Source organism: Bdellovibrio sp. BIS2 (assembly GCF_055398295.1).
The window spans coordinates 1,440,075-1,497,745 of the sequence record NZ_AP035879.1 but is presented as its reverse complement, the minus strand read 5'-3'; the positions used below and the strand labels follow the sequence as shown (position 1 = coordinate 1,497,745).

The 57,671-nt window shown below is 51.5% G+C and carries 55 protein-coding genes and 1 tRNA gene (2 of these 56 cut by a window edge); 22 read left to right on the top strand and 34 right to left on the bottom strand.

The genetic code is table 11. From position 1 onward, the window contains the following. The 11 genes from ACZ520_RS07210 to ACZ520_RS07160 form a co-directional block, all read right to left on the bottom strand. Positions 1-311: the 5' end (the start) of an ATP-binding protein gene (locus ACZ520_RS07210; protein ID WP_464127844.1), read on the bottom strand. The gene continues 2,284 nt to the left of window position 1, outside the view; the window shows 311 of its 2,595 coding nt (coding positions 1-311); it begins with the start codon at positions 309-311; the stop codon falls past the left edge of the window. After that, positions 298-2,514, bottom strand: coding sequence for a RelA/SpoT family protein (locus tag ACZ520_RS07205; protein ID WP_088565543.1), 2,217 nt, complete (start codon positions 2,512-2,514; stop codon positions 298-300). Before ACZ520_RS07205 ends, ACZ520_RS07210 begins: the two co-directional genes overlap by 14 nt. A gap of 131 nt (positions 2,515-2,645) precedes the next feature. Next, positions 2,646-2,885: a DNA-directed RNA polymerase subunit omega gene (gene rpoZ / locus ACZ520_RS07200; RefSeq protein WP_011164049.1), complete on the bottom strand. Its 240-nt coding sequence runs from the start codon at positions 2,883-2,885 to the stop codon at positions 2,646-2,648. Positions 2,886-2,920: 35 nt separating this feature from the next. Continuing rightward, the gene (gene gmk / locus ACZ520_RS07195; protein WP_338621301.1) at positions 2,921-3,466 is read right to left on the bottom strand and encodes a guanylate kinase; all 546 of its coding nucleotides are present in this window, start codon (positions 3,464-3,466) and stop codon (positions 2,921-2,923) included. 14 nt (positions 3,467-3,480) lie between these two features. After that, on the bottom strand, positions 3,481-4,359 hold the full coding sequence (locus tag ACZ520_RS07190; RefSeq protein ID WP_088565544.1) for a YicC/YloC family endoribonuclease: 879 nt from the start codon (positions 4,357-4,359) through the stop codon (positions 3,481-3,483). A 36-nt stretch (positions 4,360-4,395) separates the two neighbouring features. Beyond that, entirely contained in the window at positions 4,396-5,322 is a 927-nt protein-coding gene (miaA, locus tag ACZ520_RS07185; protein WP_464127843.1) for a tRNA (adenosine(37)-N6)-dimethylallyltransferase MiaA, read from the bottom strand. Beyond that, positions 5,322-7,187, bottom strand: a complete 1,866-nt coding sequence (mutL, locus tag ACZ520_RS07180; RefSeq protein WP_464127842.1) for a DNA mismatch repair endonuclease MutL — start codon at positions 7,185-7,187, stop codon at positions 5,322-5,324. Before mutL ends, miaA begins: the two co-directional genes overlap by 1 nt. A 24-nt stretch (positions 7,188-7,211) precedes the next feature. Beyond that, complete coding sequence (locus tag ACZ520_RS07175) at positions 7,212-7,790, bottom strand: hypothetical protein (protein ID WP_416481096.1); 579 nt, start codon at positions 7,788-7,790, stop codon at positions 7,212-7,214. Between the two features lie 107 nt (positions 7,791-7,897). Then, the gene (locus ACZ520_RS07170; RefSeq protein WP_464127841.1) at positions 7,898-8,701 is read right to left on the bottom strand and encodes an SH3 domain-containing protein; all 804 of its coding nucleotides are present in this window, start codon (positions 8,699-8,701) and stop codon (positions 7,898-7,900) included. 19 nt (positions 8,702-8,720) lie between these two features. Next, positions 8,721-9,416 carry a polyprenol monophosphomannose synthase gene (locus ACZ520_RS07165; RefSeq protein WP_088565549.1) on the bottom strand — a complete coding sequence of 232 codons (696 nt, stop codon included), beginning with the start codon at positions 9,414-9,416 and terminating at the stop codon, positions 8,721-8,723. 43 nt (positions 9,417-9,459) lie between these two features. Continuing rightward, the gene (locus tag ACZ520_RS07160) at positions 9,460-9,900 is read right to left on the bottom strand and encodes a hypothetical protein (RefSeq protein ID WP_011164041.1); all 441 of its coding nucleotides are present in this window, start codon (positions 9,898-9,900) and stop codon (positions 9,460-9,462) included. Positions 9,901-9,978: 78 nt separating this feature from the next. Between ACZ520_RS07160 and ACZ520_RS07155 the strand changes: the two genes are divergently transcribed. The 5 genes from ACZ520_RS07155 to ACZ520_RS07135 are packed head-to-tail and all read left to right on the top strand — an operon-like array spanning position 9,979 to position 16,065. After that, positions 9,979-10,638, top strand: coding sequence for a hypothetical protein (locus tag ACZ520_RS07155; protein ID WP_416481094.1), 660 nt, complete (start codon positions 9,979-9,981; stop codon positions 10,636-10,638). Positions 10,639-10,686: 48 nt separating this feature from the next. After that, positions 10,687-12,408 (top strand): BamA/TamA family outer membrane protein, encoded by a 1,722-nt coding sequence (locus ACZ520_RS07150; RefSeq protein WP_464127840.1) that lies wholly within the window; start codon positions 10,687-10,689, stop codon positions 12,406-12,408. Then, the gene (locus tag ACZ520_RS07145) at positions 12,408-14,741 is read left to right on the top strand and encodes a translocation/assembly module TamB domain-containing protein (protein WP_464127839.1); all 2,334 of its coding nucleotides are present in this window, start codon (positions 12,408-12,410) and stop codon (positions 14,739-14,741) included. The genes ACZ520_RS07150 and ACZ520_RS07145 overlap by 1 nt, the downstream gene beginning before the upstream one ends. Before the next feature lie 40 nt (positions 14,742-14,781). Continuing rightward, complete coding sequence (locus ACZ520_RS07140) at positions 14,782-15,444, top strand: hypothetical protein (protein WP_464127838.1); 663 nt, start codon at positions 14,782-14,784, stop codon at positions 15,442-15,444. Between the two features lie 42 nt (positions 15,445-15,486). Next, positions 15,487-16,065 (top strand): Yip1 family protein, encoded by a 579-nt coding sequence (locus ACZ520_RS07135; protein ID WP_088565553.1) that lies wholly within the window; start codon positions 15,487-15,489, stop codon positions 16,063-16,065. 372 nt (positions 16,066-16,437) lie between these two features. Here ACZ520_RS07135 and dut read toward each other — a convergent pair whose 3' ends face one another. The 12 genes from dut to ACZ520_RS07075 form a co-directional block, all read right to left on the bottom strand. Beyond that, positions 16,438-16,887 carry a dUTP diphosphatase gene (gene dut, locus ACZ520_RS07130; protein ID WP_088565554.1) on the bottom strand — a complete coding sequence of 150 codons (450 nt, stop codon included), beginning with the start codon at positions 16,885-16,887 and terminating at the stop codon, positions 16,438-16,440. Positions 16,888-16,906: 19 nt separating this feature from the next. Continuing rightward, entirely contained in the window at positions 16,907-18,175 is a 1,269-nt protein-coding gene (locus ACZ520_RS07125) for a M16 family metallopeptidase (RefSeq protein ID WP_088565555.1), read from the bottom strand. A 3-nt stretch (positions 18,176-18,178) separates the two neighbouring features. Next, positions 18,179-20,272: a polyribonucleotide nucleotidyltransferase gene (pnp, locus tag ACZ520_RS07120; RefSeq protein WP_464127837.1), complete on the bottom strand. Its 2,094-nt coding sequence runs from the start codon at positions 20,270-20,272 to the stop codon at positions 18,179-18,181. Between the two features lie 100 nt (positions 20,273-20,372). Next, positions 20,373-20,642 carry a 30S ribosomal protein S15 gene (gene rpsO / locus ACZ520_RS07115; RefSeq protein ID WP_011164032.1) on the bottom strand — a complete coding sequence of 90 codons (270 nt, stop codon included), beginning with the start codon at positions 20,640-20,642 and terminating at the stop codon, positions 20,373-20,375. Positions 20,643-20,772: 130 nt separating this feature from the next. Then, positions 20,773-21,699, bottom strand: a complete 927-nt coding sequence (gene truB, locus ACZ520_RS07110) for a tRNA pseudouridine(55) synthase TruB (protein ID WP_088565558.1) — start codon at positions 21,697-21,699, stop codon at positions 20,773-20,775. Then, positions 21,689-22,093: a 30S ribosome-binding factor RbfA gene (rbfA, locus tag ACZ520_RS07105; RefSeq protein ID WP_464127836.1), complete on the bottom strand. Its 405-nt coding sequence runs from the start codon at positions 22,091-22,093 to the stop codon at positions 21,689-21,691. Before rbfA ends, truB begins: the two co-directional genes overlap by 11 nt. Then, complete coding sequence (gene infB, locus ACZ520_RS07100; protein WP_088565560.1) at positions 22,093-25,020, bottom strand: translation initiation factor IF-2; 2,928 nt, start codon at positions 25,018-25,020, stop codon at positions 22,093-22,095. Before infB ends, rbfA begins: the two co-directional genes overlap by 1 nt. 101 nt (positions 25,021-25,121) lie before the next feature. Then, positions 25,122-26,510: a transcription termination factor NusA gene (gene nusA / locus ACZ520_RS07095; protein WP_464127835.1), complete on the bottom strand. Its 1,389-nt coding sequence runs from the start codon at positions 26,508-26,510 to the stop codon at positions 25,122-25,124. 15 nt (positions 26,511-26,525) lie between these two features. Further along, positions 26,526-27,029 (bottom strand): ribosome maturation factor RimP, encoded by a 504-nt coding sequence (locus ACZ520_RS07090; protein ID WP_232468585.1) that lies wholly within the window; start codon positions 27,027-27,029, stop codon positions 26,526-26,528. Between the two features lie 239 nt (positions 27,030-27,268). Continuing rightward, positions 27,269-27,667 carry a GNAT family N-acetyltransferase gene (locus ACZ520_RS07085; protein WP_464127834.1) on the bottom strand — a complete coding sequence of 133 codons (399 nt, stop codon included), beginning with the start codon at positions 27,665-27,667 and terminating at the stop codon, positions 27,269-27,271. 41 nt (positions 27,668-27,708) lie between these two features. Then, positions 27,709-28,338, bottom strand: a complete 630-nt coding sequence (locus ACZ520_RS07080; RefSeq protein WP_464127833.1) for a hypothetical protein — start codon at positions 28,336-28,338, stop codon at positions 27,709-27,711. A 141-nt stretch (positions 28,339-28,479) separates the two neighbouring features. Next, positions 28,480-29,670, bottom strand: a complete 1,191-nt coding sequence (locus ACZ520_RS07075) for a hypothetical protein (protein ID WP_088565565.1) — start codon at positions 29,668-29,670, stop codon at positions 28,480-28,482. 308 nt (positions 29,671-29,978) lie between these two features. Between ACZ520_RS07075 and ACZ520_RS07070 the strand changes: the two genes are divergently transcribed. The 9 genes from ACZ520_RS07070 (at position 29,979) to ACZ520_RS07030 (ending at position 40,328) form a co-directional block, all read left to right on the top strand. Then, positions 29,979-30,878 carry a S1 family peptidase gene (locus ACZ520_RS07070; protein WP_374032613.1) on the top strand — a complete coding sequence of 300 codons (900 nt, stop codon included), beginning with the start codon at positions 29,979-29,981 and terminating at the stop codon, positions 30,876-30,878. Between the two features lie 118 nt (positions 30,879-30,996). Further along, positions 30,997-31,078, top strand: a tRNA-Leu gene (locus ACZ520_RS07065). Between the two features lie 275 nt (positions 31,079-31,353). Continuing rightward, positions 31,354-33,120, top strand: coding sequence for an ATP-binding protein (locus ACZ520_RS07060; protein WP_464127832.1), 1,767 nt, complete (start codon positions 31,354-31,356; stop codon positions 33,118-33,120). 118 nt (positions 33,121-33,238) lie between these two features. Continuing rightward, positions 33,239-34,714, top strand: coding sequence for a CoA-acylating methylmalonate-semialdehyde dehydrogenase (locus tag ACZ520_RS07055; protein WP_374032611.1), 1,476 nt, complete (start codon positions 33,239-33,241; stop codon positions 34,712-34,714). A 15-nt stretch (positions 34,715-34,729) separates the two neighbouring features. Next, positions 34,730-35,977 carry a GTP cyclohydrolase II gene (locus tag ACZ520_RS07050; RefSeq protein ID WP_088565569.1) on the top strand — a complete coding sequence of 416 codons (1,248 nt, stop codon included), beginning with the start codon at positions 34,730-34,732 and terminating at the stop codon, positions 35,975-35,977. Further along, on the top strand, positions 35,970-37,187 hold the full coding sequence (locus ACZ520_RS07045) for a URC4/urg3 family protein (protein ID WP_464127831.1): 1,218 nt from the start codon (positions 35,970-35,972) through the stop codon (positions 37,185-37,187). The genes ACZ520_RS07050 and ACZ520_RS07045 overlap by 8 nt, the downstream gene beginning before the upstream one ends. Before the next feature lie 24 nt (positions 37,188-37,211). Then, positions 37,212-37,844: a uracil phosphoribosyltransferase gene (gene upp, locus ACZ520_RS07040; protein WP_088565571.1), complete on the top strand. Its 633-nt coding sequence runs from the start codon at positions 37,212-37,214 to the stop codon at positions 37,842-37,844. Between the two features lie 5 nt (positions 37,845-37,849). Beyond that, positions 37,850-38,473, top strand: coding sequence for a uridine kinase (udk, locus tag ACZ520_RS07035; RefSeq protein WP_088565572.1), 624 nt, complete (start codon positions 37,850-37,852; stop codon positions 38,471-38,473). Positions 38,474-38,564: 91 nt separating this feature from the next. After that, complete coding sequence (locus ACZ520_RS07030) at positions 38,565-40,328, top strand: ABC transporter ATP-binding protein (RefSeq protein ID WP_464127830.1); 1,764 nt, start codon at positions 38,565-38,567, stop codon at positions 40,326-40,328. On the opposite strand, the gene ACZ520_RS07025 is transcribed toward ACZ520_RS07030, so the two are convergent. Together ACZ520_RS07025 and ACZ520_RS07020 are read right to left on the bottom strand one after the other, a co-directional pair. Next, a complete protein-coding gene (locus tag ACZ520_RS07025) occupies positions 40,325-40,450 on the bottom strand; it encodes a hypothetical protein (RefSeq protein ID WP_269768113.1) in 126 nt (41 codons plus the stop codon). The two genes, ACZ520_RS07030 and ACZ520_RS07025, sit on opposite strands and share 4 nt — an antisense overlap. Continuing rightward, on the bottom strand, positions 40,440-40,898 hold the full coding sequence (locus ACZ520_RS07020) for a host attachment protein (protein ID WP_088565574.1): 459 nt from the start codon (positions 40,896-40,898) through the stop codon (positions 40,440-40,442). Before ACZ520_RS07020 ends, ACZ520_RS07025 begins: the two co-directional genes overlap by 11 nt. Positions 40,899-41,063: 165 nt before the next feature. Between ACZ520_RS07020 and ACZ520_RS07015 the strand changes: the two genes are divergently transcribed. Beyond that, the gene (locus ACZ520_RS07015) at positions 41,064-42,194 is read left to right on the top strand and encodes a baeRF3 domain-containing protein (protein ID WP_374032606.1); all 1,131 of its coding nucleotides are present in this window, start codon (positions 41,064-41,066) and stop codon (positions 42,192-42,194) included. On the opposite strand, the gene ACZ520_RS07010 is transcribed toward ACZ520_RS07015, so the two are convergent. Next, positions 42,178-43,167: a Ppx/GppA phosphatase family protein gene (locus ACZ520_RS07010; protein ID WP_464127829.1), complete on the bottom strand. Its 990-nt coding sequence runs from the start codon at positions 43,165-43,167 to the stop codon at positions 42,178-42,180. The genes ACZ520_RS07015 and ACZ520_RS07010 overlap by 17 nt on opposite strands. Before the next feature lie 179 nt (positions 43,168-43,346). On the opposite strand from ACZ520_RS07010, the gene ACZ520_RS07005 reads away from it, so the two are divergent. Both ACZ520_RS07005 and ACZ520_RS07000 read left to right on the top strand, forming a co-directional pair. Beyond that, positions 43,347-43,577, top strand: coding sequence for a glycine zipper domain-containing protein (locus tag ACZ520_RS07005; RefSeq protein WP_088565577.1), 231 nt, complete (start codon positions 43,347-43,349; stop codon positions 43,575-43,577). A gap of 46 nt (positions 43,578-43,623) precedes the next feature. Beyond that, positions 43,624-44,190 (top strand): hypothetical protein, encoded by a 567-nt coding sequence (locus tag ACZ520_RS07000; RefSeq protein WP_374032604.1) that lies wholly within the window; start codon positions 43,624-43,626, stop codon positions 44,188-44,190. On the opposite strand, the gene ACZ520_RS06995 is transcribed toward ACZ520_RS07000, so the two are convergent. From ACZ520_RS06995 to ACZ520_RS06985, 3 genes are all read right to left on the bottom strand, one after another. Continuing rightward, on the bottom strand, positions 44,184-45,140 hold the full coding sequence (locus tag ACZ520_RS06995; RefSeq protein ID WP_088565579.1) for a sigma-54 interaction domain-containing protein: 957 nt from the start codon (positions 45,138-45,140) through the stop codon (positions 44,184-44,186). The two genes, ACZ520_RS07000 and ACZ520_RS06995, sit on opposite strands and share 7 nt — an antisense overlap. Then, a complete protein-coding gene (locus ACZ520_RS06990) occupies positions 45,137-45,892 on the bottom strand; it encodes a type 1 glutamine amidotransferase domain-containing protein (RefSeq protein WP_088565580.1) in 756 nt (251 codons plus the stop codon). Before ACZ520_RS06990 ends, ACZ520_RS06995 begins: the two co-directional genes overlap by 4 nt. A gap of 85 nt (positions 45,893-45,977) precedes the next feature. Then, on the bottom strand, positions 45,978-46,544 hold the full coding sequence (locus ACZ520_RS06985; RefSeq protein WP_088565581.1) for a DsbA family oxidoreductase: 567 nt from the start codon (positions 46,542-46,544) through the stop codon (positions 45,978-45,980). A gap of 159 nt (positions 46,545-46,703) precedes the next feature. Here ACZ520_RS06985 and ACZ520_RS06980 point away from each other — a divergent pair, with 159 nt between their 5' ends. The 3 genes from ACZ520_RS06980 (at position 46,704) to ACZ520_RS06970 (ending at position 50,318) form a co-directional block, all read left to right on the top strand. Then, positions 46,704-47,426, top strand: coding sequence for a pseudouridine synthase (locus ACZ520_RS06980; protein WP_088565582.1), 723 nt, complete (start codon positions 46,704-46,706; stop codon positions 47,424-47,426). Positions 47,427-47,476: 50 nt separating this feature from the next. Beyond that, positions 47,477-49,537 carry a M1 family metallopeptidase gene (locus tag ACZ520_RS06975; protein ID WP_464127828.1) on the top strand — a complete coding sequence of 687 codons (2,061 nt, stop codon included), beginning with the start codon at positions 47,477-47,479 and terminating at the stop codon, positions 49,535-49,537. A gap of 163 nt (positions 49,538-49,700) precedes the next feature. Further along, entirely contained in the window at positions 49,701-50,318 is a 618-nt protein-coding gene (locus tag ACZ520_RS06970) for a hypothetical protein (protein ID WP_374032601.1), read from the top strand. Positions 50,319-50,321: 3 nt separating this feature from the next. Here the strand turns inward: ACZ520_RS06970 and ACZ520_RS06965 are convergent, their stop codons facing one another. Beyond that, on the bottom strand, positions 50,322-50,666 hold the full coding sequence (locus tag ACZ520_RS06965; RefSeq protein WP_374032600.1) for a hypothetical protein: 345 nt from the start codon (positions 50,664-50,666) through the stop codon (positions 50,322-50,324). A gap of 91 nt (positions 50,667-50,757) precedes the next feature. Then, positions 50,758-51,297 (bottom strand): DUF2127 domain-containing protein, encoded by a 540-nt coding sequence (locus ACZ520_RS06960; protein WP_416481080.1) that lies wholly within the window; start codon positions 51,295-51,297, stop codon positions 50,758-50,760. Positions 51,298-51,361: 64 nt separating this feature from the next. On the opposite strand from ACZ520_RS06960, the gene ACZ520_RS06955 reads away from it, so the two are divergent. Together ACZ520_RS06955 and ACZ520_RS06950 are read left to right on the top strand one after the other, a co-directional pair. Next, entirely contained in the window at positions 51,362-53,557 is a 2,196-nt protein-coding gene (locus ACZ520_RS06955; RefSeq protein WP_416481079.1) for a phospholipase D-like domain-containing protein, read from the top strand. Between the two features lie 99 nt (positions 53,558-53,656). Further along, the gene (locus tag ACZ520_RS06950) at positions 53,657-54,052 is read left to right on the top strand and encodes a hypothetical protein (protein ID WP_088565588.1); all 396 of its coding nucleotides are present in this window, start codon (positions 53,657-53,659) and stop codon (positions 54,050-54,052) included. 62 nt (positions 54,053-54,114) lie between these two features. On the opposite strand, the gene ACZ520_RS06945 is transcribed toward ACZ520_RS06950, so the two are convergent. From ACZ520_RS06945 to ACZ520_RS06935, 3 genes are all read right to left on the bottom strand, one after another. Further along, entirely contained in the window at positions 54,115-54,543 is a 429-nt protein-coding gene (locus ACZ520_RS06945; protein WP_011163996.1) for a ferritin-like domain-containing protein, read from the bottom strand. A gap of 202 nt (positions 54,544-54,745) precedes the next feature. After that, positions 54,746-56,152, bottom strand: a complete 1,407-nt coding sequence (locus ACZ520_RS06940) for a sigma-54-dependent transcriptional regulator (RefSeq protein WP_088565589.1) — start codon at positions 56,150-56,152, stop codon at positions 54,746-54,748. A 38-nt stretch (positions 56,153-56,190) separates the two neighbouring features. Then, a protein-coding gene (locus ACZ520_RS06935) for a two-component system sensor histidine kinase NtrB (RefSeq protein WP_088565590.1) crosses the window boundary here: on the bottom strand, positions 56,191-57,671 show its 3' portion. Its footprint extends 97 nt past the window's final position; the window shows 1,481 of its 1,578 coding nt (coding positions 98-1,578); its start codon lies off the right edge, out of view; the stop codon is at positions 56,191-56,193.

The following is a 57,671-nucleotide window of genomic DNA, read 5'->3' as shown; positions in this document are numbered from 1 at the left end:
TCCACCAGCGCGCGGTCGATGCCCAGGTCCACTCCGGCCAAGAACTGCGTCAGATTCATCACAGCCAGGGCCGCGGCAAATGCAGAGGCATAAAATGAAATGCTTTTAAAACGGCCGTCGGCAAAAAGAATGGTGATAGCCAAAGCGGCAAGCCCCAAGGCGGTGTTGATCACCATCGGGGCAAAGTCAGCACGGATTTGAATAATGGCCGAGTCCCGCAGAATCCACCCGAAAATCACGGCGGAAGCGATACCCAGCACTGTCAGAGCCATCAGGAAATGCAGATTCTTCCTGATGTTAGTGAATAACACGGGTGACCCCAATGATCCCCTTGATCTTCTGGATTTCAAACACCGCCTGATTCAACTGGCTGGCATTCTGAACGCTGACCTCGAAATTACACACGGCCTTTTTATCCTTGGTCGTGCGAATCTGCGCGGACTGAATATTGATGCCCTGTTGAGCAAAGGCCTCGGACATCAACTTCAGCAATCCCGGCACGTCCTGGGAAATGATCTTCAGGCGCACGATGCGCTCCTGACCTTCCCCGGCCTGTTTCACGTTCCAGGTCACATCGACTTTGCGCAACTGATCAAATTCAAAAGCCTTGCGGCAGTCACTGCGGTGAATGGAGATACCACGTCCACGGCTGATAAAGCCCACGATCGGGTCCCCTGGAATTGGGTGGCAGCACTTTGCATAGTGCACCAGCACGTCATCCATACCATCGACACTGATGAGGGAGTTGGTCTTGCGGGTTTTTTGCGTTGCCGCGCGCATGACTCTTTCCATAAAGGTGGAGTCTTCGGTTTTCGCCGCTTCTTTGGCGATGTTTTCCGGGGAAAGTCTTTCCACCAGAATGCGCGTTTCAAGTTTTCCGTAACCGACGGTCACGTACAACTCATCCAGATCTGCCAGGCCGTGATCTTTCAGGTACGCCTCAAAGGCCGGACCTTTCAGATATTTTACGGCAGCCATGCCGAACTTGCGGAATTCTTTTTCCACCAGTTCTTTACCCAGCATGATCGCACGACGGCGCTGTTCTTCTTTGACGAAGGCGCGGATTTTGGATTTGGCTTTATTGGTAACTACAAACTTCAACCAGTCCTTGGAAGGCACCTGGGTTTTGGAAGTAACCACTTCCACGGTGTCCCCGTTTTGAAGCTGATATTTCAAAGGCACCATCTTGCCGTTCACGCGGGCGCCGACAATGCGATTGCCAAGCTCCGTGTGAACCGCGAAAGCAAAGTCCACCGGTGTGGCACCTTCCGGGAACTCACGCACATCCCCTGTCGGAGTGAAAACGTAAATTTCCGTTTCGAACAAATCTGTTTTAACCGTATCCAGGAACTCATCAGGATTGCGCACGTTCTGATGCCACGACACCAGATCACGCAGCCAGTTGGCCTGTTGCAGATCGCCGTCATCCATCATTTTGCCGCGCTCTTTGTACTTCCAGTGAGCGGCGATACCTTTTTCCGCAACCAGATGCATTTCACTGGTACGGATTTGAATCTCGATACGCTCCCCGCCCGGGCCCATGACGGTCGTGTGCAGGGACTGATAGTTATTGGCCTTGGGCATGGCGATGAAGTCTTTAAAACGACCCGGGATGGGCTTCCACAAAGAGTGGACCAAACCCAGAGCGGCATAACATTCCGCCACAGATTCCACCAAAACACGGAATGCCAGAACATCGTAAACCTGATCGTAATCGATGTTACGGGATTGCATCTTGCGGTAGATGGACCACAAGTGCTTGGAACGTCCATACACTTCATAACGGAAACCGGCTTTGTTAAGCTCTTTACCGATAAGCTGTTTTACTTCCTCGATATAGCGGTTTTGCTCGGCTTCCGTCTTTTTGATCTGCTGAACAAGTTCATAGTACATGTCCGGGCGATAGTAGCGGAAGCAAAGGTCTTCCAGTTCGATCTTCAGCGCACTGATACCCATGCGCCCCGCCAGCGGACAATAGATTTCCAAAGTTTCAAGCGCGATACGCTCTTGCTTTTCAAACGGCATGAAATTCAGGGTGCGCATGTTGTGCAGTCGATCGGCCAGCTTGACCAGAACGACCCGCACGTCTTTCCCCATGGCCACAATCATCTTGCGGATGTTTTCACCCTGCTTTTCGTGGCTGTTTTTGAATTTCATCTGACCGATCTTGGTCACCCCGTCCACCAGATGCGCGATCACATCCCCGAACTCGCGGCGAATGTCTTCCAACGTGGCCGCCGTGTCTTCCACAGTGTCATGCAAAAGACCGGTGGCAATGGTGTCCAGATCCAGGTGGAAGTCCGCCAGAATAGCGGCAACAGAAAGAGGATGAGAAATGTAAGGCTCCCCGCTGCGGCGGATTTGTCCTTCGTGCATTTTCTCAGAGAATGAATAGGCCTTCTCAATAATTTTGAGATCCGCATTCGGATAATAGATGCGAATGCGTGCCAGCAGATCGTCGACTGTTTTGACCGGCTTGTTGGTTAAGCCATCCTCTTTCAGGAAATTAAACATATTCCCTATAGCTTACCTGACCCCAGAGGGGTGTCCAACGAAGAATTACAGGCGTCCAGAAAACGCAAAAAGGGAGACTTTCGCCTCCCTTTATTGGGTTCACATGAGTATGGCTTTCGCCAGCAATGTGATTACTTATTCAAATCTTTTTCGATCTGACGGATAGCTTCGTTTGCATCCAGGCTGTCCTGGTAGCCCACGTTGCCCATCGCCACTTCACGCAGGGAGCTTACGATGTACTTGTTGCTACGAGTGGAAACAGTCGCCTCTGCACCTTTCAGAAGTTGCTTCGCACGTTTTGCAACCATCAAAACAAGGGCAAATCTGTTAGGTACTTTTTCCAAGCAATCTTCAACGGTTACACGAGCCATTACGCCTCCAGCAAATAGATCAGGCCAAATTACAGCTAAGCTAGCAAATCTTCAACGATTTTCTTAAATTCCCCATAGGATTTCTCAAACACGTCGTTGACGATCTGATAATCGAACTTGGAGGCCTCACGGATCTCCTTTTCGGCATTGGCCATACGAACTTCAATGTCCGCAGGGACCTTGCCATCGCGCTTTTCAATGCGGCGACGCAGCTCGTCAATGCTTGGAGGGTGAATAAAGACGGTTTTGGCGTCCGGGAACTTGGATTTGAAGGTCGCCACCCCCTGGATATCGATATCCATGATGGCGGTTTTCCCCTGATTCCAGGCTGTTTCCAGGGACGAATATGAGGTTCCATAGAAATTGGTGTGAACCTTCGCCCACTCCACAAAGAAGCCTTCTTTGATCTTTTGTTCGAAATCCGCATGATCAATGAAGTTATATTGAAGACCGGGTGTTTCACCCTGACGGATCGAGCGCGTTGTGAAAGTGACGATGTCCACCAAGCGGGAGTCTTCCCGGGTGATCCTTTCAACAAAGCTGCTTTTTCCTGCGCCACTTGGAGCGGCGACGATAATCATGCGCGTTTTCATAATTACTGAACGTTTTGAACCTGTTCTCTAAGTCTTTCAATAAGGGTTTTAGCTTCTACCACAGCCGCAGTGATCTTGGCTACCTGAGACTTTGACCCGATGGTATTCACCTCACGCAGCAATTCCTGGGTATAGAAATCCAGCTTTTTGCCCTCAGCCGTCACCGACCCCACCAACTGGCGGTAGTTCTTAATGTGTTCCGCCAGCCTGCTCAGCTCTTCGTTGATATCGGCCTTTTCCAGTTGAATCACGATTTCCTGGGACAAACGGGCTGCATCGATTTCATTCCCCTTCAGGCGCGCACGAACTTTCTGTTCGTAACGATCCTGAAGTTGCGCATTGGCTTCACCGCGCAACTCACTGATAATCTTCACTTGTTTTTCCAAAGCCACCAGCAGTTTCTGCAGATCCTTTTGCAGGGATTTGCCTTCGCGGGCGCGTTCCTTGTCACAATTGGAACAGGCTTCCGTAAATGCTTTTTTCAGAATCTTGTCTTCGCCACTGAAAAGCTCATAGGTCTCTTCAACTTTGATGATCTCTGGAAGTCTTGCCACAACCTCAAGGTGCACATTAAAGGGCACACCCAACTCTTTGGAAAGATGCTTGTAAGCGGTCATGTATTTTTTGGCCAAAGCATCGTTCACGGTCATCTGCGCTTTGCTGGCAGTGTTCTTCACACGACGGGAAACGAAAACATCCACAGTGCCGCGATGAAGAGTGCCGCTTAGAATCTTCTTCAGCTCCCCTTCATAAGAAACAAATTCACGAGGCAGGTGAAAACGTGGCTCCAGGAAACGTCCGTTCACAGAACGGATGCTCACTTCCACAGTGACGTCTTTAGTCTGAACTCTTGCGGTGCCGTAGCCAGTCATGCTTTTCATAAGTACCTCTATTCTCGGCTTTCCACCGAATCAGGGTCAAGGTTTGAGAAATTTCTCGACCACGGTTCGAGCCTCAGCAAAACCCGAGGCCCCATCGAACCACTGAATGTCTTTGTCTCGCTGAAACCAGGTTCTCTGCCTTTTGGCGAGCTGATGAGTGTTTGTTGTGATCTGTTCCTGCAACTGCGAAAGACTCATCCCCCCACGCAGATACTCGAGTGTCTCTTTATAACCCACGCTGCTCATTGGTGCCCACGAAGCCAGACCTTCATCGAGAAGCCCCTGAACCTCATTCACCAGGCCGGCCGCGAGCATCTTTTCCACACGCTGCCCGATGCGCTCACGCAACACCTCACGGTCCCAACTGGGGCCGATCTTTAGCAGCGGAAATGGGAATGGCTTTCGCTGGGATTCAAATTCGGCCTGAATCTGTGTGACACTTTTTCCCTGACTGCGAATCAGTTCAATCGCCCGACCGATGCGATAGCGATCAGACAAATGAATCTTGGCGCCGTATTCAGGATCCGCCTTCATCATTTCGGCATGCAGACGGAGGGCCCCTTCTTCAGTTTCAAGCTCCAAAGCCACCTGGGCCTGAATTTCGGCCGGCACCGGGATGACCGGGTACATGCCCTTTTCAATGGCCATGAAATAAAACCCTGTACCGCCCACCACAAACACCGGCTTTTCTTCCGGGATGTTTTCAAGGATGGCGTAAAAATCACGGCAGTAGTTCCCGGCCGTCATTTCTTCCGGAGGGTTCACATAGTCCAGCAGATAGTGCGGCACCAGGGCCTGCTCTTCCTTGCTGGGTTTGGCTGAACCGATATCGAGCTTCTTGTACAATTGAACCGAATCACAGTTGACGATGACGCCTTTGAACTCTTGCGCAAGCTTCAGCGCCCACTCGGATTTCCCGGTGGCTGTAGAGCCGACAACAAAAATCACATGCCGTTTCGCCATTAAACAATTCGTCCGAAATCTTTTTCCAGTTTGTAGTACGGGTATTCCACGCTGACCGGGCGACCGTGAGGACAGAAGCTTGAAAGAGGGAACATGTCCATATCACGAAGCAAGCTGCGCATCTGATCCGGACTTAAAGACTGCCCCGCCCGCACCACCGAGTGGCAGGCCATCGTGGCACAGATGTCGCCCACAGTTCTTTCCAAAGAATAACTGCCGCCCTGATCCACGATTTCGGTCGCCATTTTATCCAGAACCCCGCTGAGGCTGGATTCTTTGATCATCAAAGGGGCGGCTTTCACACCGATGGTCCCAGGGCCCAGAGCTTCAATGTAAACGCCCAGGCGTTCCATCTCTTTGGCCATGGTCAAAAGGCCTTCAACTTTTTCCGGAGACATATCAATCGCCAGCGGGAACAGGAAGTCCTGAATGTCGACCTTCCCGCCTTTCCACGCGTTCATCAGTTTTTCAAACACCACACGCTCGTGAGCGGCGTGCTGATCGACGAACACCAGCTTGTCTCTGGACTGAGTCACGATGTAAGTCAAATTCGCCTGCCCCAAAACTTCCAAAGAAGACCAGTAACCCAGCGGTGCATCCTCGGATTTCGGCGCAAATGATTCGCGCTGAGCCGCCGATTCCGCCAGCGTCTGATAAGTGGTCTGCGGCTGTTGCACCGCAGACGCCGGGAAACTGAATTCTTTTTTCTGGAACTGCGTCACTTCCAAAGAATTGTCCTGGAATCGCAAATTCTGCTGAGGCATCGCCTGAGAGGCAAAGTTCGGCAGACCTTCGGTGGATTTGAATTCTTCAGAAGAATTCTGCGCCAGGGGCATCGTCACATTCTGGGTTGGCACATCCGAGCGCTTGATCCACGGAGCTTGTTCCAACGTGCCCCGCAAAGCCGCCGCCACCGCACGGAATGCCAGGGAAGGATCCTGGAATTTCACCTGGGATTTTGTCGGGTGAATATTCACGTCCACGCAATCCGGATCCACTTCCACCCACACGGCGGCAATCGGATATTCTCCGTGCATCAGAAGACTGCGATAAGCTTCGTTCACGGCGGCTTGCAGACTGCGATCCTGAATCCAGCGGTTTTGCGCAAACAGCCAGATATTTTTGGAAGTCTTGGCGACGTTGTGAGGATCCGCGAACACCGCATAGGCCTTCACGTTTTCACGGGAGGCTTCGCCTTCAAACAGCGGTTTGATTTCAAGAATTTGCTCCACCCGGTCCTTGCGGTTTTTGCAGGCCGGCCAGAAAGCCACGAGCTTGCCGTTTTCCTGAATGCGGAATTCAACGTCAAAGTGTGACAACGCCATGGCTTTCAAAGTGGTTTTGATCGCCGAGTTTTCAGCGGAATCCGATTTCAGGAATTTCAGACGCGCTGGCGTGTTGTCGAAAAGATTTTCAATCAGGATGGTCGTGCCTTGCGAGCCCCCGACCTTGTCGATGTCTTTTTTCTTGCCGTATTCACTGATCAACTGATGGGCCTGTTCATCCCCCGCACGACGCGAAGTCAGCGTCAGTTTGCTGACAGAAGCGATACTGGCCAACGCCTCACCGCGGAAGCCGAAAGTGCGCAAAGACCACAGGTCATCGGTTTTTGAGATTTTGCTGGTCGCAAATCGCTCCAGGGATTTTGGCATATCTTCCGGGGACATGCCCTTGCCGTTGTCGATCACTTTGACGATGCGACCGCCGTCATAGAATTCCACGTGCACGCGGGTGGCGCCGGCATCGATGCTGTTTTCCACAAGTTCTTTGACAAGATGAGCAGGACGCTCCACCACCTCGCCGGCGGCGATTTGGTCAACAACTTCAGGGGATAAAATCTGGATCGACATAGGGGGAATTTGCATGAGCTCCCCCCTCAAGTCAAAGGACTATTGTGGGCGCAGACACTCGCCCCAAGCCTGACATTTCAGCAGCTTGGAGCGCAGTTGTTGGACCTCGGTCAGCGTCAGTTGGATCTCTTGATCAAAGCCCTTTTTAAGACCGCCGAACTGAGAAATAGCGCGGAATTTAAATGGACCCTGGAAGTCCTCCACGCGGAAGCTCAAGCCCTCATCCGGCTGAAACTGAATATGAGCGGCATGTTTGGTCAAATTCCATGTAAAACGGTCGCGCTGCGCTTTCAGCTTATCCATGGCCTGCTGCAGATTTTTCCAGCACTTCACTTCGGCCACCAGAACGACTTTATGCGTGGCTCTTTCAAAGACCACCACGTCAAGCTCGCCAATAGTGTCCTTACCCAGGCTGTATTCCACCCCGGTGGTCACTTCATAGGCATCACCAAATTCTTTGGTCACTTCCAGACGGGCGATTTCTTCGCAAACAGTTCCATCAGGTTCGAAATTAGCTCCGGAATTTTTCAAAGCCTCAAAGTAAGGCTCAATGTCCCCACCGGCAAAAGAAACAGAACTGAAAAGAACGACAAAAAACAATGCAGACAAAACACGCACAAAGAGCCCCCTCCAAGAAACGCCGTCATAACACCTCGCTTCCACAAAAGCTACCTCTTAGGCACCCTCCACAGGAGGGCCCACCTAAGTTTTTCCGAAGCTGTGCGTTAAAAGTCCCAGCCCAGATTCAGGCCGAAGGCGAAATATTTGGTTCGCTCCCAGTAGTATTTGGCGTTGGTTCTGAGGGACATGCTGCCCAGGCGGGCCCCGATTCCCAGGTCAATCACCACACCCAGGGTCATATCGTCGGCAGAATAGCTGAGTGTTTCGCCGTTGCTGGGGACGTCGATATTAAAGTGCGAGTACTTAAACATCGGGCCGAAGCCGTAGTAGTAAATAAAGTTTTTCCCCTGAGGGATCACCGTCTGGAAAGTAAAATCCGTCATGAAGATGAAACCGTCGGCGGCTTTTTTAGTGTAGTCTTCGTAGTATGAGGGCGCGCCGAAGTGGAATAAGATATTGGCGTCGGTGTAAATCTCGCCACTAAAAAGCGTGTTGAAACCGTTAAACTTCACCCCGTAAAACAACAGGCTGTCGGTGCGCTCCTGCCCCAGAGTGTCTTCCGTAAAATTCGTCATCTGCAGAACCGGACCGCGATAGCGGGAGGCAAAGAAAGGTCTTTTCTTTTTTTCTTCCTTCGGCTCGCTCAATTTGGTCTGTTCCGGCTTGGGAATTTTGATAATCCCCGGCTTGATGTCCGTGTCAGAAATCCAACCCAGATGACCGGGCTTTAAGCGGATTTTATAGAACGGACCTTTTTTATTGGTGGAGATACTATAAACTGAACCCAGCTTCAGGGTTGTGATCACCGGCGCATCAAAGTCGGCGTCCTGATACACCAGGGCGCCATCCAGAATCACCGTCGCCTGCTGGGCCTGTGCCCACAAGCTGAGGGGAAAAAGAAAGAACATCAAGAGCAGCAGAGCTGCCCTATTTAAAGCGCATAAGCCAAACACGATAGAAAGCCTCAAGCACAATTTTCAGAGACATTTTACTTTGGCCCACACGACGGTCTTCAAAGACAATCGGAGACTCCGCCCCTTTGAAACCCTTTTTCAAAGCTTTGTATTTCAATTCAATCTGGAAGCTGTAGCCGTTGGACTCGACCGTGGAAAGATCGATTCCATGCAGAACTTCTTTCTTCCAGGCGTTAAAGCCCCCTGTCCAGTCATTCAAAGGAAAACCCAGAATCAGACGGGAGTAAATACCGCCACCACGGGAGATGATCTTGCGGATCAGGCCCCAGTTCACCGTGCGGCCACCAGCCACATAGCGGGAACCCACGGCAAAATCATTGGCTTCCATGGTTTTAATAAGCGGCCCCAGATCTTCGGGACGGTGGGAAAAATCTGCATCCATTTCGATGATGCCTTCAAAGCCATGATCCATGGCCCAGCGGAAGCCCGCGATATAAGCTTTGCCCAAACCCTGCTTGCCAGGACGGGAAAGAATATGAAGCTGTGGGATGCTTTTTTGCATTTCACGAACGATGGCACCCGTGCCATCCGGAGAGTTGTCATCAACAACCAGAATTTCAACGCCCAGGTTCTGTGCCAATACGGCAGGCACAATCGCCTGAATGTTTTCTTTTTCGTTGTAGGTAGGAATTACGACCAGATTTTTCATGGCTCTAAGCTGTCACAAAGAGCCCCGACTTGCAATCTTTAGATCAAATTGAACGCGATACCAGGCGGCCTTTACCCTTATCCTGAAGGGCCTTCGCCTTGTCTGCGGGAATTGCGGGCAAATTCAGGGGTTTTGCCAGCAGATATTTCGGATCCTGACGGCGAACATCCAACTGCTCTTTCACTTTGCTTGCAGCCTGCTCCGGCGCCTTCAAATAAAGAACAGGATCAAACCCGCACACGCGGCACACCACGGAAAGTCTCCAGCGGATTTTCACGAAGACTTCCGAAATCGCCAGACACACCACGAAGGCCACCATCACACGCGGATCATACTGCTGCCACAACGCGAACATAATCACCACCGATGCCAGAGCACTGCCCAGAATATTCATCAGAGAAATATTCTTACGACGATAAATACGGCGGGGGCTTTTACAGAAGGCACAGTAACAATTATGGCGAGTCTTAAAGAACGACAACATACATTCAGTTTGCCAAAGACAAGGTCCAGAACGAAAGATCAATTTTTGAAAAATGACAAAGCCTTGATAGAATGGGGTATGCAAATCATTAAAACAATTCAGTTCGCTTTGATCGCCGCTTCCCTCTTTACCGCTCCCACCTTGGTCCAGGCCGCTTCCGGCAGTTCCGAGTACGAAGAGGTCAGCTATGAGGACCTGCTCAATGAATTGAGCGCCAAAAAGCAAAAAGTGACCCAAAGCTCCACGAGCTCTTTTGATGATGTGCGCCTGCACGCGGGCATTGGTTATGCCAACTCTTTCACCAACATTTCCGCCAACAATCAGAACTTCAACCGTCACACCAACGGCATTCAGTTGTCTCTGGGAATGGATCTGTTTTCCCCAAACTGGTACTCTGAAGGTGTGTTTAAGAACTACGGCGTGTCTTCTTCCGGCAGCGAAGAATTCACCTTGCGTGAACTGGATTTGAAAATCGGTTACACCAACCGTCTGGAAAGCATCTGGTCTTATTCCATCAGCTCGGGCCTTTCCAACCGTTTCCTGCGCTTCAGCGACTCGTCCAAAGGTATTAGTGTTAATGAAACAACACCTTCCCTGATTGTTTCCACGGGCTTTATGGCTCAGGTCCACAAACACCTGTCTTTGGGGGCTGAAGTCAGCGCTCACACCGCCATGGTGAACCGCACATCTGACAAAAACTCTTTTGACTTCGCGTTCCGCCTAAACACATCCCTGTAAATCATTCCCGAACCTTGCCCGCATGCCTAAGAACTGTTAACTCTAGGCATGCCCTTTTTCTTGCTGTTGCTGACACTTCTGATCTCTGTTTCTGCCAAGGCGGCCACCACATCCCTGTGTGGCATTCGCATTGAAGGCAGTGAAGAGATCAAATTCACCGACACCGAGAAAGACTGGCTTTGCGGCACCTCCAAAAATGACGCCTGGAAAAGCATTCCTGACAATCAGCGCATTTTCTTTCTGAAAAGTTTTCTGCAAAGCCGTGCCTATCATCAGGCCCAATTCAGCTATGAAAAAGACCTGCTGCTGGTGCAGACCGGCCCCAAGTCCCATGTGCAGAAATTCAACGTTCTGCACGCCCCGCCTGAATGGGACTGGAAAAAACGCCGGTATATCTTAAACCGTCCGTTCACCCCGAACACTCTGGATGAGATCAACAAATGGGCCCTGCGCCGTCTGCAGGAACACGGCTATGTGTGCCCTCAGGTTGAGTCTCGCGGGATCATTGATGAAGGATTATTTCTGCTGGATGTGAACGCAGGATCCCCGTCCACATTTGGAGCCTATCCGACTGTGGGTGAAGAGGACTTGGACCCGGCCATCTTGGAACGCTTTTCTGCCTTTTTACCCGGGGACCCCTTCGACATTCGCTTGCTGGAACTAAGTTCCACCCGTGTCCTGAATGAAGACTTGTTTCTTAGCACCTATTACGACATCGCCTGCCAGAAAGACGGAAGCTATTCGATCGTGCGCCGAGTGATCCCGGCCAAGCCCCGCCTGCTCAGCTTTGGCGTGGGTTTTGATTCCGAAGGTGGAGCCCTGGTCAAATCAACCTTTAAACAGGCGCGCCTGACGCCCGCCGCGGATTCACTGGAGACTTCACTTTATGCCTCGTTCATCGAGCAATACATCACCTTCAATCACTATCACTACTTTCTGGATGACTTAAGCTCGCGAACACATCTGATCAGCGGAGCAAAAATTCGTCATGAATCCGAAAGCAACTATGAGGCCATGACTTATGAGCTGGGCTCGGGGGTCTCGTTCGGAAAAGAGTGGTCCACCGCCACCAGCAGTTTTCAACTGGGTCCTTATCTGACCCGCACGGATGTCATTCGCGGGCCGGGACCATATCGGATTGACTCTTTATATCTGGGCACTGAAGTCAGCCTGACCAGCCATATGTATGAATACTATCTGGCCGATCCGCAAAAAGGCTGGACGATCACTTTCAACTCCGCGTCTCAAGTTGAGGGCGCCGTCGCCAATGAAGACCTGCACCGTCTGACTCTGCGTCACCAGGTGCTTTGGAATATTCAGGGCTGGGACCCTCCATTTTTGATTCTGGGCTGGCGCGGATCTATGGGAGCTTTCATCCTGCCGGATGGCTTCACCCAAAGCAGCCAAATCCCTGTCAACTGGCGCTTCTTCATGGGTGGTGATGCCGACTTGCGCGGGTTTGCTCGTAAGCAGTTGCCTCAGGACGGACAAGGTTATTTGACTTACATCTATCAGGGCCTCGAATTGCGAGCGGGCGATGTCCTTCCCTACAACTTACAACCGTTGATCTTTTTTGATGCCGCCAAAGGAGGCGAGTCATCCATGAAGCTCAGCTCTGCCCTGTATTATTCTCCTGGCGCAGGACTGCGATGGGGTTCGCCCATCGGCTCTATGCGCGCCACCCTGGGCCGGGGCTTTGTGATTGATCCTGTTCCCAATGATGTTGATCCGGGTTATCAGTTCTTCTTCAGTTTCGGAAGGGAGTTCTGATGGCTGTGCTTAAGAAAACCCTCAAGATTCTTGTTCTGACTGTACTGCTTCTTTTGGCGCTGTTGATCGGCGCGTTGGCTTATGTGTGGATGCGTCCTGAAGTCGTCATCAATGAAAAGAATGTACGCTGGGCTTTGCAATATGCTCCGGAAAGTCTGAAAATATCCTGGGATCATCTTGAATTTAAATTTGAAAGCCCCGACTGGACACATAAGCGCATTCAAGTTTCGGCCAAGAATCTGTGTGTGTCCTATGCGCCGCTGCTGCACACCTGTGCGCCGGGTATTTCAATTGATGTCGCCATGGCCTTCACCAACTGGCGTCCGCAATTGGAACAACTGCGCGAAGTCACCATGGAAGTTTCTGAGCTGACTTTGAATCTGCCCGCCAAAGAAGAGGCGCCCGAAGAGCCTCAGTCTTTGCTTCCAAACTTGAAACTACCCGCCTTTGCCGAGCTGATGCCACAACAGTTGGATTTTAATCTGATGGGGTCTTTGCGTCTGTCGGTAAAGAATATACGCGTGAATTTCCCCGAAGGGGCTCCGCTGCTGGCACAGGCCGAAGTCCTTCGCCGGTCGTCCCCACTTCCTGCTGAACTTAATTTCGATCTTTCAGCCCAGGCCGAACAGGAAGGATCATTTGCAGCCAAGGTGCAGTCCAACATCCTTTTGAATTTACAAAAGCTGTCGATCAATGGAAAGGCACAGGTCTCAACGTCTTCCTTGAGCATTGCAACACCTTTGACTGCCACCTGGGGCCGCGATCTTCGCGCCCAAGCCAAACCCTTGGTTCGCTATGGAAAAATCAAACTCGACCCCGCCGTGAACCTGCACTGGTCGGATAAGGAACTGGATATCACCCTGGGCGATATCCAGTTAAAAAACATCTGGCGCAAAACTTCACTGCGTCTGCAAGGCTGCGCCATCAAGTCCACTTTGGATTCAGAAAAAGGTTATCCTGCCAAAGCCGGATTGCAGTGCGGTCTGATCGTGACACCGGACAAAAACCGCGCGGGAATTAAAAACGTCGATACACTTTTAAAGGCGACACTGGCCGCCCACACGCAAGGAAAAGGGGCTTCCGAGCGCCTCCGAATTGACGGCCAGGCCGAACTGACGGGAGCCAACACCTTCCTGCAGGGACAAGTCAGGATCAACGGTGAAACTGAAATCAAACTGCAAAAGCCGATGGAAATCACAGCCGCCAAAGCCGCTGCCGAAGTTCACTTGCGCATTCCGGACTTTGTGGTGTGGAAGGACCTTTTTGAATCCACGCCCTTTGCCATCCCTGCACCACTGCACGTGCTTAAGGGCGATGTCGATCTTGACCTGCACGCACAACTGACCGACCTGGGTTCACCTCTAACGGCTGATGCGACGGCACAGACACGACTCAGTTCCAAAAATCAGAAATTATTTGTTAAGGCCAAGGCCGACCTTGAAACTCTGGGGAAAGTCCTGAAGCCCCAGGGACTGAAAGTTCATGCCGATGTTATCTTGCAGGACGTCCACCTGCAGGCCCCGCCATTGCGTCTGGCCATCCCCCCACAACTCCTTCCGGACAAACGATTTGTCATGCGCAAGGACCTTGATATCACGGAAGAGGAAAATTCCGCCCCCAGCAAAATTCCTTTTGAGCTGCAGTGGTCAGTGAAAATCAAAACCGAAAAACCGGTGCTGATTTCTTCAAACCTGCTGCAAAGCCCGGTGCCTATTGCTCTGGATATTCAGGCGCAGAATGATCGCAAGCCTCAAGGAAAAGTCATGGTGCAGAGCTTTCCTTTTGAGTTCTTCCGCAAAAAAGCCACGGTCAACAATGTGGATCTGATTTTCCATCCTGACACCGTGGCACCGGAACTTTCCGGCAAGATCTCGTATTCAAACCCGGAAGTGGACATCCGCATCCTGTTGCTGGGAAACACGCAACGCCCGATTGTGAATCTGGAAAGCGATCCCCAGTTGAATCAACAGCAGATCCTGTCCGTGTTGCTCTTCGACAAGTCTTTGGATGAACTGAACGAAGACGAAGTCAATTCCACCTCTAATATGAGCCGGGCGGTTTCTGATGGCGCACTGGGATTGTTCTCGCTGCTGTTCCTTTCATCCACCCCGATTCAGTCCATCAGCTATGACCCCAACAGTCAGTCCTACACCGCGCGCATGCGTCTGGATGACAACACCACCTTCAGCATGCAGTCGAACATGACCGAGCAGCGGCAGTTCACTTTGCGCCGCCGCCTGGGCGGCAACTGGTCCGTTCGAACAGAATTAAGCCAGGAAGATGACCGCGCCGATGTGGTGCAAACCCTGCTGGAATGGATGCGCCGGTTCTAGATGCCTTGATTTTTCCGCGGAAGAATTTCTATAATCAACTGTGGACGTTATTGTATTTACTCTTTCTTTGGCGGTTTTCATTCTGGGGTTGGCCTTGATGACCAACCGGGCTCGTCGTCACAAAGACGTGGCCTTTGAACTAAAACCCAATTGTCTTTTGACCCGCTTCCCGATGCTGTTTGTGACCGGCCCCCGCTCGATGTTTTATTTCAGCACTTACTGGAACCTTTACACTCCGTATCTGGCCGAACACGGGTATGAGGTTTTCACTCTGCATCTGCCTTGGAACAAAACCCGCCTGCGCCAGGAGCGCTTTGAATATTTTCTGAAGCAGCAAGAATCCCAAAATCGCAAGTTCCATCTGGTGCTCGACACCCCAACCTTCCTGGAGCTTCAGGATATCTTGCGCAAACAGTCCCCTTCGGTCGTCAGCATCACCCGGATCTGCGACAGTGATCTGGAAGCCGGCCCTGCCGACCTGCGCGCCTTTCCGTTGCCAGTGGGTGAGGTCGAAATGAAGGACACCCCGAAAGGCAGTCTGTTTTTGCATCTGGGATATCGCCTGCACAAACAATGGGTCCGCCGCAAGGACTTGAACAGTTTAAGTTCGTTGGGGGCTTTACCCGATACGGCTCTTGAAAACTCGGGCTTGCTTCTGGAGCGCGCGCAAACTTTGGCGGAAATGGATCTTCGGGACTCCTAAATACGCCTTGCCAGACTTAAAGCGTGGTGGTGAGATAAGGGTATGAGCGACTATCGTGACGTCACACCGAACAAGCAGCAGCCCTCTTTTGAAATGACCAAAGAGGTCATTCGCTACATCATCAACTACCTTCGCCACCCGGTTGAAAAAATCAAAACTCTTCCTGACTGGAACTGGCCGTTGTTGATCATGACTTTGGTGGCCTTGTCGATCATCTCCGGAGTTTTGACGGGCCTGGTTCCGCCAAACTTCTTCCGCATCATGGGGGGCTTTATTGTGTCCCCGATCGTGGCGGCGGTGACGACCTTCATCGGTTCCTTGTTCATTTACTATTACTTCCAGGTTTTTGAAAAACGCACCTGTTCCCTGCGCAAGATCTTCACCCTGGTGCTCTTTGCGAACATCCCGTTCTTTATTTTCCAAGTGGGTTCTGAATTGCTGCCACCGATCACTCTGGTGGGCTTTGCCTTCACCGCTCTGCTGATGGCCGTGGGCCTGACTGAAAACTTCCAAATGGAAAAGCGCCGCGCCCTCAGATTGGTCACAATCCTGTTTGCGATCGTCTTCATCATCTGGCTGTGGAACCGAATCGACATCTCCCGGCTTGAACGCCTTGGGTAGATACGACGGGCCTGTCTTGGCTCCGTCAGTCTGCTGCCTGCAACTCCGCGACACGCCGTCCGGGCTCTGCCGTGGCCCGCGCTGCGCGCCGGTGCGCGCCGTCGTGGCGCCCACGGAGGTCGCTTCCGTTTCTGGCATCAGTCTGCCGGAACCAAGACAGACCCTCTTTCTCGAATTCAAATTATTAACAGGCTTCTTTTAAATCGAATAATTGAAGTTCTTTCCCCCACTACCACGCAACCAAGCGACCGTTCAAAAAGGCCCAGATGCAAGGCGGAGGGTTTTTCGCGCAACGGAGGCGTGCTCCTGCACGTCGGAGTGAAGCGAAAGGCCCAACAACGAAGTCAGATGGGCCTTTTTCAACGGTCGCGCTTAAGCTCTTCCAGTGGAGCCGAACCCACCTGCGCCACGCTCGGTGTCGCTTAGTTCGTTTACAAGTTCGAATTGGGCTTGGATTACGGGTGCCAGCACCAGTTGAGCGCAACGCTCTTGATCGTTGATGGTGACGGCTTCGTTGCCCAGGTTGATCACGATGATTTTTACTTCGCCGCGATAATCAGCATCGATGGTGCCCGGAGTGTTCAATACAGTCAGGCCGCTTTTTGCTGCCCAGCCGCTGCGGGGGCGTGCCTGGATTTCGTAACCCAGTGGGATTTCGAAGCTCAGGCCGGTTGGGATCATCGCTCTTTCGCCCGGATTCAAAATCACCGGACCTGCAAGCTGGGCGCGCACGTCAAAACCACTGGCGCCCAAAGACTGATACTGAGGCAGTTCGCCATGGAAGTTTTCAAGTTTTTTGATTTTTACAGCCAGCTTTTGCATGTGATGCCCTTCCCAAAAATTACAGTTTTAGATCTTTCCACCAGTCCTGAAGCTTGGTCACTTCAGGGCCCAGCAGAACGCCTGCGGCTTTGTCCAGATCCAGGACGTTGCGAATATAATCGTTCACAGAATCCACTGTCACTGCTTTGATTTCATCAATGACGGATTCCACCGCACGATAACGGCCAAAGACCATCTCGTTCACAGCCAGTGAGGTCATGCGGTTTTCGATATCATCAGAGCCCAAAAGAATGCTTCCCACAACCTGGGTTTTGCACATTTCAACATCCGCCTTGGTGACACCACTTTTGCGGATCTTGGCGAATTCTTTCGAAATCAGATCCCCCACCTTGCGCGCATTTTTCGCCTCGGTGCCGGCATAAATGGTCAGCATGCCGGAATCAATGTTGGTGTTCAGGCTGGAATGAATCGAGTAAACCAAGCCTCTTTTTTCACGCACACTTTGATACAGCTTCGAGGTCATCCCGCCGCCCAGCAAAGTGTTGGTGACCACCGCTTCAAAACGGTGTTTGTCCTGGAAACTCGCCGTGGGAAGACCCAACAGCATGTGAACCTGCTCCGCCTGTTTTTCAACGACGTGACGACGGTTCAACCAGCGTGGCACGCGACGGGTGTTTTTCAGTTCGCTTTTCTTTTTTGATCCCAGGCGCTTTTGGATCCCGGCCATCAGATCATCATGGTCAATGCACCCGGAGGCGCTGACGATGATGTTTTTGCCGGTGTAGGTTTTTTTATAATAGTTCATCACTTGGGTCTGCTTCATGCGCGCCACCGACACCGGCGTGCCCAGAATAGGACGACCCAATGGATGTGCGCCATAGACCTGTTCATAGAACACGTCATAGACCATGTCTTCATGGCTGTCTTCGGACATGGCGATTTCCTGAAGGATCACACCCTTTTCAAGGTCGAATTCCTTCTGGGTCAGCTTCATGTTCGAAACCAGATCCGCCAGAACATCCAGGGCTTTTTCCCAGTGATCCTTCAGAACCAGCGCATGATAACAAGTGTACTCGCGGGTGGTGTAAGCATTCAGCTCCCCGCCCAGAGCTTCCAAAGATTTGGCAATTTGATAGGCCGAACGGGTTTTGGTTCCCTTGAACACCAGGTGTTCCAGCAAGTGCGAAATTCCGGCCACGTCAGGAGTTTCATCCCGGGTGCCCGTCAAAACCCAAATGCCCATAGAAACGGCACGGGACCCTGGATGGAGTTCACTCACCACCCGGATCCCGTTAGAAAGTTCAGATTTTTTGAACTTTGTATTCATCTATTACTGTAGCAAAGCCTTGCGGGAAAGCTTGATGCGACCAGCGCGGTCCACTTCAAGAACTTTCACATCGATGATTTCGCCTTCTTTAAGTACGTCAGTCACTGCGCGTACACGTTCGTTGGCGATCTCAGAGATGTGCAACAGACCTTGTGTGTTCGGAAGGATTTCAACGAAAGCACCGAACTCAGCGATTTTCACGATGCGGCCTTTGTAGGTCTTGCCCACTTCAGCTTCAGCGATGATGTCGTTGATCATTGCAATTGCTTTCTTGGTTGCTTCCGGATCAGCAGACGCGATGTTGATAGTACCGTCGTCCTGGATCTCGATCTTAACGCCAGTAGCTTCAGTGATACCACGGATCACTTTACCACCGGAGCCGATCACTTCACGGATCTTGTCTGGCTTGATTTTGATGGTTTCGATACGAGGTGCAAATTCAGAGATCTGACCACGAGGAACCTTCATCACTTTTTCCATTTCATTCAGGATGTGAGCGCGGCCTTCTTTAGCTTGCGCCAAAGCCTGCTCCATCACCTCGAAGGATACGGAGTCAATTTTGATATCCATCTGCAAAGCGGTGATACCGGCAGGAGAACCCGCCACTTTGAAGTCCATGTCACCCAGGTGATCTTCGTCACCAAGGATGTCAGTCAGAACTGCTACGCGGTCGCCTTCTTTGATCAGACCCATTGCCACACCGGCAACGTTCGCTTTCAAAGGAACACCCGCATCAAGCAAAGCCATGATACCGGAGCAAACAGTACCCATGGAAGAGGAACCGTTGGATTCCAAAACTTCAGACACGATACGGATTGTGTAAGGGAACTTTTCGAAGTCCGGAAGAACCGCTTTGATCGCGCGTTCTGCCAGGTTACCGTGACCGATCTCACGACGGCTGGTACCGGACATACGACCCACTTCACCCACAGAGTATGGAGGGAAGTTGTAGTGAAGCATGAACTTGCGTTTCTGAAGACCCAACAATGAATCAACCATTTGTTCGTCGTCAGCCGTACCCAAAGTCACAGTACCCAATACTTGAGTTTCACCACGAGTGAACAAGCCGGAACCGTGAGCACGAGGCAGGATACCCACTTCGTTCGCGATCGGACGTACAGTTTTCACGTCACGACCATCAATACGAACAGCGCGGTCCAGAATCATGGAACGAGCTTCCTGGTATTTCAGATCTTCAACGATAGTGTTCAGTTCTTTTTTACGCTGTTTCAGAACTTCTTTGTCAGTGATGTCTGCAAGAAGAGCTTTTTCAGCTTCAGCCGCTGCTTCGTTGGCAGCTGCATAGCGGTCCTGCTTTTCTTTGATGGAAAGGGCCGCTGCAATTTTGGATCTCAACAGGCCTTCAGCTTTGCCTTTGAAGTCTGCATCGATGGATGGAGCCGTGAAAGCACGTTTCGCCACAGAGCCGGCTTTTTCACGCAACTCATCCTGTGCGTTCAACAGAGGGATGATGGACTGGTGACCGAATTTCAAAGCTGCCAAAGCGTCTGCTTCAGAGATGAATTTCGTTTCACCTTCAACCATCAACAAACCATTGCGAGTACCCGCAACGATCATGTCCATGTCGGACTTTTCCATTTGTTGTGGAGTTGGGTTGGCGATGAACTGACCGTCAACGCGAGCCACTTGCACAGCTGCAGTAGGACCGTTGAATGGAATGTCAGAGCAATGCAAAGCCGCGGATGCACCAAGGCTCGCCAGAATTTCCAGTGGGAATGCGCCATCCGCAGACAACACCGTCGCAACGATTTGTGTTTCGTGGCGGTAGCCTTCAGGGAATACAGGGCGGATAGGACGATCGATAAGACGAGCGATCAGAACCGCATCGTTGGTTGGTTTTGCTTCACGTTTGAAGTAACCACCTGGGATTTTGCCTGTTGCGTAGAACTTCTCGATGTACTCAACAGTCAGAGGGAAGAAATCCAGTTCAGAGGCTTTTTTAGAGGAAGTTGCAGTAACAAGAACCATGTTGTTACCGGAGCTTACCAAAGCGGCGCCATCCGCTTGTTTCGCCAAACGGCCTGTTTCGATGGTAATTTGTTTTCCACCCACCGATGTCGTGACAGTCGTTTTCATTAAATCTCCTTGAAGTTATCACAGAGCCTTATGCTCTGCTGCTGTGGCTTGAAACGACGAAGGGGCTCTGCGCCCCTTCATTGCATTTAGAATCTTTTGATTACTTACGGATATCCAAAGCCTTGATAAGGTCTTGGTATTTTTTAACATCTTTGCGATGCAGGTAATCCAAAAGTTTTCTTCTTTTGTTAACCATAGTCACCAAACCGCGACGGCCGTGGTGGTCTTTTTTGTGTTTCGCAAAGTGGTTTGTCAAATCGTTGATTTTCGCTGTCAAAAGAGCGATTTGAACTTCAGAGGAACCAGTGTCCAGGTCAGAAGTTTTGAATTTCTTTACGATCTGAGATGTTTGATCTTTAGTGACTGCCATTAGCGTCTCCTTAAGTGTTTTCAGGTTGCCCTGAAATGGTTTTAGTTATCACATCCCCCTCGGGCGTCATGGCTGTCGCTCCAGAGAGATTTTTTGTGAAGTTATGGTTTAAACCCAAGCCCCATACGGGTCAAGAGTATTTAAATACCCTGCGTAGAACGAACCCCCGGCCGGGCTCCAGGCCGATCACGGCCAAAAGCTCGCCCCCTTCTTGGGCCAGAACCTGGATATACTGGTCCACATCGGGGTTGAAGGCGGAAATAAGCTGGGATCTAAGGTCATGGCTGATCTGGCCATTGCCCAAAAGGACCTTGTCCTGCCCCTTGATTCGAATACGTTTCACCTGAGGCAAAGCCAGCTCCATGGGAACAAAGGCCGGGCTTAAAATACCGCCTTTGACCGTGGCTTCAATCTGCTCCAGGGTCTGAGCCTGGTCAATTTTATAGGGTGAGGACCACGTCCGGCGCAGGCCGCTCATCGCCGCCCCACACCCCAGGGCCTTACCCAACAGGTCAATCCAGGTGCGAATATAGCTGCCCTTGCTGCATTTGATATCAAACTCAGCCCAGTCCGGGCCGATTTCAACGGGCTCAATATCCCAGAACTTCATGACCTTCTTGGGGATGGCCACTTCCTGCTCGCCCCGGGCGTATTCGTAAAGCTTTTTACCCTGAACCTTGATTGCCGAGTAAATAGGCACTTCAACTTCCATCTCGCCCTGAAGCTTCAGGGCTTCAGACAGGATCAGTTCACGGGTCAGGTGGTCGGTGGAGCTGGTTTCCAGGGTTTCGCCGGTTGTGTCCAAGGTGTCGGTGCGAAGCCCGAACTGCGCGCGCAGACGGTAGCCCTTGTCCCCTTCCAGAATGTACTGGCTGAGTTTCGTGCCCTCGTTCACCAGGCAAGCCATCAGGCCCGACGCCATCGGATCCAGAGTTCCCGAATGCCCCACGGCACGCGTGGAAAGAATGCGGCGCAAACGCGCCACAACGTCATGGCTGGAGATCCCTGAAGGTTTATCCACCAGCAGCAGACCATTGAATTGATTTTTATTCGTCATCGGATTCGTCGGAACTTTCGCCAGGATTATTGGCTTTGCGCTCAAGCTCAAGCTCGTGAAGGATTTTTTCAACCTTCAGCACCTGCTCGGTGGCGTGATCCAAGTAAAAGGTCAACTTCGGACAATAGCGCATTTTCAGCTCTTTGCCGATGTAGTTCTGAATTTCAAAGGCACGCTCCTGAAGAAGATCCAGCGCTTCATCCTGCTGTTTTTCGTCCCCAAGAACACTGACATAGACTTTCGCGGCACGAAGGTCCGCAGGCATTTTCACTGAAGCCACCGTCACCAGGCCTGGCAACGGTGTTTTGAAACCACGAATCAGAAACTGAGCAATGGTCGCTTGAATTTCACGCTCAACGCGGGCAACACGGCGCCCATCACCCATATTCTTCATTAGTTCGCTCCGCCCTCTAGCTCGCGAGCCACTTCTTTTTTAACGAAGGCTTCCATCTGGTCGCCCACTTTAACGTCGTTGTAGTTCTCGATACCGATACCGCACTCATAGCCGGAAGCCACTTCTTTGGCGTCGTCTTTGAAGCGTTTAAGGGAGGCAATTTTGCCTTCGTATACAATTTTATTTTCACGCAGCAAACGGATGCTCGCGTTACGCTGAACTTTACCATCGATAACGAAGCAACCTGCAATCGTACCAACTTTAGGAACAGTGAACACGTTACGCACTTCTGCACGACCCAGGACTTCTTCCACGATGTCCGGAGACAACAGACCGCCCATGGCCGCTTTCATCTGGTCGATCAGTTCGTAAACGATAGAGTACGTACGAACATCCACGCCCATTTGTTTTGCTTTCGCCTGCGCACCCAGATCCGGACGAACGTTGAAGCCCAGAACGATACCTTTTGCCGTGTTGGCAAGAACGATATCACCTTCGTTGATACCACCCACTGCAGAGTGGATAACACGGGCTTTAACTTCCGGAGTGGAAAGTTTCGCAAGCATGCCGTTGATCGCTTCCAAAGAACCATGCACATCGGCTTTCAAGACGATCGCAAGCTCTTTCACGTCACCGGCCTTCACCTTCGCAAACACCTCATCCAGAGACAGTTTCGCCGCCGGAGCCGCTGCTGCTTTTTCAGCCTGTTCTTTTCTCAATTCAGAAACCTTGGTCGCCGTGACTTCGTCTTTCACGATGTCGAACTTGTCACCGGCCGCAGGAACCGCCTCAAGACCCAGCACCTCAACAGGGATGCCAGGACCCGCAGACTGAACGCGCTCACCACGGTCATTGGTCAAAGAACGAACGCGGCCTTTCATGGTGCCAGCAACGATGTACTGACCCACTTCAACCGTACCGTCTTTAACCAGCAAAGTCGCCACAGGGCCTTTGCCTTTTTCCATCTTCGCTTCGATCACCAGACCGGTACCGGAGCGTTTTGGATTTGCTTTCAACTCGGCCACTTCCGCAACCAGTTTGATCTGTTCAAGCAATTCGGTGATACCCGTCTTCTTCAAAGCGGAAACTTCGCAGAAGATCGTGGATCCACCCCACTCCTCAGGAACGATTTCAAGCTCAGTCAACTGTTGCTTGATACGCTCTGGGTTGGCGCCTGGTTTATCAATTTTATTCACTGCCACGATGATTGGTACGCCCGCTGCTTTGGCGTGATTAATCGCCTCTTGAGTCTGAGGCATCATACCGTCATCCGCCGCCACCACGATGATCGCGATGTCAGTGGCATTGGCACCACGGGCACGCATTGCCGTGAAAGCTTCGTGGCCCGGAGTATCCAGGAATGTGATCAGGCTGCCATCTTCGATTTTCACGCTATAAGCACCGATGTGCTGCGTGATACCGCCGGCCTCACCTTTGGCCACGTCCGCATTGCGAATCGCATCCAAAAGGGATGTTTTACCGTGATCGACGTGACCCATAACAGTCACTACTGGAGGACGAGTCACTGGAGCTGCATCCAGATCACCGAATGCCGTCTGTTCAGCAACTTCGTCCGCCGTTTTAAATACGTTTTGTGCTTCCCAGCCGAACTCAGGCACGATCAACGCGATCGTGTCGAAATCCAGATCCATGTTCATGTTGGCCATCACACCCTGTTTCATCAGTTCACGAACCAGTTGAGGAGCCTTCAGACCCATTTCCATGGCAAGGTCGCTCAACTTCATCGTGTTATTCACTTTTACAACACGCTTGTGAGCGGATGGAGTCGTGATCTGTGTTTTCATAGCGTCACGCTCCAACATGCCTTTTTTCTTTTTCGGTTGGAAGACCATCTCACGCTTACGGAACTCAACCGCATTGAATGAAACAACTTCTTCCTCTTTTTCGCCTCCGCGACCTGTCGCACCCGGACCCGCAGCCGCTGGCGCCGCAGGGGCACCAAAACGCTTGCGCTTGTCGAAGTCACGACCACCGCGATCCGCACCTGCATCCGCAATAGGCTCAGGCGGCTGATTCGCAGCTACGAAGCCTGTACGGATGTTGCGCGTTGGCGCTCCACCCGCAGGGCGATTGAAGCCCCCCGGACGCTGTCCGGTGAAGCTTGCACTGGCACCGCGCTGCTCGCCACCGGCACGTGGAGTGAATCCACCTGCAGGGCGCTCGCCTTGAGGGCGCTGCGGAGCCTGAGACTGAACGCGGGAAAGATCCATGCGTCCGATGATATTTCTTTTAGGAGCAGAAGCCGGTGTGGCCGAGCTGGATACACCGCTCGTGCCCACAACAACTTCCTTCTTGCGGGCCTGAGGAGCCGGAGCTTCAGGAGCCGCTGGCGCCACCGGTGCCGCAGGAGTTTCTTTGGCAACCACAGGTTCGGCCTTTTCAACCGGAGCCGGAGCTTCCTCTTTCACTGCCGCTTTCGCTGGGGCTTTTTCTTCAACCGGGGCCGCTTCCACTTCCGGAGTTTCTTCAACTTCCTCCGCTTCCGCTTTTACAGCCGGCTTTTTCACCACGACACGTGTGGTTTTAGGAGCCGCTGCCGCCTCTTCAACTTCGCCTTCAGGCTTCGCCACCACTTTGGCTTTTGGAGCCTCAGCAGGCACTTCGTCTTTTTTACGACGAATCACAGGAGTTTTTGCCGCCGCCGCAGAAGCATCTGCTTCAGGAGCCGGAGCAGCTGCAGCCGCCTTTTTCGGCGCCGCTTTGCGAGCCGCTGTCTTTTTTGGTTTCGCCTCGTCAGCGGATTTTTCTCCGCCGCTGAGTTTAATTTTAATCTGCTCCAGAACTTCGGGCTCCAGCTCCGCCATGTGGCTCTTCACCGGCAAATGCCACTCGCGGATCTTGTCCATGAGGGCCAGCGGGGTCATCCCGATCTCTTTTGCAAATTCAAAAACCTTTGGATTACTCACTCAGTCTCCCTGCCTAGACCCCGGAACTTTCCGGGGCAGCCTGCCTCACCCTGATACTTTGCCAGGGCGGCGTTGTTGTTCTCTATCCAAATAACTAAAAACTACTCTTCTTCCGCTTCGAGTTTTTTCAACTCTTGTTTCAACAGAAGATCAGCCTGCTCTTTCGCAGACACGTTGGAACCTTTGTCCTTAGCAACTGAAGGAGCGGTTGGAACCGGCACACCTTCAGATTCATACTTCGCCACCAGGGCTTTGGCTTCGTTGGAAAGCTTTTCTGCCTTATCTGGATCGTCGTAACCAGGGATGGTCATCAACTCATCAACAGCCGCCGTCGCCACAGCCTGGAAGGAACCGAAGCCGGACTGGAAGATGTTCTGAGCCATGGTTTCACTCATACCCGGGATCAACATCAGATTGAAGATGGATTCCGCAGTACGGGAAGCCGCTGAAGATTCAGAAATGATATCCAGTTTCCAAGTCGTCAGTTTCGCTGCCAGACGCACGTTTTGACCGCGTTTACCGATAGCCAAAGACAATTGAGAGTCCGGAACAACGATTTCCATTTCGCGGTTGGCATCATCAAGGAACACGCGGGAGATTTCCGCAGGCGCCAAAGCGTTGCACGCGAAACGAGTGATATCCTCGTCCCAAGGAACGATGTCGATTTTCTCGCCACGAAGTTCCTGAACGATATTCTGAACACGGGAACCCTTCATACCCACGCAAGCCCCTACCGGGTCCACGGAGTTGTCTTTGGAACGAACCGCGATTTTCGCGCGCTGTCCTGGTTCACGAGCGGCAGCCATGATCTCAACAACACCGTCATAGATCTCTGGAACTTCCATTTCGAAAAGTTTCATCAAATAACGTTCATCAGCGCGGGACATGATGATCTGAGGACCACGTGTCGTCTGACGAACTTCAGAAAGGTAACCCTGAATGCGGTCGCCTGGCTTGTATTGTTCGCCCGGGATCTGTTCACGAGGCGGGATGTAAGCCTCAGTGCGGCCCAAATCGACAACGATCGCGCCTTTTTCAACACGACGTGCGATACCGGAAGCGATCTCACCTTTGCGCTCTTCAAATTCGTTGAAGATGATGTTGCGTTCAGCATCACGCACTTTCTGCATGATGATCTGTTTCGCAGTCTGAGCGGCAATACGGCCCAGGTCGGAAGCTTCCATTTTGATACCGATGGAGTCATCCAACTGAACGTTTGGATCCAGCTTTTGCGCTTCATCAAGAGGAATCTCAACTTCTTCGTCGATGTACTTTTCACGAGGAACGACTTCCTTGAACTCAAACAGTTCAACTTCGCCGGTGTCTTCGTTGTAAGCTGCTTCGATCTCGCGGTAGGTTCCGTATTTTTTACGTGCCGCTACCAGCATGCCCTGAGTGATTGCATCGATAACAACCTGTTTGTCGATACCTTTGTCTTTTCCGACTTGATCAATCACCTTGGAAAGATCTGAAAACACATTTTCAGCCATGATTTTCCTCTCTCGTTACTTTTTCTGACCTTTAGTAAATTCAAAAACCAATTTTGCCCTGTCGATCATCGCGTACGGGATTTTGATCTCCACGTCCTTCACAACAAAGCGAACGCCCTGCTCGTCGGCGGATTCAAGAACCTCTTCGACGGTTTTGGCGTTTTTCCATTTCTTGTCTTCCACACCCATGGTTTCAAGCGCCTTGGTGGTTTTAATGTAAACCTTTTTGCCAATCGCTTTTTTAAAGTGCCATGGTTTCTTAAGATGACGATCCAGCCCCGGAGTGGAAACCTCCAGATTGTATTCGCCACCAGGAATCATCTCTTCATCCGCATCCAGGATTTCGCTCAAGCCGCGGGACACATTGGAGCAATCATCAATGCTGATCGCGCCTTCTTCTTCTCTGTCGATGAAAAGACGAAGCGTGCGCCCCTTACCCAAACCAACGAATTCGATATCGTAAAGCAAACAGCCCTGCGCGGCCGCTACGTCGTTGGCGATCTTTTCTACTTTTGCCATCCAAGATGGAGACTCTGACATTTCGTTCAATCCTAAAAATAAAATAAGCTCAAACAAGCCCCTAAGAACCTGTCTCAGCTACCTCGTCGCACGTTTTGGGTCGACATGTGGGAACTGCCCGGGCGGGGCCGGTACAAAAAAAAATGGGCCTGCGGGGCCCATTGAACGGATCCAAATTAACAAGAAAATCGAAGAAGTGCAAGGGTTTATCTGCGCTGAGCCCCTGGGGGTCGGATGGGTCAGGACAGTGAGTACAAAATCGCCGTAGCCCCGTCCTTATAGTACCGAGGACGCCGGCGGACTTCTGTAAACCCGAGTTTTTCATAGAGTTTTTGCGCTGAAACATTCTCTTCATGGACTTCCAGCCACAACGCCCGACCTTGACCCTTTGCGGCGATCATATGCCCCAACAGGTGCTCCATGAACCCGCGACGGCGAAACTGAGGATGGGTCGCCACCAAAGAGATCTCCCAAACATCCGGGGTTTCACGGTACAGGACAAAACCCGTAAGAACCTCGCCTTCGAACACGCCGATGGCTTCAGCCGTGGCCAGCTCGGCGCCCAAAAGATCCTGGGGCCAGTAAAAAGACGGCATCAACCCCTGCTCGGCATGAATCGCCTCCACCAGGGCTCGCATTGCGGGCTTATGAAGCCCTTTGAGAACTTCCACGTGCATAGTTATTCCGCCACGAAATTTCGGACTTTGTATTTACGCTGGATGACTTCAAACCATGAGCGGATGCGCTCTTCCAGTTGCTGCTGCGCCAGGAACGCCTTGATATTGTCGCGGAAATCCTCAAACGGAGAGCTTCCGAACTTGGCGCGGTTTTTCTCGTAATAAGCCTGCGCCTCCTGATCGGTGATAATCCCGGTCATGGAGTTGGTTTTGAACTTTAAAAAGCTTTTGGCAATCAGCTTGCGTGTGGTGAAACGGCGAACTTCTGCGGACGTAGGTTCAATCCCCGCCCAGTAAGCCCGGCCCGCCACTGCTTTTTCAACTTTGGCCACCGCCGCATCGACTTCCCCATCCGGCACACTGGCGACATTGAAGTTTTCCGCTTCCAAAGCCACAACCTGCTCCAGCAACACCTGAGTCACCGCACCGGAAAACTCCGGCTGCCCCGGACGCACTTCCGGCAAAGTGTTTTTAGGCAATTTCGCATTGGGCTCTAAAACCTGCCCAATCACCAAAGAAATCTGCACTTCACGACTGGTGACCACATAATCAGACACCTGCCCCACCGTCTCCGTCACCAGAGTCGCCGCTTGAGCCGAAATCGTAAAAAAGAAAATCAAAAGAAAGCGCATAAAGAAACTATGCCCAAGAAAAGCCGAGGAGTCTACATTTCCCCGAACCCCAATCTGTCTCCCCGCAAATAAAAAACCCCCGCTCTTTCGAACGGGGGTCTAACCACTTGAGGAATTTAACTTCTTACTTTTCTAATTAGATTAGAAATTTACGCGTCCGACAATAGACATTACGTAATACTGCAGTTTTTCGATCGGAGTCCCATACTGAGGTCCAGACATCCAGGTGTTTTCCGCGTTTACACGGCTGGAAAGATTCCACATGTAACGGAAGTCCACACCCAAAGAGTACTTCGGAGAGAACTCAAGGTCCGCACCCACGATAGTACCGATATCAATCGCGTGAGAGTTCGCCGTTGTATCGTTGTAGTAACCGTAGTTGTCGTTAGACCAACTGAACGCTCTGTAAGAGTAAGACACCAAACCACCGATGACTGGCTTGATGATACCGCTGAACAACTGAACTTTCGCAGCCAACTGACCAGAGTACTGGTTCACGTCGATATTGTTCGGGATCCAGGTGCTGGCGTTGTTGTATGGATAGTTGTAGCCGTAGCCGTAACCACCAGAGTAGTAACCCTGACCTTCAACTGTGTAGTTGGAGTAAAGGAAAGTACCTTCAACAACGAAGTTGTCGTATTTAGTACCGAAAGCCACACCCAAAGAGTAGTTGCCTTTAACGTTCTTAACATCTGGATAGTCACCCACCCCGATAACGCCAGCTACATACTTGGTTTCGATTGGAGCCAAAGCTGTTTCTTCTTCCACTTTCATGGCAGCAGCCAGTTCCTCACGAATGATGTCGCGGGTATTTTCTTTTGGTTCTTCAACCTGCTGAACCTGAACAGGCTGTGCATACACAGGCTGTTGAACAGCTTGAGGTTGTTGCTGTTGTTGTTCGTTCATTTGATTGAACTTGTCGCCGAACAACACGTTAGCACGTTTTTTCTCGTCTTCCATACGAGCAGATTCCAGTTTTTCAACAATGCGCTGCTCTGTTTGCATTTCAGCGTCCTGACGGGCACGACGGATTTGTTCCGCACGGCTTTCAGTCAGTGGAGAAGCCTCAATAATAGTTGTAGGCTGCTTCTGAATTTGTTGCTGTTGCAACTGAGCTGTGGAAGTCGGTGTCGCCTGATTCAAAATATAGATAGGCTGACCGCTTACCGGTGCAGTGTTGGCAATTCCGGCCTGAGCGGCTGGAGCTGCAGGTGCTGTCTGGCTTGAATACATTTGGTCAAGCTCAGCATCAACATCGCTTTCAATACTTTGAGCAAGAGCAAACGTCGGCGCGATGCTCAAGGCAGCAAGTATATAGAAATACTTCTTCATAGAATCTCCTCGTGGTTCTGGTTATATAAAAACCTTTTAGTCACTGGTCGCATAGAGCAAGCCTGATGCCAACAGCGCCAAAAAGCGTCGCCGGCGTCTAAGTTATTGATATCCCCGGTATCTCGGGAACCCCCTCTCAACACCGCTTTTTCCGGAGTGACGGGATTTGTGACAACTTCCAGTACGGTTTCTGAAATTCTTGCAAACCAGGGTCATTGTGCCCCTGACTATGGATAAATTTGGTAAAACCTCACTTCATAGTGATCCGGTGAAGCCGGAGCGTAGACCATATATAAGGAGATTCCTGGATGTCCCCTGCTCTATTCCTTCGTTCCTCTGCTGTTCTTCTTTCTCTTTCTCTTCTTAGTGCATGTGGCGGCTCCGGCGGCGGCAGCGACCTGAAGGTCGAACCTTCGAACTGTGAAGTATCCGGGAAATCCTTTGGTATTGTGAACGGCCAAACTCTGGCTTCCGGGAATGAGCTGAGCTCTTCCACGGTCATGGTTATCCATTTGAATTATAAAGAAGAGACCAGCATCTGCACCGGAACCCTGGTCGCCAAAGATAAAGTTCTGACGGCGGCTCACTGCATCTCCCGCTGGGGCGGCAAGACGGCCATCGCTTTCTCCAATAACGTGGGCTGCGTTTCTTCGGCTCCGAAAAGAACTTTGCGTATCGTGACCGACACGGCCGTGCCTGATGCTTATTCTTATTGGAACAAAACAGACTTTAACAACGCCTCGACAGATCTGGCCGTGTTGAAATTCTCTGGCACCATCCCTGAAGGTTATAAAATTCGCGAACTGCCGCAAAAATCCTATAGTGTGGCACCCACGGACCGTCTGGTTATGACGGGCTATGGAACCACCACGGAAAAAGGCGAAGACTCTGGAACTTTGCGCTTCACCTCCACACCTTCCTCCAATGTTCTGGGTACCAGCTTCTATCTGGCTTTGGTGGGCAAATCAGTTTCCGTTCCAAAAACCATCATCGTCGACCAGACTAACACGGGCGTTTGCACGGGTGACTCGGGCGGTCCGCTTTATAATCAAGTCGGTTCCGACCTGACTCTGGTGGGTATCACTTCCATGGGTGTCGACAACCGCGCGACCGATGAAAAGAAAGTGCGCGTCTGCCACGGTGTTGCCCTGTTCACGGACGTTCGCGAACACCTGGATTGGATCAACGATCAAATCAATAAGCTTTAAGTCAGCTTAAAATTAAGGCAAATTCATGACAAAAGGGGCTTAATAGGCCCCTTTTTCATTTTTTATTTAAAAAATCCTTGTCAGTTCCGGGCAAATTCAATACAAAAGACGTCTCACTGCGGGTGTGGTGAAATGGTAGACACAGGAGACTCAAAATCTCCCGCGAAAGCATGGGGGTTCAAGTCCCTCCACCCGCACCAATCTTTCCCCTTTAAATTCTTCGAACACATCCTCGCTCTTTCTTTTTGGTTCTGGCTTCGCACTTTACACCTAAAAAAGTCTGGATATTCTCAAAAATATTCTCCTTGGCTGCGGGAATAGGTTTCGAGTTCTAATTGGCATCCTACAACATTCTCTATTGCCAGATGCCGCCTGTTCATTACCTCATTTTGCCACCCCACAACCCACATCCCCCAAGAGGGGCATTTTTAAACAAATTGCGGTCGCTTTAATTTAAACACGCTATCCTTTATTCATGAAACTTGCTGATTGGTTTCGCAGTAAAGCCGCCCGCTTCTTCCTGTCGGAGTCTGAAAAGACTTTGCTGGATCGGTTTGAAATCAGCGAACAACGGACGCAGACCATCCTGGATTCAGCCTACAACGCCTTTATTGGCATGGACAGCCAGGGGCTGATTACCGACTGGAACCGTCAGGCGGAAAAAACCTTCGGCTGGAAACGCACTGAAGCCCTGGGAAAAGAACTTTCTGAAATCGTCATTCCGCACAAGTACCGCGCAGCACACAAAAAAGGCCTGGCGCACTATATTGCCACGGGGGAAGGGCCGGTCTTGAACAAGCGGATGGAAATCACCGCTCTTCATCGTGACGGCCACGAAATCCCGGTCGAGATGACCATCTTTCCGTTTGAATACAACGGCAAGCATCTGTTTGGCTCTTTTCTGCACGACATCTCGGAGCGCAAAGCTTCTGAAGCCAAGGTCCGCACGTTGTATCAGGATCTGGAGCAGCGGGTGCAGGAACGCACTCAGGAACTGGCACTGGCCAACAAACAATTAAAAGAAGAGGCCGCCAGCAGACAGCGATTGTATGAACAGGCGCAAACCGCGAACCGCCTGAAAGACGAATTTCTGGCCACCGTCTCGCATGAACTGCGCACTCCTTTAAATGTCATTCTTGGGCACAGTGATATTCTGAAAGACCCCGCAACAACACCGGAAGAAGCTCAAGCCTCTATCAACGCCATTCATCGCAATGCCCAGATTCAAGTGCAGATCATCAGTGACCTGCTGGATGTTTCACGTATTATTTCCGGCAAGCTGCAACTGCACGTGAAGCCCATTGAAATCGAATCCGTGGTGGAAGCCGCTTATGAAAGTGTACAGATTGCAGCAAAGTCAAAAAACATCAAGGTGCGCGTGGAAGGCCCGGAGCGGATCAAAGCTGTCGGCGGCGATCCTGAACGCCTGCAACAGGTCCTGTGGAATTTGCTTTCCAATGCCATCAAGTTCACTCCCAAGGGTGGCAACATCACCGTAAGACTGTCCAACGTTGAGTCCCGGGTGCAGATAGATATCATCGACAACGGCAAAGGCATTGATCCGGATTTTCTTCCCTATGTTTTTGAGCGCTTCCGTCAGGAGGACGCCACCACCACCCGCCGCTATGGCGGGCTGGGACTGGGACTTGCCATTGTCCGGCACATCGTCGAGGGACACGGCGGGACTGTTTCAGCGAGCAGCGCCGGTCCCAATCAGGGAGCCAAGTTCACGGTGACGTTGCCGGTGCTGGCCGCGCAGTTGCACGAAGGATTTACAACCAGCCACTTTGGTTACGAGAACTTTGTGGAAACAAATCCCGAACACCCAAAAACTCTGGATGAAGTTCGCATCATGATCGTCGATGATGATGCCGACACCAGAAATCTTTTAAGTATTGTGTTGAAAAAAGCCGGAGCGAACGTCGTGACGGCGGACTCAGCCCAAAAAGCATTCGATCTGTATCAGGTTTTCAATCCCCAGATTCTGCTCAGTGATATCAGCATGCCTGATGTGGACGGATACAGCCTGCTTAAGATGATTCGCACTTTACCCAACACGGAAAATCTGTGGGCCGTGGCCCTGACTGCACACGCCCGTCCTGAAGAACATGAACGCGCTCTGGCTGCGGGCTTTCATGTGCACATCGCAAAGCCGGTTCAGACTTCCGACCTTATCAATACCATCTCGGACCTGCTCACCTCTGGTGACAAGAATTCTTCATTACAAGATCGCACATTGTAATGTTCAATTTAGTCCGCACTTTCTTGCTTTCATGGGATTAAATACTTCATTGTAATTATTCAATTCATCTCTTTTGACTTAGAGTTTCTGCTTCATTTTTGCAAAGAGGTAGAAATTCATGAGCGTAAAAATTCCGACCACTCCCATCCCCTGCCAAAATTTTGTCAGCGGAAAATTCCAAAAAGGTTCCGGCCCGGCGATGGAGGTTGTCAGTCCTTATAATGGACAAATCATCGGTGGCCTTCATGCCTCCACCGCCAAAGACATCGATCTGGCTGTCCAGGAAGCTCATGCGGCCCAAAAAACCTGGGCCGATGTGCCTTTGAAAGAACGCACCAAAGTCATGTTCAACTTCCGTCACATCCTGATGCGCGATCTGGATGAAATTGCCCACTTAAAAAGTTCAGAATCTGGAAAAACCTTTGCTGAAGGCAAAGCCGGCCTGATGAAGGGCATCGAAGTTCTGGAGTACGCCCTGTCCCTGCAAAACATGGATCTGGGCGGAAAAATGGAAGTCTCGCGCGGAGTCAGTTGTGAATTCCGCCGCGAACCTTTGGGAGTCATCGCAAATATCACGCCCTTCAACTTCCCGGCAATGGTTCCCATGTGGACGATCCCTATCGCTCTGACTTTGGGAAATGCCTATATCTGGAAACCTTCTGAAAAGACGCCGTTGACATCGATGAAAATCGCCGCGGCCCTTCAGGAAGCCGGGCTGCCGGATGGATTGTTCCAGGTTCTGCACGGAGGCAAAGACACCGTTGAATCGATCATTGATCATCCTCAGGTCAAAGCCGTGGGCTTTGTGGGTTCCACCAAAGTGGCCCAGCAAGTTTATCAGCGTGGCACTGCTTTGGGAAAACGGGTCCTGGCATTGGGGGGCGCTAAAAACCATATCGTCCTTTTGCCGGACGCAAATCCTGAACTGACCGGAGCTGGCATCAGTGATTCGTTCACTGGCTGTGCCGGTCAGCGCTGCATGGCTGCGGCGGTGGTTTTGGCCGTCGGTGACGTCGATCATCATATTCAAAAAATCATTCAGCGCGCCCAGTCCCTGGTTCTTGGAAAAGACATGGGGGCCATCATCACGAAATCGCAAGTGCAATTTTTGAAAGACGCCATCACCCGCGCCGAAAAAGAAGGCGCCAAAATTTTACTGGATGGTCGAAACACTCCGGCGCCAGCGGGCCTGGATCACGGTCACTGGATAGGTCCCACCATCATGGACAATGTCGCACCGAACAGCGAAGCCGCGACGTTGGAGTTCTTCGGTCCGGTTCTAAGCATCATCCGCTGCCGCGACATCACTCACGCCATGCAAATTGAAAACAGCAATCCCTATGGCAACGCCTGCTCGGTGTTCACTTCCAGTGGCAGCCTGGCTGAAAAAGTCATTCGTCAGGCCTCCACGGGCATGGTCGGCGTGAACGTCGGAGTTCCGGTGCCGCGCGAGCCGTTTTCTTTCGGCGGCGTGAATGCTTCCAAGTTTGGTCATGGCGACATCACCGGCGAGCAGTCCCTGGATTTCTGGTCCAACACCAAAAAAGTAACAATGAAATGGGAAAAACAAGACGACAGCAACTGGATGTCTTAAAAAAGGATTTATAAGATGAAAAGATCAGCCCACGTTATTCTGACCTCTCACTCAAGCCAGGTGTTCAAGGACAGCCTGCCGATTCACTGGGGTGTCAAAAATCCCATGCAGCGCGGTCCGGTCATTGGTTCTTTAACCGATGTAAAACAAAGAAATGCCATCGGGACTCACAGCGGATCCTATGCTGTCTATCGTGCGCTTTCCATTGCCCAAGGGTCTTATTCCACCACCCACAAACCCGATCTGCACAACACCGACAGTCCGGTGCGCATGGGGCCGTTCCCGTCCTGGTCAGACCCGGACAAAATCGTGTCCATCGATCCCTGGGGCTTGGATATTCCAATTCACTTCAAAGATCTTTATGAAGCGGGCTATGACATCCGCCCTACGATCGCAGTGACCCAGGCGCATCTGCAAATTCCTGAAATCCATCAGGCCATCGATGCAGGTCGCCTGAAAGTTGACGGAAAAATCATTTTGGAAAGCAAAGACATCAAAGTCACCAAGGTGGCTTTTGAACCCGTGTGGTACCTGCCCGGCATTGCCAAACGTCTGAATGTCGACGAAGGCGATTTGCGCAAGATCCTGTTCCAGGAAACCGGCGGTATGTTCCCGGAACTGGTGACCCGCCCTGATTTGAAGGTGATGTTACCACCTATTGGCAGCACCACCGTTTACATTTTCGGAAACCCGCAGGATCTGTCGAACGAAAAAGTCGAGCTGACTTGCCGGGTGCATGACGAATGCAATGGCTCGGACGTGTTTGGTTCAGACATCTGCACCTGCCGACCTTATCTGATCTACGGCATTGAAGATGCCGCACGCACCGCCCAGCGCGGTGGCGTGGGATTGATCGCCTACTATCGCAAAGAGGGCCGGGCCTTGGGTGAAGTCACCAAGTTCCTGGTTTACAATGCCCGAAAACGTCAGGTGGGAGGCGATTCCGCATCGACTTACTTCCACCGCACGGAGTGTGTGGCCGGGGTCGAAGATGCCAGATTCCAGGAACTGATGCCGGACATTTTGCATTTCTTTGGCATCACCAAAATCCACAACCTGCACTCGATGAGCAACATGAAATACAACGCCATCGTCAAAAGCGGCATCGAAGTCGTGAACCGCATTTCTATCCCTGCGGAACTGATCCCAGCCGATGCGCAGGTTGAAATCGAAGCAAAAAAAGCCGCCGGCTATTTCAATCCGGGCGAAACCAAAACCGCCAAGGAACTGGAAACAGTTCTGGGGAGACCCATCGATGAATAACTCACACACCTACTCTGCCCAGGATCTGGATTTTCTGCTGTCGCCTTCGGCCATCCGCCAAAGTGCGGAAAAAATTCTGGAACTGACCAAATCCGGTCAGACGCATTTCCACTATCATGATGATCAGTTCGAACCGGTGGTGGACTATGTGATCGAAGTCATCCGCCAAAATTATCCGGCCCTGGAAATTCCATTTCACTCGCGCTGGGGGCACTTCCGCGCCGGGGGCATTGATCGCGTAAAAATCCTGCAGGAGCAGATTCAAAAATTTGACTCTTTGGAAAAAGCCCGCATCAAGCTGGATCTGGTGATCACTTCCGTGCTGCTGGATGCCGGCGCCGGAAATGTCTGGTCTTTCCACGAACAGAGCACCCAAAAGGATTTTGCCCGCTCTGAAGGCCTGGGCGTCGCGAGCTTTTATCTTTTCATGGAAGGCGCGCTTTCTGATGACGCCGACAAGCCTTTGCAGGCCACCGCAAAGGGTTTGCAACACCTGACCGTTCAAAAGCTTTCCGAGGTCTTCCAGGTGAGTGCCCAAAATCCTTTGGTGGGAGTCGAGGGTCGACTGTCCCTGCTTCGCAATCTGGGTAAAACCATCAGCGAGAAAAAGGACCTGTTCCCGGGAGGCCGTCCCGGCAGTCTGGTGGACTATCTGCATTTACGGTATGGAAAAAAAATCACCGGACCGCAGTTGCTGCGCGCGGTACTTGATGGCCTGGGTGAAATCTGGCCCGGTCGCGTGAAAGTCGCGGGTGTCAATCTGGGGGATATCTGGAACTATTCCAAAGTTCCCGGAGGCCTTGCAGCCTTCCACAAGTTGTCCCAGTGGATGACCTATTCTTTGATTGAGCCCCTGTTGGAAGCAGGCTTTGAAGTCATCGAGGTCGAAAAACTGACCGGCCTCGCGGAATATCGCAACGGCGGCCTGCTGCTGGATCGCGGTCTGATTTCTTTAAAAGACCCGGGCCTGGCCGAAAAAAGCCATCGTCCGGATTCAGAACTGATCATCGAATGGCGCGGTTTGACCGTGTCTTTGCTGGATCGAATCGGCCAGCAGGTTCAAAGCAAGCTGAATAAATCCCCGTCTGAATTCCCGCTGGCCAAAGTTCTGGAAGGCGGCACCTGGTGGGCGGGTCGCAAGGCCGCAAAAGCCCTGCGTGCAGACAGTTCTCCGCCGCTGAAAATTGAAAGCGACGGCACGGTTTTCTAAGGTTTATTTATTAAGGAGAATTTTGTGAATTCAAAAGTCAAAGTCATCGACCATCCCCTGCTTCGTCACAAGCTGGGTTACCTGCGCGACAAGAACACGTACTCTCAGGACTTCCGCGAAATCGTCAAAGAAATCTCGAAGGTTCTGGTGTACGAGGCCATGCGCGACTGGCAGCACATGGAAAAGATCGCCATTGAAACCCCGATCGCCAAAACAGAAGCCCAGCGCATTGTGCGTGCACCCGTAGTGGTCTCCATCATGCGCGCAGGAAATGGCATGCTGGATGGCGCCCTGTCCATGCTGCCTTTTGCAAGCACCGGGTTCATCGGCATTTATCGTGACAAGTTCATTCAAAACACCGTGGAATACTATTTCAAAATGCCTCAGGACATCAAAGGCAAGGACGTGCTTTTGTGCGATCCATTGATCGCCACGGCCGACACGATGATTGCCGCCATTGACCGCCTGAAAAACTATGGCGTAGGTCAGATCAAGGTCATCAGCATTCTGACCAGCCAGACTGGTCTGGACAAAGTTCACCACTATCACCCGGATGTAGAAGTCTATACCGTTAACATTGAACATGAGATGAACGAAATGGGCTATCTGGTACCGGGCCTCGGTGATGCCGGAGACCGTCTGTTCCAAACCAAGTAGGTGTTATGAGTCGTCCCCATATTATCGGAGTCGCTGGCGGCAGCGGCTCGGGCAAAACATACTTCGCCAAAGAACTGCAAAAGATGCTGGGATCTGAAAACTGCAGCATCCTTTATCAGGACAACTACTATATTGACCAGTCTGCACGTTTTGATGGTGATGGGGGCTCGGTGAACTTTGATCATCCCCAGGCTTTGGATTTCACCCTGCTGGCTCGGGGGCTTCAGACCCTTAAAATGGGCCAGCCTCTGCATGTCCCGATATATGACTTTGTCACCCATTCCCGCAAAAGCGAAACCCTGCTGGAACGGCCCAAACGGGTCATCATTGTGGATGGCATTTTAATTCTGCATTCGCAGGAAGTGCGGGCCGAACTGGACGAAGCCGTCTTTTTTGACACGCCAGAGGACCTGCGTTTTCAGCGTCGTCTGCACCGCGACGTCCATGAGCGCGGCCGCACCCCCGAAGGCGTGAAAAAGCAATTTGAACTTCAGGTCCGCCCTATGCATGACGAGTTTGTAGAGCCATCCAAAAGACACGCCCAAACTATTGTGACAGACTGCGGGGATTATCACGCAGTACTTTCAAGGATTTCACAACGTCTGCAAAACACCCTGCCCGTGCGTTAATTGCCGGGCTTTCGTTCATTCAGCTTTCACTTAAAGCGAACGCGGCATTTTGAGATAGACCCTGAGTGCGGACAGGTGTAGACATTTCACCATGGCACACTCTTCATCATTTACGTCGTTCTCTCGCCTTTTTTCCTACACCAAGAAACACCGTCGTGACTTCTATTTGGGAAGTCTGTTTTCTTTCCTGAATAAAGCTTTCGACATCGCACCGGAAATTTTAATCGGTATCGCGATTGATGTCGTCGCCAACCAGGAAAAATCCTTCCTGGCCAAATGGGGTGTGGAAGACCCGGGACATCAGTTGATTCTTCTTTCGGTTCTGACTTTGCTGATCTGGATGTGCGAATCCCTGTTTGAATATCTGTTGCTGCTAAAATGGCGCGGCCTTGCCCAGTCCCTGCAGCACGAATTCCGCACGGAAGCCTATGATCATCTGCAAAGACTGGACATGTCCTTCTTTGAAGATCGCAGCACCGGCGGTCTGGTTTCAATCCTGAACGATGACATCAATCAACTGGAGCGCTTCCTCAACGGCGGCATGAACAGTCTGATTCAGGTCTTTACGTCTGTGGTTTTGATCGGGGCTGTGTTCTTTGTACTGGCACCAAGCATTGCCATCTTCGCCTTCCTGCCGATTCCGGTGATTTTGTGGGGCGCCTTCTATTTCCAGAAACGCGCGGCCCCCCTGTATTTGGATGTCCGTGAAAAAGCGGGTCAGATTGGATCTCGTCTGGCGAACAACATTTCCGGCATGGCGACCATTCGCAGCTTTACCTCAGAGTTGTTGGAATCCCAAAAAGTTGCCAATGACAGTATGACTTATCTTCAGTCCAACAAAGAAGCGATCAAGGTTTCTTCGGCGTTCAATCCGCTGATTCGTATGGCCGTTTTGATGGGCTTTATTGCCACCTTCGTTATGGGCGGACAGATGGCTCTGCGCGGGGATCTGAACGTGGGGTTCTATGGAGTGCTGGTGTTCCTGACCCAGCGTCTGCTATGGCCGCTGACAGGCCTTGCCGACACTGTGGATTTGTTTGAACGTGCGATGGCTTCCGCGGACCGTGTTTTGGATCTGATCAAAACCCCGGTGAATCTTGAATCAAGCAAGTCCCCTCGTGAATTTGATCACAGCAAAGGCATCGAGTTTTCACATCTTGATTTCGCCTATAGCAACGGCGTTCCTGTACTAAAAGACGTGAACATACAGGTGCCAGCAGGAAAAACCGTGGCGATTGTGGGTCCGACAGGATCCGGCAAATCCACAGTCACAAAGCTGCTCTTGGGGTTCTATAAGCCGTCAGCAGGGAAAATCCTTTTCGGCGGTCAAAACACCGCCGACTGTGATCCGAAAGATCTGCGCTCCCAGCTCGGCCTGGTCAGCCAGGATGTGTTCCTGTTCCATGGAACCATTTATGACAACATCGCCTATGGCAGCCCGGGGGCCTCGCGAGAAGCCGTTCTTGCCGCTGCCCAAAAAGCCCACGCTATGGAGTTTATTGAAAAGCTTCCGGAAGGTCTGGATACCGTGATTGGCGAGCGCGGGCAAAAACTGTCCGGCGGTCAGCGCCAGCGTATTTCCATTGCCCGTGTGATCTTGAAAAATCCGCCAGTTCTGATTTTGGATGAAGCCACTTCGGCCGTGGACAATGAAACTGAGGCGGTTATTCAGGCTTCGCTGGCAGAGGCCACAAAGGGACGAACGACCATCGTGATCGCGCACCGCCTGTCCACCGTCACTCAGGCTGACAATATCTATGTTGTCGCCCAGGGTGGCGTGGTGGAAAGCGGCACTCATCAGGAGCTCTTGCAAAGCCGCAAAATGTACTTCCAGCTTTGGAATGCCCCCCTTTAAGTGCAGCCCCGGATCAGAAAAAGAATCAGCAGAATGGGAACCGGGATGCCGATCAGCCACAGGAAGATCCATCCCAGTTTACCGCGCTGATTTTGCAGGGGCTTTTTAAAGTCAGAGTTCATACCGCACCTCAGGCGCCGGCCACAATCTGTCGCGCAAATCCGGTCCGGTGACAGCCGGGCCCAGATCCTTTGGAATTTCCATGGAAACGGTGTCTCTCAATGGTCCACTGAACATACCGCGCAAGCGACCCAAAAACTGCGGTGCTGCGATCAGCACGACTTCGTCAAATGAATTGGCATGACGGGCTTCTTCCAGATACTCGGAAACCCTTTTGGCAAACATCTGCGACACACGGTCTGTTGGTGACTGGGCTTTTTCTTTGGTGCCCCCGTGACCGGCCACACCTGGAGAAAATCCGGGTTTATCAGCGTTGATGTCCTGGGATTTCAGGCGTCCCCGGGGATTTTCAAGTTTCTCGATGAACTTCACATCCCCTTTATGTCCTTTACCGTCACTTTCAAAAACTTTTGCTTCAACTCGATTGACGACTACAATCCATGTTTTCATGACTGTCCTCTTTTCTTGGAAGTTGAGGATTCTCCTTTCACTATAACGGCTGCAACCGCTACGCCACAAGCTGACCCCTCACACTGGACTGTCACAAGACACTTTGAGTTCACCCGCAAAAAATCGGATTATAGAGAGATTCCCCACCCGTCTCAGGAGTTCCCCATGCTAGAAAAACTCACCCACGATGATTTATTGATGCTGACCTCTGTGAATGAAGGTCCGTGTATTTCGATTTACATCCCGGGCATGCCTGATAAGACTCTGCTTTTAGAGTACGAGACCCTGGTACGACGAGCGGCTCATTTGTTGTCGTTGGATGCAAAAAATGGTGAAAAGAAAGACCTGCTGGATTCACTGTATTCTTTCAATCCGGCAGAACATCTGCAGCGCTCTGATTTTGGTATGGCCATCTTTGTGAACAAACACTGGAAGGGTTTCTACATGGCAGCTCACACGGTCCCGTCCAAAGTGGTGGTGGCCGAAAGCTTTCACCTGAAACCGCTGCTGGAGGACCTGCAAGGTGAAAGCAGCTATCACATCCTGACGCTGACTCCGCAAGAGGCGGTGCTGCTTCACTGTGACGGCGGCAGTGGCACGGAAATTCACAACTTCCTGTTTCATCAGGGACAGCACAGCAACAGCATTCACTGGAAACATCTGGATGAAACCGAAACGTCCCAGATCCCACATCTGAAAAGTCATATGCGCGGGCGCGGCCTGGACGACAATCAGTGCAAAAAGAAATCCGGCGTAAAATTATTTCTGCGATGGATTGAAGCCAAGATCAGCCGAGAGCCGGGATACAAACAAGTTCCGCTGTTTGTATTTGCCGGCGAAAATCTGTTTCACACCTATAAAGAAGTCACCCTGCACCCCAGTGCGGTGTTCTTTAAAATGGACCCTTCCAAGACCACCCCCCGCATGGAATCCCTGATCCATCAGGCGCAGGTGCATGTCAAAAAGGAACTGGCCCAGCAGCGCAATCTGTCCGCCTATGAGCTGGAAAAGATGAATCATCAAAAGAAGGTCATCGATGATCTGGTGAAGATCAGCCGGGCCGCCATCAATGGCAACGTGCGCACGCTGTTCTTACAAAACAACAGCGAAATCTGGGGCGAATTGCACCGCAAGAGCGGCCAGATCACCTTCCACGAAAAACAAACCAATGCCAAGGATGACGACATTCTGGATGATATCGCCTGCGAGGTGATCCGCCACGGCGGCGAGGTCGTGGTGCTGTCCAAAGAGGATATGCCCAGCAGATCCCCGGCCGCAGCTATTTTAAATTCTTAAAGATCAGGCCCTGGCCCAACGAGGCCTGGGCTGTTTCGACTTTTTCAATTTTCAGCGCCTTCATGTAACCCAGTACCAGCGCCAGATTGGAAACATCTGAAATACGGTATTCACTTTGAATTTCTGAATCCTTTAACTGAGAACGCACTTTCAGGGTTTCTTCCAGCGCACTTTGTGTGAACTCAGATCCTCCCGCCTGCACCTGTTTTTGTACGGACATCGAGATCACGCCCCCCACACCGACCCAGCGGGCCGTCGGCGCCTTGGCTTTGAAATACGCCGGCACATTCAGATACGCATGATTCTTGGCCAACTGCAAAGCAGCCTCGCGCTGCCGGGCAAAAGGATTCGGCGAAGATTCTTTTTTAGGGTCCTTAAACTGCAGCACCTGCAGAATCTGGTTTTTAAAGGTGACCGACGCCAGATTCCCTTCAAAGATATGCACCTTTCCTTTTTCCCGGGAATACATCTGCATGGAACCCCCGCCAATATCCCAGACAATCAGATTGTCGGTGTTGGTGATGCCTCGTTGCGCCAGTGCCGACCAGTAACCCAGTTCCGCTTCCTGTTCCTGGCTGATGACCTCAATGGGGATATCAAGTTTTTTTGAAATGCCCTTGGCCACCGCCTGCCCGTTTTTCGCCACCCGAAAAACAGAGGTCGCCACCGCGTTGATGCGTTTGACGTTGTAGGTTTTCACTTTTTGCAGCAGCAGTTCAATGCGCGGAGTGTATTCCTGAACCGTGGCATCCGGTATTTCCCTGGCCGGAGATTTTTCCAGTGCTTCGTTGAAAGCCAGAGGCAAACGTTCCTCGAACAACACATTCACGATTTTCTTTTCACAGGTGTCAACCGTGGCCACATAGGCTTTGGTGGTGCCGGATCCCAGATCCAGCGCCGCGCGATTTTCATGACAGGGATTCGCATACGCGATTGCGGAAAAGACAGAAACAAGTACGAAGGTTTTAATCATGCCGTCATGCTAACGCAAAGACCGGGTGCGGGGCAAGTTTCCAGTCCAGCGGGGACTATTTGCCTCTAAAAATAAGTGTACTGCTGTCTCGTTGAAGCTGAGGCTGGCACCAATGCTGCTACCGTCTTACTTTGAGTTGCATTGCTCGTACTATTAACCATGAGAAAAGGAGAAATGCCATGGAAGCTACTACAGGCGAATTCAGAAAGAAAATGGGCGACATCAAAGAAAACGTGGCTCAGGAGCTTGAAAAAAGCGCATGGAGCGACCGCTATCATGCCGTTGAATCAAAAGTGAAAGAAGGAGTCGAGGCTTCCGAGGACCTTGTGAAAGCCCATCCTTTCTATGCCATCCTCGGAGCCGCCGCAGTAGGCTTTGTGGCCGGAGCCCTTATCAACCGTAAACACTAATCGGAAAGGCCCCGCAAGGGGCCTTTTGTTCAGCCAGGAGAATGCTATGAAGTGGTTAGGATTTATACTTCCTTTCATCATGGGTTTGGGTGGAAAAGGCAGCCATAGACCTCGTCGCAGTCTGAAGGACAGCGCCCTGGAAATTTATGACGCCATCACCATCCGCAGTCGGACGGCGGTCTTTTTGTCAATGACCGGCCTTGGGGCCATCGCCTTTGTCTGTGGCGGCGTCTTTATGTTCATCACTGAAGCCACCAGTCAGTACGACACGACCGGCTACGTGTTCTGGAATTCAACCTTGATCACAAGTCTGTGCCTGACCGCTGCGGCTGTCGGCGGATTAAGCTATGTCTACTTCTTTGCCTGGCCCGGTGTGCGCGCCGCGGATCGACGCCGTGAAGCCGCAGAGACCGAATTCAAACGTCAGCAAGAGCTTCATGCCGGTTCACTGGAAGCCGCTCTGTCGGCCCTGGTGATGGACTTTGTTCGCGAACGTGAACTTCGCCGTGCCCAGCGCACCAGCAGTCCGTCTCCGGCCCCGGAATCCAGCACCGAAGGCGAACTGCACCGCGCCCGCGCCGAAGCCGAACGCCCTTCCGCAAATCTTCATTGAAGAGGCGCGTGAGTTTTCCGGTACAGCGTTTTTCGGTCTATTCCCAGATCGCGGGAGCTTTTTTCACGGGCTCCCCGGTTCGTTTTCAAAACATATTCGATGTAAGCTTTGTTCAATTCATCCAGGGACAGAAAACGCCCCTGGGTCTGATGGAGCTTTTCGAAAATCTGATCCAGACTGCACTCCCGGACCTGAAGATCATCCTGCAGAACTTTCAGCGAGATGGTGCCGGCCGGGCTTAAGACCACGGCCCGCTCAATCGTGTTTTCAAGTTCCCGCACATTTCCCATCCACGGACGGGTCAGCAAAAAATCTTCGACGTCCCGGCCCCATTTCTTTTCGGGCATCTGATAACGCCGCGTGAACTTATCCAGGAAATAGTGAGCCAGGGGCAAAATGTCCTCGACGCGCTCACGCAGTGGCGGAATCTTTATCGACACCACTTTCAGGCGAAAATACAGATCCTCGCGAAAGCGTTTGTCCTGCACATCGCCTTCCAGGTCGTTGTGAGTGGCCGCCACGATACGCAGATTCAACGGGCGATAATGGTTTTCCCCGACTCTTTTGACTTTCTTTTCCTGCAGCACACGCAGAAGCTTCGCCTGCAGATGCAGATCCAAGTCCCCGATTTCGTCCAAAAACAAAGTGCCGCCGTCTGCTTCCTCAAACAACCCCTGACGGGCGTTCATCGCGCCGGTGAAAGCGCCGCGCGCATAACCAAAAAGCTCCGACTCCAAAAGAGGTTCCGGAATGGCGGAACAGTTGATCGGCACAAAGGTTTTCCGCTGTCTTGCACTCTGATCATGAATAAGCCGGGCAATAACCTCCTTGCCCGTGCCACTTTCCCCGGTGATCAGAACATTGGCAGAACTGGCCGCCACCAGACGCGCCAGATCCAGCACCTCCAAAAAACGGGGGCTTTTTGCGATGATGCGCGAATCCGCCGTCACAAAACACCTCGGTGGTCCTGGCGGGGCTCGTGCCATTCACACCAGTTTTGTTCCGGCACGATGCGCCCTTCCTCGATGAACTCAAGCACTTCGACCATGGCTTTGCCCACTCCCGCGGCCGAGGCGGGATTTTGACCGGTCACCAGGCGACCACTCTTCACGACGTGCCCGGCAAACTTCGGGGAGGATGTGTGATGTGCGCCCCGCTCCTGCAAACGTGTCTGCAGTAAAAATGGCACCGACTTCTCCATGCCGACGAATTCTTCCTCTTCATTGGTGAAACTGGAAATCTCGTGGCCCTTCACCAGATACTGCCCGTCAGACAGACGCACGTTCACCAGCGCCGCAGGCCCGTGGCAAACGGCTCCGACCACTCCATTGTTTTCATAAATTTCCGCTGTCAGTTTTTGCAACTGCAGATTTTCGGGAAAATCAAACATCGTCCCGTGCCCCCCGGCAAAAAAAATCGCGCAGTAGTCACGACTGGAAACCTGCCAGGGTTTTATCGTGCCTTCCACCTTGGAAAGAAACTCTTCATCATTCATCCAGGTGGCATTCAGAGGATCGTCCATCTTCACACCGTCCAGGGGCACTTTGCCTCCCAGGGGACTGATCATATCCACGTCATATCCCGCACGCACAAATTCATCATAGGGATGGGTTATTTCAGAAAGATAAGCGCCCGTGTGATGGCCGGTGTCGCCAAGCTGATCGGTGCTGGTCAGAACAAAAAGCACTTTGTGGCTTTTCATGGCCGTTCCTCCTTCGCAATACACCTATCTTCTCAAAGCGGGCTTGCGAACTCAAAGCTATGCCGGCACAAATGCAAATCAACAGTCATTCACCGAAAAAGGTTTTCAGCACTTCCACTGGTTGCAAGCCCAGCAACACTTCACCATCATCCCGGACCAATGTGGGTACAGAGCCTGTGCCCAGATGCTGCCATTCTCTTTGCCAGCGGTCGGCTTCGGATGCGGCGGCACTGTCGACCCTCACAGAATCAAACTGAAACTGATGAGCCACAGATCTGATAACACTTTCATCGGAGATGTCTTCGCCGTTCACCCAAAATTCCCGGGCCAGAGTGTGTCTGAAAACCATTCCCAGCAACGGATCCTGCCGGGAGGCTGCGATGGAATACTGAATGGCCTTCAATGTATTGGGCTTTCCAATCGGAAACGCAATGTCGATTTCCGGCATCAGTTCCTTCACCGTCACAACTTCCCGCTCGATACTTTGAGAAAACCCCAGATTCGCCATTTGCATCGGAACCGGCAATTCGGGAGCATGCTGCACACCCCGCCACTGGATAAAACCGGCCAAGTGCTGCGCCACCAGCCGTTCTTCAAGGGCGTAACAAAACGGACAATTGAAATCACTGTACAGAATCGCTTTATGTCTCACGCCGGGCCTCCCGCCCAAGTCTAGATCAGTGGACTGTGACGTCAAGTCCACCCAAAAGCTTCAAAGGTCCCTGCCTTGACGACGTTTATTTTGACAAGACCGCCAACAATAACTATTTCTAGTCCCGATAAAACACAGAAAAATCGAAAAAGGACCTTCGTGGAGTTGCTGTACAAAGATGAACACTTTATTGCCGTGAACAAACCATCGGGTTTTCACGTGCATCCCCACGAAAATGTCCAACACCGTGTTTCCCGTGACAAGATCTGCCTTTACCATGCCCGTCGTATGATGAAACAGCACGTGTATCCGGTTCACCGTCTGGATGCGGGAACCAGCGGGGTGCTGCTGTTTGCTCTTTCTTCTGAGTCCGCCAGCAAGCTGTGCCGTTTATTCACCGAACGCGCCACCCATAAGACCTATCAGGCCGTGGTGCGTGGCTATGTGAAGGAAGAAGGCGACGTGCAATTGCCCTTGGAACTTGATTCCACCGGGGACCTGGTGGATGCTCATACCAGCTTTAAACGCCTGGCGACCGTGGAGTTCCCGGTGGCCGTCGGTAAAAAGTTTCCCACGGCCCGCTATTCCTGGGTGGAGGTCACCCCACACACCGGTCGATACCACCAGATCCGCCGTCACTTCAACCGCATCTCCCACCCATTGCTGGGGGACGCCGTTCACGGGGATTCCCACCACAACCGTTTCTTCAGAAACCACTTGGAAATCGAGGGGTTGTGCCTAAAAGCCCTGCGCCTGGAGTTCACCCACCCATGGAGTGGCGAAAAAGTCTCTATCGAGGCCCCGCACTGCGAGAAATGGAAGAAAATTCAACTTCTGTTTGATCCTGCACTTCCGCCAGAGAGCAAGCTGAAATCCCTTTGACGTTACCTGGGGACGGGCGTAAATACAGACCCCGTTTTCAGAGGTAAATCATGTCCAAAGCGCAAGCGCTTAACAAGTTGTTGATCGTAGTCGGTCTGCTGTTCATTTTGCTCGTTTCCATGCAGTCCCACGGCCAGACTTTGCATCACAAACTGAATGTCGAGCTTTATCCGGGCCTGAAAATGATCAAGGCCCAGGACACCCTGACTTTTCCAAAGGACTCTCCCCGCAAAATCAGCTTTCTGCTGCACAAGGATCTGCAAGTCTCTGTGACCAGCAGTGATGATTCCGTTGTTCTGCTGCACCCGGCGACACAAAAAGAACCCTATGCCGAATACGGTCTGACGTTGGGGAACATCGACAACAAGGTCAGCGTGCAGTACTTCGGGGTGATCTTTGATCCGGTTCTGAATGACAACAGCAACGGTTTGATTGCTCCGGAAGGTGCCACCCTGTTTGGCAGCACCTATTGGTATCCGTTCTTCCTGGGATCCCAGAACAGCTTTGAAGTCACCGTGCAAACGCCGGGGGACTGGATGTCTTTGGTGCAAGGGCAAATTGCCAGCACCGTGGTGGAAGGCTCGATCCGCACGTCCCGCTTTGTCGAGATCTATCCGCAGGAGGAAATCTATCTCGTAGCGGGTCCATTCAAAAGTTATCAGGTGGATACTCCGTCCGGGAAAAAGGTGCAGGTTCTTCTGCGCCGGGATGATCCTGCCTTGGCCCAAAGTTTTTTGACTCTGGTGCCTGAGTACATCAAGCACTATTCACAGATCATTGCCCCGTATCCGTATTCGTCTTTCAGTGTGGTGGAAAACTTCTGGGAGACCGGTTACGGCATGCCGAGCTTCACCCTGTTGGGGCCGACGGTCCTGCGCCTGCCATTTATTTTGAACTCGTCCCTGCCGCACGAAGTGCTGCACAACTGGTGGGGCAACAGTGTCTATGTGGACTATGAAAAAGGCAACTGGTGCGAAGGTTTGACCACCTATATGGCCGATTACTGGCAGCAGGAAAAGGCCGGCAGTGAACGTACCTATCGTATGAACACCCTGTTGAACTATATGGACTTTGTTGCGAGCAGTCCGGAAAAGGACTTCCCGCTTCGTCAGTTCCGCGGCCGTCATAACTCCAGTTCGCAAGCCGTGGGTTATGGCAAGTCGATGATGCTGTTCCATATGCTGGAGTTCCGCTTTGGCAAAGAGACCTTCAACAAGGCCCTGCAGGATTTCTATACCCGCAATTTATTCAAAAAAGCGTCCTTCACGGAAATCCAAAACAGCTTTGAAGCTGTGACCAACCAGAATCTGGAAACGTTCTTCAGCCAGTGGCTGGATCGCAAAGGGGCGCCGGAAATTGAACTGGGTGATGTGCGTATCATGAAGTGGCATGATGGCTCGACCAGCACCACCTATGTGCTCAGCCAAAAGCAGGCCGAGCTGTATGATCTGAACATTCCCGTGATCTGGACACTGGAATCCGGCGCAGAAATCCGCCAGATGGCGCGCCTTTCTGACAAGTCCCAGTTTTATTCTTTGACCTCTCCGTCCCGGCCGGTGAAGGTTTCCGTGGACCCTGACTTCCGCTTGTTCCGCCGTCTTTACACGGAAGAACGCCCGGCGACTTTGTCCAGCGTGCTGGGCGCCTCTGAGATTCACTATTATTTTGACCCGGCAGATGTCACGGCCAAGCAGTTCGTCGAAGTGTGGTCACAGAAAACAGAAGGCAGCGACGTTCTGCACTTCAGTGAGGAACCATTGGATGTTCCGGCACAAGGGGCCATGGTCTTTGTCGGTGATCAGCAAAACTTCGTGAATTTCATGAAGACCCAGTTGGCAGAACAAAACCTGCAAATCACGACCGATACCATGACCATTGAAGGCCAGAAATATTCCCTGAATGAAGTCAGCACGGTACTGGTAGCGCGCCTGAAAAACCATGCACAGCAAACTGTGGTGTGGGTGCGCTGGAGTCCTGATAATAATGCTGCCGAGTGGGCGTCCCGCCTGACCCACTATGGCACCTTTGGTGTGTTGGTCTTTAAAGGCCGTCCCGTAATCCACAAGTCCACCTGGCCAGTTCTTGCAAGTCCTCTGCAGCGCGCGCTCTAGACTGCCGCCCTTTCGGCAGTCGCCAGGCCCCCGGCAGCTCGACCTGCCGGATTCCCGGCACAGAGTGCACCAAGTCTTTTAAATTGGATCTGAACAGCCTTCAGCCCCGGCACACTCGGTGCTTTATAAAGAGTCATAACAAACACCGAAACCCGGAGGACTTATGAAAAGATCCACTATGACTTTGAAATTGAAACTGATCGCCGCTGTGATTCTGCTGCCACTGTTCGGACATGCCAACATGACCGTTCGCAACCAAACACCTTACATCGCGCAATATGTGATTAAAAAAGGCGACATGGTCATTGCCCGTCTGCCAGGCATCGCACCCGACGCGCAAATGCTGATTCCCACCGACAGCACCTATGAAGTGACGGCCTCTGCCTTTATCAACGGCAACACCTACACCTCGGCGCCGTTGGCCGTGACCGGCCCGATGGGATTCCTGGCGCAGGTCGTTCAGAATCCATCTCAAGGCACCTATGAGTTTAATGTCGTGGAAATCCCCACTTCAAAACCGAACGCTTTGATCTTCGAAAAAACGTGCCTCAGCCCGGTCGTTTTCACCATCTCCAAAGACGGCCGGCCGGTTCAGAATGTCGTGGTCAACAACAGCTTTGAAACTCAGGAGCTTTTCATTGATGACGTTTACTACATCTATGCCGTGATCAACGGCGTGACCACAGACGTCTATACAACGACAAATCCGAATGCCACCATCACAGCAACGGTGGATCATTCGGATCTGGGGCCGGGTTACTTCAGTCTGGTGATTGATTAGAAACTAATAACCTTCGTCAGGCTCACCGTTATAACGGCACTTGGCATCTGTATGAACTTTCTTTGCGCCACTGCGAAGGTCATCAGTTGTGATGGTGTTGGCCTGACGATCCACGGTAACCACATAAAGATCATTGGCATAATCTTTCACCTGACCGTTTTGCCAGCGCGGAGACAGGAAGCCCTCATTGTTGGATGCCGTCAGCAGAATCGCCATATCGGCCTCAATCATCAGCACATCCTCGGCCTTGTTCTTGTCAGCATCAAACCCTTTGCAGGTGATCGTTCCATCAGCCAAAGCCGAAGACGCAACGACTGACATCAAAGAAAACAAGATCCACTTTTTCATAAAGCCTCCAAATAATTAAGCACCCACCCTTTGTTGCAAGGCCCTTGCCCGCGCAAAGTGGTTTAATTTACTTATAAAGCCGCCACCCCTGTTAAAAAGGCTGCGGGGGTGACAAATTAGAGCGGCGCCCTCCCCGAACCCGGATGAGGTAATAGACCAAGGCCAAATTCCCCAGCGTGATTGCGATCCGAATCCATGTGGGGTGCTGAATCAGTTTGTACATTTCAATGGGCACATAAAGGCTGCCAGAAAGAATCGCCAGCCATTCTGCCCAGGCCTTGGCAAACCACAACCCCACGGCTTCAATCAGCCGCAGCAATGCATACAATAAAGCCACACCGGCCATCATCAAAACGCTGGAGTCGTTGATATTGTCGAGCAACCGCCGAAATACTCCGGCCAATGCGCCGTGATCCAGTCCCAGATGATGCACAATCTGCGAACTTGATTCCTGAACGTCGGTTCCCAATAAATGCAAAAGTTCAAAGCCCACCAGCAAAACGAAAAGGCCCTTGGCTCCCTCGAATACCGCAATGGCCCTGAGCCCCCGATTCTGACTCACGAATCCTCCAAAAGCAGGACCATTATGCCCTGATTTTGTCTCATTTTGATACAGCGACTGCGAAGACACAGATGAAGCTCCGGTAATCTCTGGGAACATCATGTCTTTGTCAGATTTTTCCGATAAATTCAGAATGAAAAAGACTGAAAACTTTGGAACGCTGCTTGGTGTTTTACTTCTTTCTTGCACTTTGATTTCCTGCCAGACTCCGGCACAAAGAAATCCCAGCTCTACCGAGGTCCCGCCGGATGTGGCGCCTTACGTGCAAAAGCTTTACAGCGATAAATTGCAGGCCGAACTGAACAAAGAACAATTGCTGATTCTGAAAAGACGGCAGTCGACTCCGCATCCGCACAAAAAAGACTCGTTCCCTCAGGAAACCCGCGAAGAACGCGACTACAAGGAAATGAACGCCCGCCAAGAGCGTCAGTTGCAGGTGGTAAGTCAAAGTTCGGCGCTGGCTCAACAACGCATTAACGCCCTTCGAGCTGACGCTCCGGTTTCAGTTTTGACCAGCAACAACGAATCCTGGAGAAAACAGGAACAACGCCTGGAGATGGGCTCAATCGCTGAGTTCGCCCTGCGCGACGGCCAGATTCAGCGCATCTTCAAATTCGACCGCATGCACGCCAAAGACTATGAAGTGCAGATCAAGAACTATCTGATCAGCGCTGACGATCCGAATGAAGAGCGTAAAAATGAACACTTCGATGCGACCGTGACCTGTGACGGCCCCTTCCGCATCAAAAAGACTTTCTCGGACAAAAAGTTTGTGGCTTACCAGAAAGCCACCTTCCGCATGTACGACAACAAATACAATGGCGACAACCTGCGCCTGATCCCGGCAAGCTCGGTGACCAGTTGTGAACTGAAAGCAGGCCCCGCGGGTGCACCCGCGCAGTTTGGGGTGCGCTTTGTTGAACCGGCCAATCCCTATCTGGATTTGCACAACCTGGTTGAAGGCTGCCTGATGCCTCGCACAGACAACCTGACTGGCATCGAAAAATTCTTCCTGACTGACAAGTATTCCTCCATGACCTGCCCGCAGGCCGTCCCGTCCGTGGTGAATCTGCCAGAGGCGGTGGACTCGCTGAAATCGAAAGCGGAAGTTCTGCTGGGCCAGCCTTTACCGGGAAACTTCATGGACTTGCACGACCCTTATGCACCCCTGGATTTTTCAAAGGCACCGTACTTTGACAGCATCTATGTGTCCTATTTGGTGTTCCGTGCTGACTATTATGGGACCTTTATGGCGCGGCTGCTGGATTTCCACGCCAAACGCGGCACCAAAGTAAAGATCCTGGTGGCGGGCGTGATCACTCTGGAAAAAGATGAAGTTCTGCTGCGCAAACTGGAAGCCCAGAACCCGAATATCCAACTGCAGGAACTAAAGTACAAAGTTCCATCCGGCGGCAGCCTGGGCGACCGTTTCGATCGTCTGCACCGCTCGATGCACGTGAAGCTGCTATTGACCCTGTCGAAGAAAGAGCCCAAAAACAACGTGGCCTTTATCGGTGGTCGTAACATTCATGACGGTTTCATCTTTAAGAAGCCTTACGATTATCCCCGTCCGGAAATGGTGAACTATGTGAAGGGCGATGAAAGTTTCGTGCACTGGCGCGACTTTGAATTCAAAATTCACGACAAGGACTTCACTGAAAAGGTGGCGGCCCACTTCCTGACCCTGTGGGATCGTGACTATAAAACGATGCAATTCCGCAGCATCAACGTCAACGTGCCCATGGCGTCTCAGGTCAGCCCTTCTTACTTTAACAGCCGCGAACCTTTGGTGCGGCACTTTATGTCGGTTCCTTACAAGGACGACGAAAGCCTGATTCAGTTCTATGTGGAAATGCTCGACAGCGCGAAAAAGAAAATCATGATCTCCACCCCGTACTTCCGCCCGCCCACACCTATTGTCGAAGCACTGGAGCGCGCGGCCGGCCGTGGAGTTCAAGTCACCGTCATCACCCGTCTGGATCTGAAAGGCGACACGGTTGACTGGATCTTGAGTGAATCCAACAAACCGACCGTGAACCGTTTGTTCCAGCAACTGGCGATCTACGAGTACACCGAACCGAAGGTGATTCTGCATTCAAAAATTGTTTTGATTGACGATGTGTATTCGTTCCTGGGTTCCGTGAACCTGAACAAACGCAGCTTCATCCACGACATGGAAAACGGGGCGATGATTTACGGAGCGGCCTATAACCGCGAAATGACGGAAATCTATAATCAGTATAAAAAAGATTCCCGACTGATCGACGACCGTCTGAAGCGAAACTATTTCAAAGCCATGATTCTGGGCGTATTCGACACAGAATTCTAGGATCAGGATTAAGTTCCTGTCATAAAATAAAAGAAACTGGAGGGGTGCGAATCCCCTCTGTTACAACCTAAGGTCTCAAATAAATCAGGAGGCCTTACCATGTGGAAGCTGACCCTTTCCTTTGCCATCGTTTTTTCCGCACTTAGTGCAAACGCATCCTTTGTCACCATCACTCAATGTGATTCTGCATCCAGTACCCACACGTTGAAGATCGTTCAGGATGGTGATGATGCTGAAGTGACCTTGGGCGACAAAAAGCCTCACAAGTACGACGACCTGGTCAGCAAAGCTCCGGGCAGCAAGAAATACAAACTCACCGGGCAGATGACGAACACCTTCCGCGTGGCCGATATCAGCCTGCCTGAACTGCGCGACACTCAAAAGGTAACAGATTTGGTGGCGTCATTGATGTTCCAACGCCCTGAATTCGACGGCGAATACGACATGGTCTATTCCTACGCCAGCGAACTGGTTCATGATCTGAACTGTCGCTAGTTTGTAGAAATAAAAAAGCCCGCTGTAACGCGGGCTTTTTCATTTTTGAATGTCAGATCACTCTAGTGAGTGGTGTCCAGCATCTTAACAACTTCTTCGATATGCTCAGTTTCCATGCGCACCATGGAACGGATCAGTTCTTCCAAGGCAACGTCATCACCGCAGTGTTTAAGTACTGCTTTGTACTTGGCCAAAGCGGCCTGTTCAAACTCAAGGCTTTCTTTTAGGATGTCCAAAACCTTGTGAGTTTTGGTTTCAGGAACCGGAGATACGCGCAAAGTGGGATGACCACCCAAGGCCGTCACTTTTTCGCCCATCATGGACGCATGCTGGTAACCTTCGTTCGCCTGTTCATGGAACCATTTCACGATAGGAATGCGGTTCGGTCCTTTCACCATCAAAGCATAGTGCAAGTAACGAACAACGCCAGAGATCTCCATCTCGATAATTTCATTCAAAAGATCCACTACTTTTTTGTTTTCTTTAGTCATAAGACCTCCACCCCCCGAATGATTACAGAATCAGTCAGCCAAGGCAACAGTTGAAAACGTATTGAGAATAATCAAACTTGATAATCGTTTTCGATTTCACTTAGACAGGACCTTTGCCGACGGTGTCTCGAATGAAAAGAGGGAAGCTTTCGCTTCCCTCTCGATTGACACTGTATAGCCAGAAAAAACAACCAGGCACCTTTTATTCATCGTCGAGCTCGTCGTCGCCGACTACGCCCAGATTGTATTTTTCGATGCGATATCGCATGGATCGGAAGGAGATGTGAAGCAGCTTTGCAGCTCTCTTTTTCACGCCGCCCGCAGAGTGGATGGCTTTGATCAGAAGTTCTTTTTCGATCTGACCCATCACCTTGTCCAAATCAACCCCATCGTCACCGATTTCGATTTCATTGGAGGAAGCCATTTTACGACCGGAAGAAGTGTTCACCATCGGTGGCAAAGACTCTGGAAGAATCGTCGCCCCGCCTTCCAAGGCCACCGTGCGCTCGATCATGTTTTCAAGCTCACGCACGTTTCCTGGATAGTCGTACTTTTTCAGGATTTCCATCGCATCCGCACTGATGGCGCCGATGTTTTTATTCAGACGCTCATTGTACTTTTTCAGGAAGTGATTGGCCAAAAGCGGGATATCATCACGACGGTCACGAAGGCCCGGCGTTTTGATATTGATAACATTCAGACGATAGAACAAATCCTGACGGAAGCCGCCCTTTTGAACCATCTCTTCCAGATTACGGTTGGTAGCGGCGATGATACGCACATCCACCTTCATGTCTTCCGTCGCACCCACGCGGCGGATCACACGCTCTTGAATCGCACGAAGAAGTTTGACCTGAATTGTCAGCGGCAATTCACCGACCTCATCCAGGAACAGAGTACCGCCGTCAGCGACCTCGAAAAGACCCGCTTTATCAGCCACCGCACCGGTGAAAGAGCCTTTTTTATGACCGAACATTTCAGATTCCATCAGGTTTTCAGGAATGGCACCGCAGTTCACTGTTACAAACGGACGGTCTTTCAACGGACCGTTATAGTGAATTGCTTTTGCCACAACCTCTTTACCAGTACCGGATTCCCCTGTGATCAAAACGTTGGTTGGCGTCTGGGAGACACGCTTCACCATATCGTAGATCGCATGCATTGCCGGGGAATTCCCCACCATGTTCTGGAAGGAGTATTCTTTTACCAGTTCCTTTTTCAAGGATCTGTTTTCCACTTCCAAATTACGGGAACGAAGTGCGTTCTGGATGTTCAGACGAACTTCATCGATTTTGAATGGTTTTGTCAGGTAATCGTAGGCACCCATCTTCATCGCCTCCACCGCTGTTTCGGTTGTACCGAAAGCTGTGATCAGCATGAAAACTGTGTCTGGATAGGATTCTTTGACGTGCTTCAGAAGCTCAATCCCCGTCACATGGGGCATCTGCAAGTCAGAGATGATCATATCAAAGGTTTTTTTCGTCAGAAGGTCTTTCGCCTTTTGGCCGTCCTCAGCCAAAGTGATCTCATAGCCTTCTTTTTTCAGCATGATCTCTAAAAACTCGCGTATTGATTCTTCGTCATCGACAACAAGAATTCTCGACTTCATTTATGTGCTCCCACGTCCTTGTGTTAAAAACTATTCTCTCAGTGTGCTCTGGGGAAAGTCAAAATAAACTCAGTACCTACGCCCACTTCACTCTCCACGAACACCTGCGCCCCGTGACCTTCCAAAATCTTATGAGTCACAGCTAGACCAAGGCCTGTGCCTTTCGGCTTTGTTGTATGGAAAGGTTCAAACATTTTCTTGCGGGTCGCTTCACTCATCCCGCATCCCGCATCACGGATGCGCACGCGCACTTCCTTGTCGGTGACCAAAGCCTTCACCGCGATCTGCGGTTTCTGAGAATCATTCATAGCCTGATAGGAATTGATGATGATGTTCAGGAATGCCTGCTTCAATTTGTCCCGACGGCCCAGAATCTTCAACCCGGCCTCGTACTCGCGCACCTGCTCCACATCGGCGCGGACCTGGGCATTGAGCTTCATTGAATCCAGCACCTCGGTGATCAACGAAGACAGGTCCACCGCATCTGTCGGCGGCACTTCCGGACGCGCATAATCCAGGAACTCGGTGATCAGGTTATTCAGGCGGTCAATCTCACGCAAAACGATTTTCATCAGCTTGCGGTCATCGTCGTTGTTCACGGTCTGAGTCAGAAGCTCGATACTGCCGCTGATACCGGCCAACGGATTGCGGATTTCATGGGCAATACCCGCCGCCAAGCCGCCGACGGCTGCCAGCTTTTCATTTTGTCTGGCAGCATATTCAAGCTGACGAATCTTGGTCAGGTCATCAAACAACCCGATGGACAAATGCGCTTTCAACTCGGGACTGTAGATCTTTGACAAAGTCATACCCAGGATCTTCGCATTGGCATCATTCTTCGGCGTGTACTTCACATCACCTTTAAACAGCCCTTCAGATCTGCGTGTCTCTGGGAACAATTCATACCAGTTCAGCGTGGATAGATCCGAATACCCCAGAATCTCGGCGGCGGAAGAATTGGCTTTCACCACCTCACCGGATTCAGTGAAAGACACCATCCCGGTCGGAATGTTTTCCACCAGAACCTCGTTCAGCTCTTGCGCGGAACGAAGGCTTGCCCCTGTTTCTGACAGTTCTTTCCCCACGGTCTGCAACTGCTCACTCAGGTATCCGGACAGCCCGGCGACTGAGAAGAAGGCAATATTATTCAAAGCCAGCAGGAAGAAGAAGTTCAAAGCCTTCATCTCTGGTGAAAACAGCGCCGCCACGGTAAAGAAGATGCTTGTGAACAGAGCCAGTGTCACCGCGCCGACGCCACGGCAGGCAATCCCCGCCAGCAGGATGTTCACCAGATGCAGGAACAAAAACAGCGACTGATTGATCCCGGAATAATAAATCAAAAAAGAGATCAGCAGGGAATCAACGACAAAGCCCGCAAACAGCAACCACGGGCTTTTCAGCAGCCGGTCCCACATCGAGAACCACACCACATGGGCGCCAAAGGCCACACTCAGGATCGCATAGAATGGACCCAGAATCTGCCAGTTGATGAAACCTTCCTGAAACACACTGGAAACCG

What these genes read in the sequence shown, in the direction of transcription:
- ACZ520_RS07205 (WP_088565543.1), bottom strand. Translation starts at nt 2,514, where the DNA reads ATGTTTAATTTCCTGAAAGAGGATGGCTTAACCAACAAGCCGGTCAAA.
- rpoZ (WP_011164049.1), bottom strand. Translation starts at nt 2,885, where the DNA reads ATGGCTCGTGTAACCGTTGAAGATTGCTTGGAAAAAGTACCTAACAGA.
- gmk (WP_338621301.1), bottom strand. Translation starts at nt 3,466, where the DNA reads ATGATTATCGTCGCCGCTCCAAGTGGCGCAGGAAAAAGCAGCTTTGTT.
- ACZ520_RS07190 (WP_088565544.1), bottom strand. Translation starts at nt 4,359, where the DNA reads ATGAAAAGCATGACTGGCTACGGCACCGCAAGAGTTCAGACTAAAGAC.
- miaA (WP_464127843.1), bottom strand. Translation starts at nt 5,322, where the DNA reads ATGGCGAAACGGCATGTGATTTTTGTTGTCGGCTCTACAGCCACCGGG.
- mutL (WP_464127842.1), bottom strand. Translation starts at nt 7,187, where the DNA reads ATGCAAATTCCCCCTATGTCGATCCAGATTTTATCCCCTGAAGTTGTT.
- ACZ520_RS07170 (WP_464127841.1), bottom strand. Translation starts at nt 8,701, where the DNA reads ATGTTCTTTCTTTTTCCCCTCAGCTTGTGGGCACAGGCCCAGCAGGCG.
- ACZ520_RS07165 (WP_088565549.1), bottom strand. Translation starts at nt 9,416, where the DNA reads ATGAAAAATCTGGTCGTAATTCCTACCTACAACGAAAAAGAAAACATT.
- ACZ520_RS07160 (WP_011164041.1), bottom strand. Translation starts at nt 9,900, where the DNA reads ATGTTGTCGTTCTTTAAGACTCGCCATAATTGTTACTGTGCCTTCTGT.
- ACZ520_RS07155 (WP_416481094.1), top strand. Translation starts at nt 9,979, where the DNA reads ATGCAAATCATTAAAACAATTCAGTTCGCTTTGATCGCCGCTTCCCTC.
- ACZ520_RS07150 (WP_464127840.1), top strand. Translation starts at nt 10,687, where the DNA reads ATGCCCTTTTTCTTGCTGTTGCTGACACTTCTGATCTCTGTTTCTGCC.
- ACZ520_RS07145 (WP_464127839.1), top strand. Translation starts at nt 12,408, where the DNA reads ATGGCTGTGCTTAAGAAAACCCTCAAGATTCTTGTTCTGACTGTACTG.
- ACZ520_RS07135 (WP_088565553.1), top strand. Translation starts at nt 15,487, where the DNA reads ATGAGCGACTATCGTGACGTCACACCGAACAAGCAGCAGCCCTCTTTT.
- dut (WP_088565554.1), bottom strand. Translation starts at nt 16,887, where the DNA reads ATGCAAAAGCTGGCTGTAAAAATCAAAAAACTTGAAAACTTCCATGGC.
- ACZ520_RS07125 (WP_088565555.1), bottom strand. Translation starts at nt 18,175, where the DNA reads ATGAATACAAAGTTCAAAAAATCTGAACTTTCTAACGGGATCCGGGTG.
- pnp (WP_464127837.1), bottom strand. Translation starts at nt 20,272, where the DNA reads ATGAAAACGACTGTCACGACATCGGTGGGTGGAAAACAAATTACCATC.
- rpsO (WP_011164032.1), bottom strand. Translation starts at nt 20,642, where the DNA reads ATGGCAGTCACTAAAGATCAAACATCTCAGATCGTAAAGAAATTCAAA.
- truB (WP_088565558.1), bottom strand. Translation starts at nt 21,699, where the DNA reads ATGACGAATAAAAATCAATTCAATGGTCTGCTGCTGGTGGATAAACCT.
- rbfA (WP_464127836.1), bottom strand. Translation starts at nt 22,093, where the DNA reads ATGAAGAATATGGGTGATGGGCGCCGTGTTGCCCGCGTTGAGCGTGAA.
- nusA (WP_464127835.1), bottom strand. Translation starts at nt 26,510, where the DNA reads ATGGCTGAAAATGTGTTTTCAGATCTTTCCAAGGTGATTGATCAAGTC.
- ACZ520_RS07090 (WP_232468585.1), bottom strand. Translation starts at nt 27,029, where the DNA reads ATGGCAAAAGTAGAAAAGATCGCCAACGACGTAGCGGCCGCGCAGGGC.
- ACZ520_RS07085 (WP_464127834.1), bottom strand. Translation starts at nt 27,667, where the DNA reads ATGCGAGCCCTGGTGGAGGCGATTCATGCCGAGCAGGGGTTGATGCCG.
- ACZ520_RS07080 (WP_464127833.1), bottom strand. Translation starts at nt 28,338, where the DNA reads ATGCGCTTTCTTTTGATTTTCTTTTTTACGATTTCGGCTCAAGCGGCG.
- ACZ520_RS07075 (WP_088565565.1), bottom strand. Translation starts at nt 29,670, where the DNA reads ATGAAGAAGTATTTCTATATACTTGCTGCCTTGAGCATCGCGCCGACG.
- ACZ520_RS07070 (WP_374032613.1), top strand. Translation starts at nt 29,979, where the DNA reads ATGTCCCCTGCTCTATTCCTTCGTTCCTCTGCTGTTCTTCTTTCTCTT.
- ACZ520_RS07060 (WP_464127832.1), top strand. Translation starts at nt 31,354, where the DNA reads ATGAAACTTGCTGATTGGTTTCGCAGTAAAGCCGCCCGCTTCTTCCTG.
- ACZ520_RS07055 (WP_374032611.1), top strand. Translation starts at nt 33,239, where the DNA reads ATGAGCGTAAAAATTCCGACCACTCCCATCCCCTGCCAAAATTTTGTC.
- ACZ520_RS07050 (WP_088565569.1), top strand. Translation starts at nt 34,730, where the DNA reads ATGAAAAGATCAGCCCACGTTATTCTGACCTCTCACTCAAGCCAGGTG.
- ACZ520_RS07045 (WP_464127831.1), top strand. Translation starts at nt 35,970, where the DNA reads ATGAATAACTCACACACCTACTCTGCCCAGGATCTGGATTTTCTGCTG.
- udk (WP_088565572.1), top strand. Translation starts at nt 37,850, where the DNA reads ATGAGTCGTCCCCATATTATCGGAGTCGCTGGCGGCAGCGGCTCGGGC.
- ACZ520_RS07030 (WP_464127830.1), top strand. Translation starts at nt 38,565, where the DNA reads ATGGCACACTCTTCATCATTTACGTCGTTCTCTCGCCTTTTTTCCTAC.
- ACZ520_RS07025 (WP_269768113.1), bottom strand. Translation starts at nt 40,450, where the DNA reads ATGAACTCTGACTTTAAAAAGCCCCTGCAAAATCAGCGCGGTAAACTG.
- ACZ520_RS07020 (WP_088565574.1), bottom strand. Translation starts at nt 40,898, where the DNA reads ATGAAAACATGGATTGTAGTCGTCAATCGAGTTGAAGCAAAAGTTTTT.
- ACZ520_RS07015 (WP_374032606.1), top strand. Translation starts at nt 41,064, where the DNA reads ATGCTAGAAAAACTCACCCACGATGATTTATTGATGCTGACCTCTGTG.
- ACZ520_RS07010 (WP_464127829.1), bottom strand. Translation starts at nt 43,167, where the DNA reads ATGATTAAAACCTTCGTACTTGTTTCTGTCTTTTCCGCAATCGCGTAT.
- ACZ520_RS07005 (WP_088565577.1), top strand. Translation starts at nt 43,347, where the DNA reads ATGGAAGCTACTACAGGCGAATTCAGAAAGAAAATGGGCGACATCAAA.
- ACZ520_RS07000 (WP_374032604.1), top strand. Translation starts at nt 43,624, where the DNA reads ATGAAGTGGTTAGGATTTATACTTCCTTTCATCATGGGTTTGGGTGGA.
- ACZ520_RS06990 (WP_088565580.1), bottom strand. Translation starts at nt 45,892, where the DNA reads ATGAAAAGCCACAAAGTGCTTTTTGTTCTGACCAGCACCGATCAGCTT.
- ACZ520_RS06975 (WP_464127828.1), top strand. Translation starts at nt 47,477, where the DNA reads ATGTCCAAAGCGCAAGCGCTTAACAAGTTGTTGATCGTAGTCGGTCTG.
- ACZ520_RS06970 (WP_374032601.1), top strand. Translation starts at nt 49,701, where the DNA reads ATGAAAAGATCCACTATGACTTTGAAATTGAAACTGATCGCCGCTGTG.
- ACZ520_RS06965 (WP_374032600.1), bottom strand. Translation starts at nt 50,666, where the DNA reads ATGAAAAAGTGGATCTTGTTTTCTTTGATGTCAGTCGTTGCGTCTTCG.
- ACZ520_RS06955 (WP_416481079.1), top strand. Translation starts at nt 51,362, where the DNA reads ATGAAAAAGACTGAAAACTTTGGAACGCTGCTTGGTGTTTTACTTCTT.
- ACZ520_RS06950 (WP_088565588.1), top strand. Translation starts at nt 53,657, where the DNA reads ATGTGGAAGCTGACCCTTTCCTTTGCCATCGTTTTTTCCGCACTTAGT.
- ACZ520_RS06945 (WP_011163996.1), bottom strand. Translation starts at nt 54,543, where the DNA reads ATGACTAAAGAAAACAAAAAAGTAGTGGATCTTTTGAATGAAATTATC.
- ACZ520_RS06940 (WP_088565589.1), bottom strand. Translation starts at nt 56,152, where the DNA reads ATGAAGTCGAGAATTCTTGTTGTCGATGACGAAGAATCAATACGCGAG.